Annotated in this window: 42 protein-coding genes, 1 tRNA gene and 1 pseudogene; 17 read left to right on the top strand and 27 right to left on the bottom strand. The window is 64.1% G+C overall.

The features are described from left to right. Positions 1 to 753 precede the first annotated feature (753 nt). The gene (locus IVA96_RS08990; protein WP_247276238.1) at positions 754 to 2607 is read left to right on the top strand and encodes a nucleotide pyrophosphatase/phosphodiesterase family protein; all 1854 of its coding nucleotides are present in this window, start codon (positions 754 to 756) and stop codon (positions 2605 to 2607) included. Between the two features lie 55 nt (positions 2608 to 2662). Here the strand turns inward: IVA96_RS08990 and IVA96_RS08985 are convergent, their stop codons facing one another. Then, on the bottom strand, positions 2663 to 3235 hold the full coding sequence (locus tag IVA96_RS08985; protein WP_247276237.1) for a hypothetical protein: 573 nt from the start codon (positions 3233 to 3235) through the stop codon (positions 2663 to 2665). 382 nt (positions 3236 to 3617) lie between these two features. Here IVA96_RS08985 and IVA96_RS08980 point away from each other — a divergent pair, with 382 nt between their 5' ends. Then, positions 3618 to 4277: a peroxiredoxin gene (locus tag IVA96_RS08980; protein WP_247276236.1), complete on the top strand. Its 660-nt coding sequence runs from the start codon at positions 3618 to 3620 to the stop codon at positions 4275 to 4277. Positions 4278 to 4415: 138 nt separating this feature from the next. On the opposite strand, the gene IVA96_RS08975 is transcribed toward IVA96_RS08980, so the two are convergent. Continuing rightward, entirely contained in the window at positions 4416 to 6146 is a 1731-nt protein-coding gene (locus IVA96_RS08975) for a Cache 3/Cache 2 fusion domain-containing protein (protein WP_247416858.1), read from the bottom strand. A gap of 323 nt (positions 6147 to 6469) precedes the next feature. Between IVA96_RS08975 and IVA96_RS08970 the strand changes: the two genes are divergently transcribed. Further along, a complete protein-coding gene (locus IVA96_RS08970; RefSeq protein WP_247276234.1) occupies positions 6470 to 6763 on the top strand; it encodes a hypothetical protein in 294 nt (97 codons plus the stop codon). A gap of 19 nt (positions 6764 to 6782) precedes the next feature. Here the strand turns inward: IVA96_RS08970 and IVA96_RS08965 are convergent, their stop codons facing one another. Then, entirely contained in the window at positions 6783 to 7655 is an 873-nt protein-coding gene (locus IVA96_RS08965) for a DMT family transporter (protein WP_247276233.1), read from the bottom strand. Between the two features lie 97 nt (positions 7656 to 7752). Further along, positions 7753 to 8199 (bottom strand): hypothetical protein, encoded by a 447-nt coding sequence (locus IVA96_RS08960; protein WP_247276232.1) that lies wholly within the window; start codon positions 8197 to 8199, stop codon positions 7753 to 7755. Between the two features lie 289 nt (positions 8200 to 8488). On the opposite strand from IVA96_RS08960, the gene IVA96_RS08955 reads away from it, so the two are divergent. Continuing rightward, entirely contained in the window at positions 8489 to 8752 is a 264-nt protein-coding gene (locus IVA96_RS08955; protein ID WP_247276231.1) for a hypothetical protein, read from the top strand. Positions 8753 to 9169: 417 nt separating this feature from the next. Next, complete coding sequence (locus tag IVA96_RS08950) at positions 9170 to 9442, top strand: hypothetical protein (protein WP_247276230.1); 273 nt, start codon at positions 9170 to 9172, stop codon at positions 9440 to 9442. 240 nt (positions 9443 to 9682) lie between these two features. On the opposite strand, the gene IVA96_RS08945 is transcribed toward IVA96_RS08950, so the two are convergent. The 3 genes from IVA96_RS08945 to IVA96_RS08935 form a co-directional block, all read right to left on the bottom strand. After that, positions 9683 to 9759: transfer RNA gene (locus IVA96_RS08945), tRNA-Arg, on the bottom strand. Between the two features lie 152 nt (positions 9760 to 9911). After that, positions 9912 to 10415 (bottom strand): hypothetical protein, encoded by a 504-nt coding sequence (locus tag IVA96_RS08940; RefSeq protein ID WP_247276229.1) that lies wholly within the window; start codon positions 10413 to 10415, stop codon positions 9912 to 9914. 160 nt (positions 10416 to 10575) lie between these two features. After that, positions 10576 to 11091 (bottom strand): hypothetical protein, encoded by a 516-nt coding sequence (locus IVA96_RS08935; protein WP_247416855.1) that lies wholly within the window; start codon positions 11089 to 11091, stop codon positions 10576 to 10578. Positions 11092 to 11329: 238 nt separating this feature from the next. Between IVA96_RS08935 and IVA96_RS08930 the strand changes: the two genes are divergently transcribed. Next, on the top strand, positions 11330 to 11713 hold the full coding sequence (locus tag IVA96_RS08930; RefSeq protein ID WP_247276227.1) for a VOC family protein: 384 nt from the start codon (positions 11330 to 11332) through the stop codon (positions 11711 to 11713). Between the two features lie 55 nt (positions 11714 to 11768). Here the strand turns inward: IVA96_RS08930 and IVA96_RS08925 are convergent, their stop codons facing one another. Further along, positions 11769 to 12266 (bottom strand): hypothetical protein, encoded by a 498-nt coding sequence (locus IVA96_RS08925; RefSeq protein ID WP_247276226.1) that lies wholly within the window; start codon positions 12264 to 12266, stop codon positions 11769 to 11771. A gap of 259 nt (positions 12267 to 12525) precedes the next feature. On the opposite strand from IVA96_RS08925, the gene IVA96_RS08920 reads away from it, so the two are divergent. From IVA96_RS08920 to IVA96_RS08910, 3 genes are all read left to right on the top strand, one after another. Beyond that, positions 12526 to 12876: a GrlR family regulatory protein gene (locus tag IVA96_RS08920; RefSeq protein WP_247276239.1), complete on the top strand. Its 351-nt coding sequence runs from the start codon at positions 12526 to 12528 to the stop codon at positions 12874 to 12876. Between the two features lie 3 nt (positions 12877 to 12879). Beyond that, the gene (locus tag IVA96_RS35765) at positions 12880 to 13662 is read left to right on the top strand and encodes an AraC family transcriptional regulator (RefSeq protein WP_247416853.1); all 783 of its coding nucleotides are present in this window, start codon (positions 12880 to 12882) and stop codon (positions 13660 to 13662) included. Between the two features lie 79 nt (positions 13663 to 13741). Then, positions 13742 to 14182, top strand: coding sequence for a DMT family transporter (locus IVA96_RS08910; protein ID WP_247276224.1), 441 nt, complete (start codon positions 13742 to 13744; stop codon positions 14180 to 14182). 42 nt (positions 14183 to 14224) lie between these two features. Here IVA96_RS08910 and IVA96_RS08905 read toward each other — a convergent pair whose 3' ends face one another. The 9 genes from IVA96_RS08905 to IVA96_RS08865 form a co-directional block, all read right to left on the bottom strand. After that, the gene (locus IVA96_RS08905) at positions 14225 to 16912 is read right to left on the bottom strand and encodes a PAS domain S-box protein (RefSeq protein WP_247276223.1); all 2688 of its coding nucleotides are present in this window, start codon (positions 16910 to 16912) and stop codon (positions 14225 to 14227) included. A gap of 125 nt (positions 16913 to 17037) precedes the next feature. Then, entirely contained in the window at positions 17038 to 17952 is a 915-nt protein-coding gene (locus IVA96_RS08900; protein ID WP_247416850.1) for an EamA family transporter, read from the bottom strand. Between the two features lie 79 nt (positions 17953 to 18031). Further along, entirely contained in the window at positions 18032 to 18847 is an 816-nt protein-coding gene (locus IVA96_RS08895; protein ID WP_247276221.1) for an NUDIX hydrolase, read from the bottom strand. A gap of 4 nt (positions 18848 to 18851) precedes the next feature. Then, entirely contained in the window at positions 18852 to 19805 is a 954-nt protein-coding gene (locus IVA96_RS08890) for a dihydrodipicolinate synthase family protein (protein ID WP_247276220.1), read from the bottom strand. 112 nt (positions 19806 to 19917) lie between these two features. Beyond that, on the bottom strand, positions 19918 to 20796 hold the full coding sequence (locus IVA96_RS08885; protein WP_247276219.1) for an SDR family oxidoreductase: 879 nt from the start codon (positions 20794 to 20796) through the stop codon (positions 19918 to 19920). Positions 20797 to 20951: 155 nt separating this feature from the next. Further along, positions 20952 to 21812 (bottom strand): MaoC/PaaZ C-terminal domain-containing protein, encoded by an 861-nt coding sequence (locus tag IVA96_RS08880; RefSeq protein ID WP_247276218.1) that lies wholly within the window; start codon positions 21810 to 21812, stop codon positions 20952 to 20954. A gap of 252 nt (positions 21813 to 22064) precedes the next feature. Continuing rightward, on the bottom strand, positions 22065 to 22454 hold the full coding sequence (locus tag IVA96_RS08875; RefSeq protein WP_247276217.1) for a Zn-ribbon domain-containing OB-fold protein: 390 nt from the start codon (positions 22452 to 22454) through the stop codon (positions 22065 to 22067). Further along, a complete protein-coding gene (locus IVA96_RS08870) occupies positions 22454 to 23611 on the bottom strand; it encodes a thiolase domain-containing protein (protein WP_247276216.1) in 1158 nt (385 codons plus the stop codon). Before IVA96_RS08870 ends, IVA96_RS08875 begins: the two co-directional genes overlap by 1 nt. A 296-nt stretch (positions 23612 to 23907) precedes the next feature. Beyond that, on the bottom strand, positions 23908 to 27399 hold the full coding sequence (locus IVA96_RS08865; RefSeq protein ID WP_247416846.1) for an indolepyruvate ferredoxin oxidoreductase family protein: 3492 nt from the start codon (positions 27397 to 27399) through the stop codon (positions 23908 to 23910). 281 nt (positions 27400 to 27680) lie between these two features. Between IVA96_RS08865 and IVA96_RS08860 the strand changes: the two genes are divergently transcribed. Next, positions 27681 to 28907 (top strand): c-type cytochrome, encoded by a 1227-nt coding sequence (locus tag IVA96_RS08860; protein ID WP_247276214.1) that lies wholly within the window; start codon positions 27681 to 27683, stop codon positions 28905 to 28907. A gap of 145 nt (positions 28908 to 29052) precedes the next feature. On the opposite strand, the gene IVA96_RS08855 is transcribed toward IVA96_RS08860, so the two are convergent. Continuing rightward, positions 29053 to 29697 (bottom strand): trimeric intracellular cation channel family protein, encoded by a 645-nt coding sequence (locus IVA96_RS08855; RefSeq protein WP_247416843.1) that lies wholly within the window; start codon positions 29695 to 29697, stop codon positions 29053 to 29055. 157 nt (positions 29698 to 29854) lie between these two features. On the opposite strand from IVA96_RS08855, the gene IVA96_RS08850 reads away from it, so the two are divergent. After that, complete coding sequence (locus IVA96_RS08850; protein ID WP_247276212.1) at positions 29855 to 30244, top strand: hypothetical protein; 390 nt, start codon at positions 29855 to 29857, stop codon at positions 30242 to 30244. A gap of 185 nt (positions 30245 to 30429) precedes the next feature. Here the strand turns inward: IVA96_RS08850 and IVA96_RS08845 are convergent, their stop codons facing one another. The 3 genes from IVA96_RS08845 to IVA96_RS08835 form a co-directional block, all read right to left on the bottom strand. Continuing rightward, positions 30430 to 31239 (bottom strand): isocitrate lyase/phosphoenolpyruvate mutase family protein, encoded by an 810-nt coding sequence (locus IVA96_RS08845; protein WP_247276211.1) that lies wholly within the window; start codon positions 31237 to 31239, stop codon positions 30430 to 30432. A 112-nt stretch (positions 31240 to 31351) separates the two neighbouring features. Beyond that, entirely contained in the window at positions 31352 to 31702 is a 351-nt protein-coding gene (locus IVA96_RS08840) for an antibiotic biosynthesis monooxygenase (protein WP_247276210.1), read from the bottom strand. A gap of 28 nt (positions 31703 to 31730) precedes the next feature. Then, entirely contained in the window at positions 31731 to 32039 is a 309-nt protein-coding gene (locus IVA96_RS08835) for an NIPSNAP family protein (RefSeq protein ID WP_247276209.1), read from the bottom strand. A gap of 256 nt (positions 32040 to 32295) precedes the next feature. Here IVA96_RS08835 and IVA96_RS08830 point away from each other — a divergent pair, with 256 nt between their 5' ends. From IVA96_RS08830 to IVA96_RS08820, 3 genes are all read left to right on the top strand, one after another. After that, the gene (locus IVA96_RS08830) at positions 32296 to 32994 is read left to right on the top strand and encodes a winged helix-turn-helix domain-containing protein (protein ID WP_247276208.1); all 699 of its coding nucleotides are present in this window, start codon (positions 32296 to 32298) and stop codon (positions 32992 to 32994) included. 107 nt (positions 32995 to 33101) lie between these two features. Next, positions 33102 to 34202 (top strand): alpha/beta fold hydrolase, encoded by a 1101-nt coding sequence (locus IVA96_RS08825; protein WP_247416839.1) that lies wholly within the window; start codon positions 33102 to 33104, stop codon positions 34200 to 34202. Between the two features lie 189 nt (positions 34203 to 34391). Continuing rightward, on the top strand, positions 34392 to 34643 hold the full coding sequence (locus tag IVA96_RS08820) for a hypothetical protein (protein WP_247276206.1): 252 nt from the start codon (positions 34392 to 34394) through the stop codon (positions 34641 to 34643). Positions 34644 to 34781: 138 nt separating this feature from the next. Here the strand turns inward: IVA96_RS08820 and IVA96_RS08815 are convergent, their stop codons facing one another. Together IVA96_RS08815 and IVA96_RS08810 are read right to left on the bottom strand one after the other, a co-directional pair. After that, entirely contained in the window at positions 34782 to 35066 is a 285-nt protein-coding gene (locus IVA96_RS08815) for a twin-arginine translocation signal domain-containing protein (protein ID WP_247276205.1), read from the bottom strand. Between the two features lie 119 nt (positions 35067 to 35185). Continuing rightward, the gene (locus IVA96_RS08810) at positions 35186 to 35500 is read right to left on the bottom strand and encodes a hypothetical protein (protein ID WP_247276204.1); all 315 of its coding nucleotides are present in this window, start codon (positions 35498 to 35500) and stop codon (positions 35186 to 35188) included. Between the two features lie 129 nt (positions 35501 to 35629). Here IVA96_RS08810 and IVA96_RS08805 point away from each other — a divergent pair, with 129 nt between their 5' ends. Both IVA96_RS08805 and IVA96_RS08800 read left to right on the top strand, forming a co-directional pair. After that, positions 35630 to 36283: a glutathione S-transferase family protein gene (locus tag IVA96_RS08805; RefSeq protein ID WP_247276203.1), complete on the top strand. Its 654-nt coding sequence runs from the start codon at positions 35630 to 35632 to the stop codon at positions 36281 to 36283. Between the two features lie 94 nt (positions 36284 to 36377). After that, positions 36378 to 36530 (top strand): hypothetical protein, encoded by a 153-nt coding sequence (locus IVA96_RS08800; protein WP_247276202.1) that lies wholly within the window; start codon positions 36378 to 36380, stop codon positions 36528 to 36530. An 18-nt stretch (positions 36531 to 36548) separates the two neighbouring features. Here IVA96_RS08800 and IVA96_RS08795 read toward each other — a convergent pair whose 3' ends face one another. Both IVA96_RS08795 and IVA96_RS08790 read right to left on the bottom strand, forming a co-directional pair. Continuing rightward, positions 36549 to 36896 carry a hypothetical protein gene (locus tag IVA96_RS08795; RefSeq protein ID WP_247276201.1) on the bottom strand — a complete coding sequence of 116 codons (348 nt, stop codon included), beginning with the start codon at positions 36894 to 36896 and terminating at the stop codon, positions 36549 to 36551. A 98-nt stretch (positions 36897 to 36994) separates the two neighbouring features. Continuing rightward, entirely contained in the window at positions 36995 to 38527 is a 1533-nt protein-coding gene (locus IVA96_RS08790) for an acyl-CoA carboxylase subunit beta (protein ID WP_247276200.1), read from the bottom strand. A gap of 427 nt (positions 38528 to 38954) precedes the next feature. Here IVA96_RS08790 and IVA96_RS08785 point away from each other — a divergent pair. Further along, positions 38955 to 39948: pseudogene (locus IVA96_RS08785) on the top strand (dienelactone hydrolase family protein). Positions 39949 to 40100: 152 nt separating this feature from the next. Here IVA96_RS08785 and IVA96_RS08780 read toward each other — a convergent pair. Next, a complete protein-coding gene (locus IVA96_RS08780) occupies positions 40101 to 40757 on the bottom strand; it encodes a carboxymuconolactone decarboxylase family protein (RefSeq protein ID WP_247276199.1) in 657 nt (218 codons plus the stop codon). A 63-nt stretch (positions 40758 to 40820) separates the two neighbouring features. Then, positions 40821 to 41639 carry a class D beta-lactamase gene (gene blaOXA / locus IVA96_RS08775; protein ID WP_247276198.1) on the bottom strand — a complete coding sequence of 273 codons (819 nt, stop codon included), beginning with the start codon at positions 41637 to 41639 and terminating at the stop codon, positions 40821 to 40823. Positions 41640 to 41774 lie beyond the last annotated feature (135 nt).

Below are 41774 nucleotides of genomic sequence, written 5' to 3'. Positions count from 1 at the left end.
TCACGGCCTTTGAGCGCGACCGGGCTCAGATCCAGCAACGGGCGGTTTTGCGAGAACCGCCCGTTTGCACATTCTGGCAGATTTCCCAGACACAAGAGCGCGACATAAGCCGTTCCAACCATCCGCGCGGGGAAGGCCGGGATGCTCCGGTTGCCCTGTTGTCCGCTATGCATGAAGCACACGCAACCTGCTCTTGGCATGGCGGTCCATCGGAGCCAACCGGCTCCCGGCCTTCCCTGCGCCCTCGGCCGTTTTGAGGGTGGAGCGACGAAGCAAAGCTCGGGCGAACAAGCCGCGAGGATGCGAAGATGTGTCTGCCACCACACATTCGCTGTCATCGCCCGGCTTGCCGCCTTCGCCAAGGCTTCGGCGGGCCGAGCACTCCTGTGGGCCTCGGCGTAGCCTTGGCGGAGCCGGGACCGGGCGATCCGGTACGCCGAGACGGCAGTGCTTGAACAGAGACGCCGCGGCGTATTGGATTCCCCGCCGGAGCCTGTCATCGGGCTCGCCGAAGGCGAGACCCGGTGGCGGGGAATGACGGCGTCACCTGGATAATCAGGCCGCCGCCTCTTGATCGTCATCGCGAGGAGCCCTTGCGACGCAGCGCGTCCGGGACACGAGATTCATGCATCGCCACCCTTCCCCGCCTCCTGCATCGCCAACGGCACTTGTAACGAAAGTGTCATGCAGCGAAACTAAACGAGCCTGGGGCCGCGGTCGCGGCCAAGCCGCCTCACCGCAGGGAGAGATTTGATGCGCCGCTCACTGGTGTTGCTGTCCGCCGGACTGACATTCCTGTCCACCGGACTTGCCTCCTCCCAGAACAACACGCCCCGCAACTTGATCCTGTTCATTCCGGACGGTCTTCGCGCGCTGAAGGTCACACCGGAGACGGCCCCGGCGATGGCCGAGGTCCGCGACAAGGGCGTCAACTTCAAGAACCCGCATTCGTTGTTCCCGACCTTCACCATGGCCAACGGCTCGGCGATGTCGACCGGACACTATCTCGGTGATACCGGCGTTTTCTCCAACACGATCTGGACCAACTACACCTCCGTCCCCGCCGGCGACACCGTGGTCCCCTTTATCGAAAACGATGCCGTGCTCGGCGACATCGACGAGCATTTCAAGGGCGACTATCTGAACGAAGAGACCATCCTGAAGATGGCCCGCGACAAGGGGTTCAGCACCGCGGCGATCGGCAAGGTCGGCCCGACCTACCAGTTCGACCACACGGACAAGCCCGACAGGGCTGGTCTGCACTCGGTCGTGTTCGACGACTCCACCGGCGGCAAGAACGGTGTCGCGCTGTCGGACGAGGTGAAGGACGCGCTGACCAAGGCCGGCCTGCCCACCGCCACGCCACCACGCGGCGACAATTCCAAGGCGGGCGACGCCAAAACCCCTGGCACCACCGTCGCCAACGTCGCGCAACAGGCCTATTTTGCCGATGTCGCCACCAAGGTGGTGCTGCCGATGTTCAAGGCGCGCAACAAGCCGTTCGTGCTGGTGTTCTGGTCGCGCGACCCCGACGGCAGCCAGCACAATACCGGTGACAGCCTCAATCAGATCATGCCTGGGATCAACGGTCCCACCTCGATGGCTGGCATCAAGAATGCCGACACCAACCTCGCCCAGCTCCGCAAGGCGCTCGACGAGCTCGGGCTCGCCACATCGACGAACATCATCGTTTCCGCGGACCACGGCTTCTCGACCATCTCCAAGGAGAGCAAGACCAGCCCCTCGGCCAAGATCAGCTATGACGACACGCCGAAGGACTTTTTGCCGATGGGCTTCCTGGCGCTCGACCTCGCCAAAGCGCTCGACCTGCCGCTGTTCGATCCCAACGACAAGAATGCAAAGATCGAAGGCAATAAGCATCCCAAGGCCGGTAACGGCGTGCTCGGCAAGGATCCGACCAAGCCCGATCTCGTCGTCGCGACCAATGGCGGCTCCGACCTGATCTATCTGCCCAACAAAGACAAGACGCTGGCGGCGAAGACGATCAAGGCGCTGCTCGAGCAGGACTACGTCTCCGGCCTGTTCGTCCACGACTCGCTCGGCCGCTTCCCCGGCACGCTGCCACTGTCAAGCATCAATCTGCGCGGCAAGGCGGCGACGCCGACGCCGTCGATCGTCGTCAACTTCCGCTCCTATGCCAGCGATTGCGGCGAGGCGCCGACCAACTGCTCGGTGCAGGTCGCCGATACCGTCCTGCGCCAGGGCCAGGGCATGCATGGCAGCTTCAGCCGCGGCGACACCATGAACTTCATGGCCGCCATTGGTCCGGACTTCAAAGCCGGCTATGTCGACGAGATCCCGGTCAGCAACGCCGACGTCGGCATGACCGCGGCCCGGCTCCTGGGCCTGCGCAGCGCGCAGAACGGCGTTCTCGTCGGCCGCGTGATCTCGGAAGCCCTGCTCAATGGCACGATGCCGAAGGCCTATGCCGGCACGCTGAAGTCCAAACCGGCCGAGGGTGGCCTGATGACCGTGCTGAACTTCCAGCGCGTCGGCAGCCAGCGCTATTTCGATGCCGCCGGCTTCCCCGGCCGCACGCTCGGGCTCGAGCTTGAGGGCGGTAAACAAAAAACGGCGGGGAAATGACCCCGCCGCTCGATCGCGTCTGCATGAGGCGCGTCGATGTTAAATGCTCAAAATCTTACATGCCAATGTCGAACACGTTGGGCAATTGGCCCGCCAGAGGCAGTGCGGTAGCGCCCAGGAAGGTCGCCACCATCGCCATTAGGCGACGGTTGTTCTGGCGCTTGCCGCGCATCTGGCCGGCGATCCACTCCAGCATCTCGCTGTTGACCTTGGAGGCATAGGACGGTGCCCAGCTCTCGATCTCGGTGTCGGCCGATAGCGCAACGCTTCGCGGCGGCACCTTTAGGCCCGAGGCGCTGGCTGCATAATGGGCAACGGACTTGGCGAGCAGGTCGTCGAACCGGCCACCGTCAGTACGTTCGGTCGCGGCCTCGTTGATCTCGAACAATACTTCGGCCTCGGTGCGGCTCACCGGCTGGTCGTTGACGGCAGTGGCCGTCAGGATGCGTACGCACCAGGCGGTGTCGTCGGCATCGAGCGAACGGGAGAAATGCACCCTTCCTTTGGTGGTCGGGCCTTCGCCCGTGATCACGCCGTCGCGCACGATGCTCAGCGCATGGGCCGCCGTATCGCGGCAGGACGGTTCGAGGGACGACGGCTCGGTAGGCTTAGGCGCAGCGGCAGACATAGTTCACTTCCAGACTTCTTCTGATCGGCCAGCATTTTCATGCCGACGTAAAGGGGTGGTTAACGATTCGATACGGGGATCGCGACTTTTCTAGATGGTTGCCAATTGGTCGCTGTCAGGACCATTTTGGTTCTAGGAAGCGCCGGGCGAGCGTGATGGAAGTCATAAACGGCATTATCGGGGCAATCGGCACCGTGTCACCCCGGGTGGAGATGTTTCGCCGCAGGCGCCGCGGTAACAGAAAGGTGCTAGAAAATCGGTCTTTCGAAGAAGGAATTCACATTTTACTTGAGCCGGTTCACTTGGCTTCGCCAAAACCCTATACTGATGATGACGGCCCGAGATGAATTCCATAGTAAATTCAAAGAGATGAGGTAGAACCATGACACTTCCGATCGGCGCCACCGCCCCCGACTTCGAAGCTGAGACCACCGAAGGGAAGATCAAGTTCCATGACTGGATCGGCAACAGCTGGGCCCTGCTGTTCTCGCACCCCAAGGACTTCACGCCGGTTTGTACGACCGAACTCGGCGCGCTGGCCAAGCTGAAGCCGGAATTCGACAAACGCGGCGTCAAGCTGATGGGCCTGTCGGTCGATCCAGTCGACCGCCATTCCAAATGGTCGGAGGACATCAAGGAGACGCAAGGCGCCGCGCCGAACTATCCGATGATCGGCGACACCGATTTCAACGTCTCCAAACTCTACGGCATGCTGCCGGCCTCGACCTCGGGCGATCCCCTCACCCGCACGCCGGCCGACAACCAGACCGTTCGCAACGTCTTCATCATCGGCCCGGACAAGAAGATCAAACTGGTGCTGGTCTATCCGATGACCACAGGGCGGAACTTCCAGGAGATCCTGCGCGTCATCGACTCGCTCCAGCTCACCGCCAAGCATCGTGTCGCGACGCCGGCCGACTGGACGCAAGGGCAAGACGTCATCATCGCTGGCTCGGTCTCCAACGACGAGGCCAAGACGATCTACCCGCAGGGCTGGAAGGAGCCGAAGCCCTACATTCGCATCGTGCCGCAGCCGAAATAACCCAACTTCCATCCCGGGATGGTCCGACCGACCAGACCTCTGGTGCGCAATTGCGCACCGGGGGATCTCGAGATTCTCTGGTGCGCAATTGCGCACCAGAGTTCGGTCCTTTGAACGGCCCGCAATGACCGCGTTGGATCAGGCCGCGTGGACGCGGTCGAGGAAGCCGTCAACCTCGGCCTTCAGATGCAGGCTCTCGCCCGACAGCGCCTGAGCGGAGGCAAACATCCGGCTCGAGGTCTCGCCGGTTTCGCTCGCGCCCTTGGCGGCGTGACGGACATTGACGGCGACATCGGCCGTGCCCGACACCGCCGCCCGAACGCTGGCCACGATGTTGTGGGTCGCGCTTTTCTGCTGCTCGACCGCAGCCGAGATCGAGCCGGCGATGCCGCTGATGCGCTCGATGGTCTGGCTGATCGCCTTGATGGCGGCAACCGATTCCTCGGTCGCGAGCTGCATGCTCTCGATCTGGTTCGAGATCTCGTCGGTCGCCTTGGCGGTCTGGCCGGCCAGCGTCTTGACCTCCTGGGCCACCACGGCGAAGCCGCGGCCGGCGTCGCCCGCGCGGGCGGCCTCGATGGTAGCGTTTAGCGCCAACAGGTTGGTCTGCTCGGCGATCGAGGTGATCAGCTTGACGACGTCGCCGATACGCGCGCCGGCTTCCGAGAGCTGCGCGATGCGCTGGTCGGTCGCCTCGGCCTGCCGCACCGCTTCGGCGGAGATCTCGTTGGATTCCTGCACCCGGCGGGTGATTTCGGAGATCGATTGGGACAGCTCGTCGGAGGCCGACGCTGCCGAACGCACGTGCTCGGAGGCGTTTTCGGAAGCTCCGGCCGAGTGCGCCGACAGTTCGGCGGTGGAGCGCGCAACATCGGTGAGTTGCCGTGCCACGCGCTCGAATTCGCCCGACGATGCGAGCACCTTGTCGAGAATGCCGCCGACGCTGCCGCGGAACTCCTCGACGAAGCTGCGAAGCTCCGCCTTGCGCTGCTCGGCCGCGGCAGTCGTTGCCGCCGCCTGCTCGCTGCGCAGGCGCGCCCGCTCCAGCGAATTGCTCTTGAAGACCGCGACGGTGCGGGCGATCTCGCCGATCTCGTCGGCGCGATCTTCGCACTCGATCGCGACGTCGCTCTGGCCGTTGGCAAGCGCCGTGAGCGAGTGCGTGACCGAGGTGAGCGGTTTCGTGACACGGCGGACGATCACCAAGGTAAGGATCAGGACCAGGAGCGCCGCGAGACCGGCCGCCGCGGCCATGCTCGAGATCGCCTGGGACAGCATGCTCTCGAACTGGGCCATGGGGATGCCGACATAGAGAATGCCGGCGACCTTGCCGGTCGCGTCCAAGATCGGGAAATAGGCGGTCATGAACGACTTGCCGAACAGCGTCGCCGGCCCCTTATAGGCCTCGCCACGACGCAGCGGCGCCTGTCCCGGATGATCGGCGGCAAGCTGGGTGCCGACCGCGCGATCGCCATTCTCCTTCTTCACATTGGTCGAGCGTCGCACGAATTGTCGGCTCGCCTCGTCGAACACGAACAGGGTCGCATTGCCGCCGACATAGGACACTGCGCGATCGACGATGGCGTGATCCCTGAGCTCGGGCATCTTGGGAATCTCGGCGCGTGCGACTGCGCCGTCCCTCACCGTGATCTTGACGTCTGGAACGGTCTCGGCAAAGGCCAGCGCCAGCGTGCGCAGATTGACCTCGATGTCGCGGAGAGCACGATCATTGAATGCGGATGTCAGCGACCAATAGCCGGCGCCGACCACGAGCGCCGTGTTCACGGCGATCAGCAGCACGGCGCACAGGACTGCCTTGGTGCCGAGCTTGAACTGCGGCAGAAGTTTCGCCGGTAGAAAGTTGGACATGAATCGAGTGACCCCCGTAGCTCCTGCATATTGATGCAATCGGCTTACGGCCCCATTAACGACCGTTTGCACCGCCGGGCGCGGGCATCCTTTCCAAATCGTAAAGAAGCCCCCTCACCACGCCAAGCGCTCCGCCCCTCATCGTCTCGCTCGGCGGCGATCTCCGCCTGTCCGGCCACCCGCCACTCCGCATCCGGTCAGCGATCACGCGAGCGGGACGCCGCGCTCGCAGCCTACGCAAGATCCGCATAGGTTGAGCGTTGCTTTGACACAATCTTGAAACCCGCTATCGTCATCGCTCCGTTCAAACAATGGGGGACGATATGGACAACGAGAAGCCGATCACCGAGCTGGCGATGGAGACGATCACCACCGCCGTGGAAGCGACCAAGGACGCCGCAGTCGCCGCCGTCAAGCAGGTGAAGGAAGCCGCAAAGAAGGTCGCGGCGAAGAAGGCTGCCAAAAAGACGGCCAAGAAGGCTGCCAACAAGACCACGAAGAAAGCCGCGAAGAAGTCGTCCAAGAAAGCCGCAAAAAAGGCCACCAAGACATCTGCGAAGAAGGCCGCCAGGAAAGCCACCAAATCGAAGAAGAAGGCCAAGAAGGCCAAGCGCTGACCGCAACGCTCGGAAACTGCTAGAAGCGTCGATTGACCACAAAGACCGCTGTGGCACAGAGCGCCATGCCGGCAATGGCAATTGCGTCCAGCTTTTCTCCGAACAGCAGGTAGGCCATCAGCGCCGTCACGGCCGGCACCAGGTAGAACAGGCTCGCGACCGAGGTTGCCGCGGCGTGGCGGATCAGCCAGTACAACAGCCCGATCGATCCGATCGAGAGCGCCACGGCCAGCCAGGCGAGCGCGAGCACGAATTCGCGCGTCCAGTGCACCACGCGGTCTTCGAACAGAAAGGCGCCGATCGCGAAGAAAATGGTGACGGACAGGTATTGCACGAGATTGCCGGCGCGCCAGTCGATGTGATTGCAGTAGCGGCGCTGATAGAGCGTGCCGAGGGTGATGCTGATCAGCGAGACCACCGAGGCGAGCCAGCCGAGCCCGGCTTCGCCGCTCATCGGGCGGTTGTGCAGGATCAGCACGACGCCGCCGAGGCCGAGCACGAGGCCGGCCCATTGCACCGGCGTCACCTTCTCGCCGAGCCAGCGATTGGCGATGGTCGAGGTCAGGATCGGCTGCAAACCCGGAATCAGCGCGGAAAGGCCTGCCGGAATCGAATGCGCGATCGCGATCGCGGTGCCGCCGAGATAGAAGCCATGGACCAGAATGCCGGCGACCGCGCTGTGCGCAATGCCGGTGCCATCAGGCCATTTCGGCCGCGCGATCGCCGCGATGATCGCCATCAGGCCGACCACGATCGCCATGCGGATGGCGAGATAGGTCAAGGGATCGGCATTGTCGACGACGTATTTCGTGCCGATGAATCCGGTGCTCCAGAGCAGGACGAACAGGATCGGCGCCGCGCGGGCGGTCAGGGCTTCCGGATTGTGCTTCATTGCCGCCTCCTTGCCCGATGGGGCCCCATGCGGCAATACGAATTTCCGGACGAGCGATGCTGCGCTGCGACGACAGCGGGAGCCGCGGCTCAGCCGCTCACCACTCTTCCGGACAGGGGTCGATGATCTTCCAGAGCTCGACCCCGTTCTTGATTTTCTTCATATCAGTGGTGAGCCCGCCATTGCGGCGGATCCAGTCCTTCACCTTGTCGGGATAGTAGGACATCAGATCGGAGGTGCCTTCGGCGCTCGTAACCTTGATGCCGAAGGTGAAGGCCTTGTCGTAATAGGCCTGATGGAAGCCGAGGCTGGCGCGCGGCGTTACGCAGATCTTGTTCATCGGGACGATGCCAAGCACGAGCGTGCACGCCGAATTGCAGATGCCGTCGATAATGACGCGCTCGCCCTTCTCGCGCACGCGCTTGTACTTGGTCTTGTACTCCTCGACATAGCCGCCGTGGTCGCGGGTGATGTGCAGCTCGGCGCGCGCCGGCATGGCGGCGGCGAGGCACAACAACAGCAGGCTCGGAAGCATGATGCGCATGGCGACGTGACGGCGAAAGCCTTCAGGAATGGACCGGCCTCGAAGGAGCCCCCAAAAGGCCGGCGAGGGATTCTAAACCGAATACTATTTGGTCACACTTGTGTGGGGAATTCGTTAAGCATCCCGAAAAGGCCAAAAATGGGCAGCTTTCGACCGCATGTCGGCAATTCTGTCGCACCCACCCGGAAATCTGCGGTTTGGGCGTGATTCCGAGCCTCCGGACCGATGTCCTGACCACCCGAAATTGCTATAAATAGCGGACCCATTCGCGCAGGTTCCGGAGAATCAGATGAGCAAGTTGAAGCTTGTAGCCGCAGTTGCTGTCCTGTCGGCTGCAATCCTAGCCCCCGGCCTCGCGGAGGCGCGGGGACACCACCGCTACCACCGCTCCTACGTCAACCCGCTGCCCTACCCGATCAGCTATCTGCACAATTACGGACCCGGCATCACCCCCGGCACCTTCGCCTATTACGACGGCCCGTCGACCAACCACTGCTACCGAAGCGCAGCCGCTTATATCGGCCAGGACGGTCGCCGGCACCCCTGCTACTGAGGGGCGCCGCTCCTTCCCGCGGGCGTTCTTATTTCGCGGCGCCCGAGAGCAGCAATTGCTTCTCGATCTCGTAGACCGATACGCCTTGTGCACGAGTCAGAATAATCGGCGCGGATCATGCCAGCGCGCGCGGTGAGGCCACCATGGTCGGGGCCGAGGTCTCGCCCGCGCTGACGTCAACATCGAGACGGCCGCCCCGTGCCCCGCAAAATTGCGCAGGATCAAGGCTGGCGGCAAGTCGTGCGAGCACCTGCCGGCGCACGCGCAACACTGAATCAGAGATGGTTTGGTGCCGTTAAGATCATCCCTGACGCTCGGCTGACCGAAGATTTGTTCATCAGCATTACATTTCGGGTCCGCCACAATTTGATCAGAACATCATCGATATCCTGCCTCGCGTCAGCGGAGGAAGACATCATGAAGCTCAAGATTGGCCTCGTCGCCGCATCCTTGTTCGGTGCCCTCGCGGTATCGCCGGCGGCGTCCGCCATGCCCATCGCGCCCGCGCCTGCAACTTCGCAGGTCTCCGACGTCGAGCAGGTCCGCATGGTCTGCAACGCCTGGGGACGCTGCTGGTGGCGTCCGAACTATTATGGGTATTACGGGCCGCGGCCGTACTACGGCCCCCGGTATTATGCGCCGCGCTACTACGGCCCACGCTATTATGGTTACGGCTATCGCCGCTGGTAATATCAAAGGGGGCCCTCGGGGCCCCTTCGCTTTTGCGAGAAGACGCATCTGGAAGCCCGCAGGGGCGCGCCCTTGGCGCGCGGGGTTGACGGTGAAAGCGCGGGCCGAGCAATAATGGGCTGTGCCATCAATGCATGGCGTAAACCCTGCAACCCTCGACAACCCGTTCGGCACGAGGTTGTCACCCATGTCTCAGGTACGACCTGCTACCTATGTCTCCGGGCTGGACAAACATAAGCGTGGCGCGCTCGGAAGGATTCGAACCTCCGACCCTCGGAATCGAAATCCGATGCTCTATCCAGCTGAGCTACGAGCGCCCTGGCCCAAAGATTGGGCCGCAACCGAGACGCGCCTGACCACTGTTGGCGAGCCCGCACAGCGGGCGGCGTTCGGATGGGTTCGAATTAGCAGAGAGGCTGCCCAATATAAAGCCCCACCCGTCGCCGTTCGAGACGAGTCGAAGGCTCTCTCACCAGGTCGTGTTGAAAAGACCGAAATGCGGCTGCTGGGCCACCAGCATCGGCCGGCCAAACTGTTGTGGCCCACCATACTGCGGCCCACCATATTGCGGGGCCGTGTGCGCTCTGGCGACCTTACGCTTGGGCTGAGCCTGGGCCTGCGGCTTCTTGGCGGCGCTGTCGGCCTTCGAGCCAGGGGTAAACTGGGCAAAGGTCTCGCGCACCCGCGCCTTGGCCGACATCTCCGCGAGGGCCGCTGCCGACGCGGTATCCGGCGGCTGCGGCGCCGCGACGGTGGCGGTCTTCATCGCAGGCGCGGCAATCGTCGGCTGGCTGGTATCGAGCACCACGCGCTCAGGCAAATGGCGATCGGACCGGATCCGGATCAGTGGCTGGTCGTTGCTCGCCGTCGCAACAGTTTGCGTCACTGGTGACGCCGGCAGAACGAAGTCCACGGCAAATAACAGTGCGAGCAAAGCTCCACCGACAAAGATGAAATACCGAAAGATGGGCATAGCCGCGCTCCGCCCCCCGCATCCCCGCGTGGGCTCTCCGCCTCAACAGGCGATCTTCTAATTGGTTCCTAGCCCAGCCGTACGGTTCAAATGGCGACGCGAAGTTTTTTGGCCAAGTCTTGCGGACGGTAACTTTTCCGCTATCGGAAAATGCAGCGCTTTACGCGCGGCGCGCTGCAACCAGCGAACACTTCGCCTGATCGGCGTTCACATTGACGTAGCCGACGGGGATCTGCGCATAGGTCTTGCGGCTCTTCATGCTGACGGGGTCCGCCAGCACACGGCTGCGATCGGTGAGATGACTGCCGTCGCGCCGCGCGAAAGCGCAGACGATCTCGACATCCTTTACGGCATAGTCATTGTCGTTTCGCAGCGTGAACGTCACCAGCGCCTTCGAGCCGAGGCCGCCGCGGCGCCAGGTCTGCGATGAAATCCTGAGACGACCGAGTTCTGCCATTGCCGGCGCCCGAGCTTCGGGGGCCGGCGCGCCCGCGCCGGCCGAATCGCCCGAAGGAGCCGTCTCGACGGCTGCCAGCTCCGACGTCCCCGACTCAGCGCTATTGCTTTTGGAGAGAGGCAGCAGCATCCAGATTCCGCAGCCGACGATGATCGCTGCCAGCAACCACAGCAAACTTCGGCCAAACGAGACGCTCGCAACCGTCACGGTCCGCGCCAATCGCTCGCCGATTCCGGCGAAACGCCTCAACCCGATCCGGTCAAGCCCAGCGTTCATGGTTTTCGTCACCGACAGCGGCTTACGCCCGTCCGACGACGGACCGAGCCGCTGGATACCTTAATCGGGAACACGAACCAAGGTTCCCGGCCGTTGCGAATCGGCAACGACGGTGGTGATCACCGGCAGGGGCCGTTAACATGCGGCGCAACATCCGAAGGTCCCATTGGGAGAGAATGAAATGCCAGTCGTCACTTGGGATCACGTCCATCTGCGCAGCCCTGATCCGGAGGCCACGGCGGCCTGGCTGCGCGACATCCTCGGTGGCGAGATCGTGCGGGCGCCCGGACGGATCGACGTGAACCTTGGCGGGGCCAGGATATTCATCGCGCCGCTCGAAGGCGACAGCGCCGTCAGCCCGCCGCCCGCGCATCCGCATCAGGGCCTCGACCATTTTGGTCTGACGGTAAAGGACATCGACGCCGTCGCCGCCGAGATCAAGGCCAAGGGCGTCACTTTCACACGCGAGCCGACGACGATCAGGCCCGGCGTACGCATCTGCTTCATCCGCGGCCCCGAAGGCATCTCCATCGAACTGCTCGAGCGCGACACCAAGTATACGTGACGCGGCGCGGGCGGCATCAGGCATCAGCCCTCCGGGCGAAGCGTCGCTTGGTGGCCTATGTCATGCTACCAGGCATAAAGCAGCGGATGGTGACGCCCATGGGGCCGTAGATCGGCCAGACCATGGTTCGTCCGACCCGGTTGGGCTCCGAGATCACGGCCTCCTCGGGCACGTCCACCCAGACGAGCTCTTGCGGCTGGCCGTCGATGCCCGAGCCGTAGCGCGGGATGCGGACACGATAGTGCCCGTCCTTGCTGTCCCAGTCGGAATCCGAGACGGCCGAGCCGTCGGCGTCCGAGCAGCAAGGCCCCTTGCCGCTTCGCAAGCCGTCGAACCAGGCCTTCAAGTCCGGATTGGTGTTCGCGAATTGGCCACGGTCACGCGCGTGCCCGAAGGAGGCCGCAAGCGCACTCAGGCCCAAGGCGCACGCGAGCCTTATCAAGCTTCGCCAGCGTGTCGCGGTGCCGCTCCGCCGTCGTTCGCTTTTGCAATTCGCGGGACGCACACTGTACAGACGCGGCTCAACGCCGCCGGAATCGATCCAGTTGCTCACGTTCGTCTTGCTCCAGCACTCCGCGGCCAGTGCGATAATGGCTATGCATTTCGCGGGCCAACTCCAATGCGCAACGTCCGGCCTCGCCTCATCATCAGAGCGTCATGACGGCGTCACGCACAAGCCGGAACAATCACGGCTCGCGACGGCGATGCCCCTGCCGCCCGCTAAACTGCCGCGTTGCGCGTGCGGATGCGCTTTGGCATAAATGCTCTACCGGTTACGCCGTTGGGCGATGGCGGCCGGCATGCGGGACGTGATGAAGAACGGCCTCTATTCGATTCACGTGAGCCTGCTCGACGGTCGGGTCGGCAAAGGCAGCGGCGTGATCCTTTTCCGCGACGGCAAGATTCTTGGCGGCGACGCCTACCTCTATTACACCGGCAGCTACACCGTGAAGGACAACACCTTCAAGGGCGAAGTGCTGGTGCAGCGCCACACCTCGCCGCGGGGCGACGACAATCCGCTGTTCGGCGGCCCCGCCCCGGTCGGCATCGGCGTCAGTGGCACCTTCACGGAGACGCGCGGGGAGATGACCGGCACGGCGCTGGTCGGCAAGGCCAGCCAGATCTTCGGCGCGACGCTGCACAGGCTCGCCGACGTCGATTAGGGCGTGCCAATAAGTCACGACGCACGGCTCAAAACCAGTCTGCAGCAGCCTCCTGACATCCTGAGCAATAGATCGTATGCAGTGAGGATGCCTAGATCGTGGACATATCGCCCATGGGCACGTGACTCGGCGATCGAGTTCGGCCACCTCGCGGCGGCACAGGCGGTCGCGCTCGCCTGTCACCTTCACCCGAATGTCCAGGTCGCCGCCGTCCACAAGGGATGGCGCATGTACATGACCACATTCGGAGAGTTTCTCGCCATCGCGGGCGATATCGTCGTCATCCCGGCGGGCGTACCGCACGCCTCGCAAGGCGGCGCGGGCTCGATCGTCAACCATCTCTATTTACCGGGCGTTCATGCGGCGGTGAGAAGGATCTCGGGGCCGTTCTGCATCCGTAACTCGCGGGCAACCTTGCCAGAGGAGATGCTCGACGCGATCGGCTCGCATGATCCGTGCCCGAGACGTCTGACGCTGCCGGCCAAACGTGCCGCGCTGACGGAGCTGGTTTCGTGCGACGATCTCGACATCCGCACGATCGCGGCACGCCAGGGCCGATCGACCGACGGCTTCATTCGGCAGTTCAAGCGAGAGATTGGAATGACCCCTGCCGCCTATCGTCTTGCGCTGCGACTGGCAGCGGCACGCTCACGTTTGAAGTGCGGCGACACCGTCGCGGACGTGGCTTATGCCGGCTCGTTCTCCGACCAGAGCCACCTTGGTCGCCTGTTTCGGCGCGCTTACGGCGCAACGCCTGCCGCCTACCGCTGCGCGTTCGCAGATTGAGGCGGTCGATTTCGTTCCAGACGTGAATTGGCTCCAGGCGCTAAGCTGGCGCCACTTCCCATGCCATTACGAGCCGCGCATGAACCTTCTGGCAGCCTTCGTCGTCCTCTCCGCGGGCCTGAGCCTCGCCTTTCAGCAGGTGCTGAACGCCAGTCTTGGCAAGGCCATGCAATCAGGGAGGTGGGCGGCGTTCGTGAGTTATCTTGGCGGGACAATCGCATTACTGCTGGTCCTGATCGTCGTGCGCGAGCCGATACCCGCTGCCGCCCTGGCCGGACGAGCGCCTTGGATCGCATGGACCGGGGGAATTTTCGGCGCGATCTTCATCGCGACCAGCATCCTCATGGTGCCGCGCCTCGGCGTGGCGACGGTGTTGACGTTGATCGTCGTGGGTCAGTTGCTTGGTTCATTGGCGTTCGACCACGTCGGCCTGTTCGGCCTGCCGCACCATCCGATCACGTTGACACGGGCGTTGGGCGCCGGGTGTCTCATCCTGGGCGCGGCTCTCGTTCGCGGGTAACGATCGCCGGCAGCGCGGCGCGCTAGCGAGTCCGCGACCTGATCATTCCGCCGCTTGCTCGAGCGGCGCTGTGCGCGGCAGGATCATCTGGATGCGCGTGCCACCGCCCGGCTCGGAATCTAGGTCGAGCCGGCCGCCGAGCCGGTTGGTGACGATGCTGTAGACAATGTGCAGGCCGAGGCCGGTGCCGCCCTGATCGCGCCGCGTCGTGAAGAACGGATCGAAGGCACGGCGGCGGACGTCGAGCGACATGCCGCAGCCATTGTCGGAGAAGACGATCTCGACATTGTCCTTGCCGGACTCGCGCACCTGGATGTCGATGGTCCCCGGCCGGCCGTCCGGAAAGGCGTGCGCCACCGAATTGAGAAACAGATTGGTCAGCACCTGGCCGTACGGGCCGGGATAGCTGTTCATGGTGAGATCCGGCTGACACTCGACATTGAGCGTCAGATTGTGCTTTCGCAGACCGGGCCGCAGGCTCATCACCACCTGCTCGGTGAGGTCGCCAAGGTCGAAGCTGCGCTGGTCCGAATAGTTGCGGTCGGCCGCGACCTGCTTGAAAGACTGGATCAGCTCGGCGGCGCGGTTGAGATTGGAAACGAGCTGCGAAGAGGCATCGCGGCTGGTGTTGAGAAACTCGTTGAGCGTGGAGCGGCGGAGCTCGCCGCGCTCCACCTCGGCGGTGAACATCGCGGTCTTGCGCTCCAGCGCGGACGCGACCGTGAGGCTGATGCCGACCGGATTGTTGACCTCGTGCGCGACGCCGGCGACCAGGCGCCCGAGCGCGGCGAGCTTCTCCGCCTCGATCAACGAGGCCTGGGTCTCGCGCAGATTGCGCAGCGCGGTCTCGGCAGCTTCCTTGGCTTTGCGCATCTCCTGCTCGCCGCGCTTGCGCTCGCCAATGTCGAGCGCGACGGTGACGATGCGTTCGATCTCGCCTTCGGCGTCGAGCAGCGGCAGCTTGTTGACCAGCCATTGCCGCATGTTGCCGGAGGCGTCCTTGTACTCCTCCTCATAGAAGCCGAGCCCCTTGCGGAGCTTGAGCACGCGCTTGTCGCTCTCGTCAGACTTGGCTGCGCCGTAGCGCGACATCAGGTCGGCCGTGGTGCGGCCGAGCGCGTCGCTCGGCTCGATGCCGAAGATACCGGCCATGTAACGGTTCATCAGCACATAGCGCAGGTCGCGATCCTTGACGTTGATCACCGCCGGCACGGTGTCGATGACCTGCTGGAGCAGGCGCCGGCCTTCGGCGATGGCATCTTCCGCCCGCTTCTGGTCGGTGATGTCGCGCAGCGTGCCCTCGTAGCGGACGATGTTGCCCTGCTCGTCCCGCACGCCCGTGGCGCTGTCGGAGAGCCACAGGATGTTGCCGCTGCGCTGGCGAACCTGATACTCGAACTCGCGTACCATGCCGTCGCGCGCCATTAGCCGCTGATATTCGGCACGCGCCTCGGGGTGGACGTAGATCGTGTGGGCGATGTCGTTGATGCTGTCGATGAGGTGCTGCGGGCTGTCGTAACCCATCATCCGCGCCAGCGCCGGATTGGCGTTGAGGAGGTCGCCGGCCGGCGTCGTCACGTAAATGCCATCGACCGAGCCCTCGAACAGTTTTCGGTAGCTCTCCTCCGCGAGGCGCTGCTCGGTGAGCGCGCGCACCGCCGCCTCGCGCGCCGTGTCGGCCTCCTCGAGCGCGCGGCGGAACACTTCGGCCGCGCGCGCGATATCGCCGATCTCGTTGTCGAGGTCGGCCGAAGGGATCGACGTGTCCTTCTGGCCCGCTGCAAGCGCGCGAATGGAGCGCGCGATCTGGGCGAGCGGACGGACCGTCCTTCGCACCACGAACAACGCGGCGCCGATGCCGATCAGCACGCCGACCGTGCCGAGCACGATGCTCTGCCACCGCGCCTCGGTCAGCGTGCGGGCAAAATCGCGCGACAGCACGTGGCCGCGGCGCGAACTGACCTCGCGCAGCAATTCGGTGACGCGGCCGATCAGGCGGCCCTCGGTGCCCAGCACCTCGCGGTCGATGTCGGCGATCTGCCGCTCGCGGACGGCGACCGCCATGATTGCCTCGGCGTAATCGTTGACAGCCGACCTCAGCTTGCTATCGGCGGTGTCCATCGCCCGCATTCCCTCCGCGGCCTGCTCGGCCGCGGAAGGGTTGCGCGCCAGCAGCCCGAGCGCGATCCGGCTCTGCGCCTCGGACAGGCGGGAGGCCAGCTCGCGGTCCGCGGTGCCGGCGACGGCCGCGTCGAAACGGTCGCGCAGCGGTGGCAGGCCGGCGAGCAGCTGGGCGCGGCGGTCGATCAGGGTCGAGATCCGCTCCAGGCCGGTCCGATAGGTCGCAAGCCGCTCGGTGACCCCGTCGATCATGTCCTGCTGCTCGGGCGCGAGCTCGATGCGGGTCTTCTTCAGGATATCGCTTAAGGCGGAGGCCGCCTCGCCCACCTGCTGGAACTGGATGCCGGCGCCGGGATCGGTGACGAAGTCGCGCGCGGCAAGGCGCAATTCGTTCATGCGGCGATCGATGTCCTCGGCAAGGTCCCCGACGCTCTGGAGCCGCTGCAGCTCGGCGAAGGTGGTGTCGATATGCCGGATCGCAATCACGCTCGCGGTCGAGGTGACGATGATCACCGCCAGCACCAACAGGAAGCTGCCGAAGGTGAGCTGGCCGATGGAGAGCGAGAAGGTTCGCTTTTTCTCTGGGGTCGGCATCAATTCGGCGGACATTGGGGCTTTTGAGGACCAGGCTGCTGGAGGCCCAATATACGACGTATTGCGCCCCCGGGGGAACATGCCTCTGGCCGCCGAATATCCTTAATATCCGGAGCCTGCCGCCCCTTCTTCGTCTCGGACTAAGAGCTCTTGACGCTTGCCGGCCGCCCGGCCGGGATCGTCATGGCGGCAACGCCGAGGACGACGCAGGCCAGACCGATCCAGGCGGTGTGGCTCAAGGTCTCGCCGAGGAACGCGACGCTGATGGCAACCCCGATCGGGACGCGCAGATAGGCCTGCGCCGTGGTCCCGACCGAGCCCAATGTCTGGATCAGGCGGAAGTAGATCGCGAAAGCCGCCGCAGTCGAGAACACGGCCAGCGCGAGCAGCGCCAATACGGAAGTCGGCGAAGGCGACAGCCTCCAGGGCTGTTCGATCGCGAGCGAGGCCGGAATCAGCACGGCTGCGCCCGCCAGCAGCGAGCCGGCGGCCGGCGCCATGGGGTTGAGCCCCTTAAAACTGCGGCCGAAGATCGCGGCGCAGGCATAGCAGATCGTCGCGGCGACGATCGCCGCCTCCGCCAGCAGGCCGCTGTCGATGTCATGGAAGGCATTGACGCCGACGATCAGCAGGATGCCGGCCATGCCGGCGATCACGCCAAACAGCTTTCGCGGCGTCGTCGGCTCGTGACGGGTGATCAGCGCCGTGAGCAGGAAGGTGAAGATCGGTCCGGCCGAATTGAGGATCGTAGCAAGCGCAGCATCGACATGGCGCTCGCCCCAGGCGATCAACGTCCAGGGGATGACGCTGTTGAGCACGGCCTGGAAGGCGAAGCGCTGCCAGGTCTCGCGGTCGGTCGGCATCCCGATGCCGCGCGCCCGCATGACGGCCAGCAGCAAGAGGCCTGCGATCGTGGTGCGCGCCGCGATCAGCGTGACCGGCGGAATGGTGGCAACGCCCAGCTTGATGAAAGTGTAGGAGCCGCCCCAGAGCGTTGCGAGCGCGACCAGCAACGCCAGCTCGACGGCGATGTTGGTACCCTGCCGGTTGTCCATGACTTGCGTCCCATCCATTCGCGATGGACAGAACCTAGCGTGTCCGCGGCCGCCGATACTTCGTTTGGCGTCGAAGTATCTAGCCGACCGCGCCGACCTCGAACACCTCGCCATCGTAGCCGGCCTCGCGGGGGATGCGGAGCTGGCGGCCGGTTTCGGTCTTGGTCATCACAGGCATGACCGTGACGATCGACATCCCGCGGGCGTGCTCCAGTGCAGCACTCACGCTGCCCTGCTTGGCAAGCCGGATCAGATTGCGGGTGGTCGGGAACGGCAGCTTGAAGCGGCCGCTCGCCCCGCCCTCCACCGCCTCGCGCGGCGAGACCCAGATGGAATCGGTGGACTCGCGACCATCATGGGCGCCGAGCTGATCGGGCGGCGCGGCCGCAAGGAAGAACCAGGTGTCGAACCGCTTCGGCATGCCCTCTGGCGTAATCCAGTGCGCATACGGCACGAGCGTGTCGAGCGCGAGCTGAAGACGGTTATCGGCAAGGATATCGAGGAAGCTGACCTTGTGCTCGTTGAGCGCGACGCGATGCGCATCGGCGATCTCGCCGGCACGCTTGGCATCGACCGGTGCGCCCGAATCCTTCGATCGCGCCAGGAGGATGCCGCTCTCTTCAAAAGTCTCGCGGATTGCCGCGATCCGAAAGCCGCGGTCCGCCTCGCTTAAGCCCTCGCCGCCCGAATAGAGGTCGGCGCGGACCACGATCTCCTTGTCGCCTGCATCGACGCTGCCGCCGGGAAATACCAGCGCGCCCGAGTTGAACTCGATCTGATGATGGCGGACCATCATGAAGACCTCGATCTCGCCGCGGTTCTTGCCGTCGACATCCACGCCGTCGCGCAGCAGGAGGATCGTCGAGGCAGGGCGTGATGCGGCGGCTTCAGGCATGCGGCTAACCTGCGGCGCTGGATTGCGGGCCGAGATTGGCGCGCTTGTCGATTCGGGCGACGCGCGACAGCAGGTATTCGACCTCCGCCTTCGCCGCCGGCGTGATTGTCGCGCCGGGCTTGCGCTGCGCGCTGGAGGCGATGATGCCGCGCTTCTGGAGCACGTATTTGCGCACGGCAAGGCCGGCGCCCGGCTGCTGCTCGTAGCGGATCAACGGCAGATGCGCGTCGAACAGATCATGCGCGGCATCGCGCTTGCCTTCCTTCGAGAGGCGCACGACATCGATCAGGAGCTCGGGGAAGGCATAGCCGGTCATAGCGCCGTCGGCGCCGCGCTCCATCTCGAAATCCAAAAAGAGCCCGCCATTGCCGCAGAGGATCGAGAGCGGACGGAGCGAGCCGTCCTTCTGGAAATTGCGCAGCGTCGAGATCTTTTCCAGCCCCGGCCAGTCCTCGTGCTTGAGCATCACGCAGTTCGCATTGTCCATAACGATCTTGCGGATCACGGCGGGGGTGAACACCACCGAGAGCGTCAGCGGATAATCCTGAAGCACCCAGGGCACGTCAGGCCCGATCGCCTCGGCAGCCTGCTTGAAATAGCCGACGATCTGGTCGTCGGTGCGGAGCGATGGTGGCGGTGCGATCATGACGCCGGCCGCGCCGGCGTCCATCGAGGCCTTTGCCAGCGAGCGCATGGTGGCAAAACCCGGCGCCGAGACGCCGACGATCACCTGCATCTTCTTGGCCCGCTTGACGAAGCGCACCGCCACCTGCTCGGCCTCGGCGGCATCGAGCTTCGGCGCCTCGCCGAGAATGCCCAGCACCGTCACGCCGTCACAGCCGACCTCCTCGTAGAAATCGGTCAGGCGGTCGATCGAGCGCTCGTCGATCCGGCCGTCGTCATGGAACGGCGTCGGCGCGATTGCGAAAGTGCCCTTGGCGTCGGCGGTGAGTTTCATGTTCGTCTCGTCTCTCTTTCTTTTGTCATTCCGGGATGGTCCGAAGGACCAGACCCGGAATCTCGAGGTTCCGGGTTCGATGCTTCGCATCGCCCCGGAACGACAACTCAGCCTAAAACCGCCGCGCCCCCATCTTGATCTGCTCATCGGAGAAGAAGATCTCCTTGGCATGATCAACGATGTCCTGGGCCTTCCAGCCCGAGTGCGGCGGTTTCCAGCCTTCCATCTCCATCATCCGCATCTCGCGCACGCCGCGGGGCCCGGACACACCCAGCACCTTGCCGGTCTGGCCGCCCGACAAGTCGCTGACCATGTATAGCACGGCCGGCGCGATGCCGTCCGGCCCCAGCGCCGCGCCGGGGTTCTCCTTATAGCGGGGCAGGTCTGCTGTCATGCGGGTCAGCGCGCCCGGCGCCAGCGTCCATATCCGGATGTTGTACTTGCGGCCCTCGATCGCCAGCACGTTGGACAGGCCCCAGATGCCGCCCTTGGCCGCACCGTAATTGGTCTGGCCGAAATTGCCGATCAGGCCCGAGGTCGAGGAGGTGTTGACGATGACGCCGCCGCCGTTTTCCCGCATCCAGCGAAACACCGGCAGGGTGCAACAGAAGGTGCCCTTCAGATGCACCTTGATGACCTTGTCCCAATCCGCCTCGGAGGCTTTTGCGAAAGTCTGGTCACGCAGGATACCGGCATTGTTCACCAGGATGTCTGCCCGGCCAAAGTGCTTGATGGCGTCGTCGAACACCGATTGGCCGCCCTCCATGGTGGAGATGTCGGCGCCGTTGGCGACGGCCTTGCCGCCCTCGGCCTTGATCGCGTCCACCACCTTCTGGGCCATCGAGGTGTCGGCGCCGGAGCCGTCGCGGGGCCCGCCAAGGTCGTTGACGACGACCGAGGCCCCTTCCCGCGCGAACAGCTTTGCATAGGCCTCACCGAGCCCCCCGCCCGCACCAGTGATCAGCGCAACCTTGCCGTCGAGTAGTCCCATGGTGGCGTCTCTCTGTTTTGTTTTCGTGTTCCGGACAAGATGCAGCGTGAACGCTGCATCGCAGAGCCGGGACCCAGTTCTTCGTCGAGCATTCCCTGCCCCGGCTCAGCAGCGCATCACTGAGTGCTGCGCTGCGCCCGGGGCACGAGACCGACCTAACCCAGCACCGTCTTGCCGTTCTTGATCACGGTGACCCCGCGCGACTTCACCTTGGCTTCAAACGAGATCACGTTGCCGTCCTTCCAGAGGTCCATGGTTACGGTCTCGCCGGGATAGACGGGCGAAGAGAACCGGGCAACGTGCTGGCGGAAGGCCGAGGCGTCGTAATCGGCATAGGTCTGGAGCACACCGCGACAGGTGATGCCGTAGGTGCACATGCCGTGCAGGATCGGGCGCGGGAAGCCGGCCTTCCTGGCGAACTCGGGATCCGAGTGCAGCGGGTTACGGTCACCGCAGAGGCGATAGACCAGCGCCTGGTCTGGGCGCGTGGTGATGTCGATGGTCTTGTCGGGTGCGCGCGATGGAATCTTGTGCGGATCCGGCTGCGTCAGGTTCGGCCCGCCGAAGCCCCCGTCGCCACGGGCGAAGCGCGAAGCGACCAGCGTTGCCAGTTTCTCGCCCTTCTCGTTCTTTAGCACCGTCTGGTGGCTGATCACGACGCCCTTGTCCTTGCCCTTGTCGTAGACCTCGAGCACGGAGGAATCGGCGGTGATGTTCGCGGCGACCGGCAGCGGCTGGTGGAAGGTGATGTCGCGCTCGCCGTCGACCACCATCACGCGGTTGAGGTTCATCTCGCCGGGACCCGAACCCCACGCTGCGACGGACGCAAACGTCGGCACTACCTTGAGCGGCCGCGGCGTCAGCGTGCCCTCGTTGACGAAGGCAAGCTCCTTCTCGTCCATGGGATCGGCGCCTAGGCCGATGCCATAGGCGTAGAGCATTACGTCGCGGTCGGTGTAGGCGTATCTCTGGCCGATGTTTTTCAGGCATTTGAGTTCTTCGTATCTGGCGGACATGTTGTTTGTCTTCCTCCCGAATGTCTTCGGCACCGCCAGTTGAAGTGCCCTCTCCCCTTGTGGGAGAGGGCAGCGAGGACGGTGCGGCAAACTCGTTTGGGTGAGGGGTTGCTTCCGCATCGAGCAATCTCTTCGCGGAGCGATACCCCTCATCCGGCGCCAAAGCCGAAGCTTCGCTTCGGCGTCTTTAAGGGCGGCCGCCGGAGGCGGCCTATGCCACCTTCTCCCGCAAGGGGAGAAGGAAGAAAGCAATCAGGCCGGCGTGAAGAACGGCAGCGGTGCGCCGTCGGTCGGCTTGAACACCACCTTCACCTTTTGACCGATCTTCAGCTTATCGAGATCGCAGTCGACGAAGTTGGTCTGCACCGACGGCCCCTCCTTCAGCGTGACGTAGCCGATCGCGTAAGGACCGCTCGGCGACTTCCGCATCAGGCTGTAAGTGTAGATCGTGCCCTCGCCCGAAGCCTCCTCCCACACCGTCTTGTCCGAATAGCAGAACGGGCAGATCGCGCGCGGGAAGTAATGCGCTTCGCCGCAGGCGGTACAGCGCTTGATCATGAACTTGCCGCGGCCAGCGGCGTCCCAGAACGCTGCGGTCTCGGGATTGGTCACCGGGGCCGGGTATTTTTTTGCTTCGCTCATCACACGCGCTCCAGAATGGCGGTCGAGGCGGCGTGGCGAACACCCAAAAGGCCGCCCGTGCCATGGGCGATGGCGAGATCGCAATTCTTGACCTGCACCTTCGGATGCGCCTCGCCGCGCAGCTGCCTGACGGCCTCGATGATCTTGGTCATGCCGCCGCGGTTGACGGGATGATTGCTGCACAAGCCGCCGCCGTCGGTGTTGAACGGCAGCTTGCCGACGCCCGAGATCAGATTGCCATCGGCGACGAACTTGCCGCCCTCGCCCTTCTTGCAGAATCCGAGATCTTCGAGCTGCATCAAGACGGTGATGGTGAAGCTGTCGTAGATCGAGGCGTATTTGATGTCCTTCGGCGTGATGCCGGCTTCCTCGAAGGCGCGCGGGCCGGACCAGATACCCGCGGAATAAGTGAGGTCGAGATCCTTGCCGCCGCGCGGGCCCTTCATGGCCTCGCCATGGCCGATCAGGCGCACCTGAGGCTTCTTCAGGCTCTTGGCAATCTCTGGCGTCGTCACAATCAGCGCGCCACCGCCGTCGGAGACGACGCAGCAATCCATGCGATGGAGGGGATCGGAGATCATCGGCGAGTTCAGGACGTCCTCGACGGTGACGACGTCCTTGAGCATCGCATGCGGATTGTATTGCGCATGATGCGAGGCCGCGACCTTGATCCAGGCGAGCTGCTCGCTCGTGGTGCCATAGTCGTGCATGTGGCGCATGGCACACATGCCATAGGCATTGTGCGTGGTCGCGCCGTAAGCGGATTCGAAATCAACCTCTGCGCCGGCCGCGCGCGGCGGCATCACGCCGGTGCGTGGCTTGCCGGCCAGCGTGATCAGCGCGATCGAGCACTTGCCTGCCGCGATCGCTTCGGCGGCGTGGCCGAGATGGATGATGTAGGAACAGCCGCCGGTCTCGGTCGAATCGATATGGCGGAGTTTTTTGGTGTTCAGGCCGAGATAATCGACCATCGGCCAAGCGCCGCCGGGCGCATCGCCCGCGCAGAAATAGCCGTCGACATCGTCTTTGGAGAGCCCGGCATCCTCGATCGCGCCCTTGGCGACCTCGGCGTGGAGCTGGGCGGTGGATTTGTCCGGCGCATGCCGGGTCGGGTGTTCAAAAATCCCGGCAATGTAGGCCTTGCCCTTGATGGTCAAACTTCAGGTCTCCGCTCGCGTTTTTTCTTGCTCCGTTTTTCTGAACCGCGGTGGCCTGCTTGGCAAGCGCGGAAATATTCCGCCCTGCGAGAGGGTAGCGGGTGGGCCCAAATGGGGTCCGCCTCTTGTGCTGGATTGCGTCGTCGCAAGAGCTCCTCGCCAATGATGCAGGCGACAGCAGAATCCTAAAGCTGCTTTGCCCGACCGCGCAAGCGATTTTCTTTTTTAACGAAAACAACCCCATGCACAGTAGAACGGGGTTGATTTCAAAGAGGAAAATCGCAGAGCTAGGAGACCTACTCCGCCGCGATCTGCCTTGGCGCGGGCGGCGGGTTGGCGAGGTCAGCGGCGAGCTGGGCGTAGCGGGCCTTGGCGTCGTTTACGGCCTTCTCCTTCACCGGGCCGTAGCCGCGAATGCGGTCGGGCAGCGACAGCAGCTCCACGGCGGTGTCGTGCGTGACCGGCGACAGCAGGCCGAGCACGGTTGAAACGTCCTTCTCGTAGCCGGCGATCAGGTCGCGCTCGAGCTTGCGGTCGGCGCTGCGGCCGAAAATGTCGAACGGCGTGCCGCGCAGGAATTTGAATTTGGCCAGCACGCGGAAAACGTTCAGCATCCACGGGCCGAAGGCGCGCTTCTTCGGACGGCCGAGCGCATCAACGACGCGGCTGAGGATCGGCGGCGCCAGGTTGAAGTTGAACTTGAACTCGCCCTCGAACTGGTCGCGGAGCTGCTGCTCGAAGGCGCCGTCGGTGTAGAGGCGCGCGACTTCGTATTCGTCCTTGTAGGCCAACAGCTTGGCGTAGTTCACCGCGACCGCGCGCGGCAGCGCTTCGCCATAGCCACCGTTCACCGCAACCTCGCGGACCTGGTCGACCAGCTTGCGATAACGGTTTGCCAGGCGAGCATTCTGATAGGCGGTGAGGTGCTTGGCGCGATGCTCGATGACCTCGTCCAACGTCATCGCCTCCAGCGTCTTGGGTGCAACGACCTCGTCCGTCCCCTTCAGCATGTCGGCGAGGCGCTTGGGATCGGCGACCGCGAGGCGGCCGAGGCGGAAGGCCTCCTTGTTCATCTTGATCGAGACGCCGTTGACCTCGATAGCTTGCTCGATCGACGCCGCCGACAGCGGGAACAGCCCTTTTTGATAGGCATAGCCCATCATCATCATGTTGGTGGCGATAGCATCGCCGAGCAGCTGCTCGGCCGGCTTGGTGAAATCGAAGAACACGGAGTCCTTGTGCAGCGCCGTTTCCAGCACCGCGTTGAGCTTGCGGGTCTGGAAATTGAAGTCGCGGTTGAGGACGAAGTCGGCGGTCGGGATGACGTGGCTGTTGATAATGCCGCGGGTGCGGCTGGAGTCGCAGAGCGAGATCGTGTCCTTGGCAACCGCGACCACCTCGTCGGCTGCGAGCACAAGATCGGCCGTTCCAGTGACGATGCGCGAGCAGGTCACCTCGGCCGGATGATCGGACAGGCGGACGTGGCTGAGCACCGCCCCGCCCTTCTGCGCGAGACCCGACATGTCGAGGATCATCGAGGCCTTGCCCTCGATATGGGCGGCCATGCCGAGCAGCGCGCCTATGGTGAGCACACCGGTGCCGCCGACACCGCCGACCGCGATGTTGTACGGCTTGTCGAGGATCGGGCGTGAGGCCGGCTCCGGAAGCTCGCCGATCTCGCTGAGCTCCGCCGGCGCGCGATGGCGCGGCGCACCGCCGTCGATCGTGACGAAGGACGGACAGAAGCCCTTCAGGCAGGAATAGTCCTTGTTGCAGGAGGACTGGTTGATAGCCCGCTTGCGGCCGAACTCGGTCTCGAGCGGCTCGACCGAGATGCAGTTCGACTGCACCGAGCAGTCGCCGCAGCCTTCGCAGACCGCCGGGTTGATCATGACGCGGCGCGGCGGGTCTTCCATCAAGCCGCGCTTGCGGCGGCGACGCTTCTCGGCCGCGCAGGTCTGCACGAATACGATGGCAGACGTGCCCTTGTATTCGCGGCACATCTTCATGACATTGTCGAGCTCGTCGCGGTGATACTTCTTCACGCCGGGCGCGATGGTGTCGGCCGGGTAAGCATCGGGGTTTTCCGAGACCAGATAGAGCTCGCGGATGCCTTCGGCGTAAAGCTGCTGGGTGATCTGCTGCGGCGAGAGATCGCCGTCATGGCGCTGACCGCCGGTCATGGCAACGGCGTCGTTGTAGAGGATCTTGTAGGTAATGTTCGCCTTGGAGGCGATCGCCTGGCGGATGGCGAGAATGCCCGAATGGAAATAGGTGCCGTCACCGAGATTCGCGAAGATGTGATTCTCCTTGGTGAAAGGCGCGATGCCGACCCAGGGCACGCCCTCCCCGCCCATATGCGTAAACGTTTCGGTCGAGCGGTCCATCCACAGCGCCATGAAGTGACAGCCGATGCCGGCCATGGCGCGGCTGCCTTCGGGGACTTTCGTGGATGTATTGTGGGGGCAGCCTGAGCAGAAATACGGGGTACGGGAGATGGGCGCGACCGCCTGCATCTGCGTGGCCTGGCGGCCGTTGAACCAGTCGGCCTTGACGCGGAGCATCTCCGCAATTTCAGGGTTGAGATTAAGTCGAAGCAGCCGCTCGGTCAGCGAGGTCGCAAGCGAGGCGACGCTGAGCTCGGCGGCGAAGGTCAAAAAGCGCTTGTCGTGCTCGTCCATCTTGCCGACGATGCGTGGGCGGACGTCGTCACGCCAGTTGAACAGCTCCTGCTTGACCTGGTTCTCGACGATCTCGCGCCGTTCCTCGACGATGAAGATTTCTTCGAGCCCCACAGCGAACTGCCGTACGCCCTCCGGCTCCAGCGGCCATGGCATGCCGATCTTGTAAAGGCGAAGGCCGATCTTGGCGGCGACCTCCTCGGTGATCCCGAGCTCGCGCAGCGCTTGGCGGACGTCCTCATAGCTCTTGCCGGATGCCATGATGCCGAAGCGGGCGTTTGGCGAATCCATGGTGACGCGGTTGACCTTGTTGGCGCGCGCAAAGGCGATCGCCGCAAAGCCCTTGTAGTCCTGTAAGCGACGGTCCTGCTCGAAGCGGTCGTCGGGCCAGCGCAGATTGAGGCCGCCGGGCGGCAGCTCGAAATCGGAGGGGATGATAAAGGGCTTCATCTCGTCGGTGAGGTCGATCTCGGCCGTGGTCTCCACCGTCTCCGTGATCACCTTCATGCCGACCCAGCAGCCGGAGTAGCGCGACATCGCGATGCCGAGCAGGCCCATCTCGATCATCTCGTGGATGCTCGAGGGATAGAGATACGGCATCAGCGCCGAGATGAAGGCATGGTCGGACTGATGCGGGACGGTGGAGGATTTTGCGCCATGGTCGTCGCCGGCAAGGCAGAGCACGCCGCCGTTCTTGGCCGAGCCGGCGGCATTGCCGTGGCGGAAGACGTCACCGCAACGGTCGACGCCGGGGCCCTTGCCGTACCAGATGCCGACCACGCCATCATATTGGGCGCCGGGCGAGAGGTTGAGCTGCTGCGAGCCCCACACGGCGGTCGCCGCGAGATCCTCGTTCACGCCGGGCTGGAACTTGATGTTGTACTGTTCGAGATGCTTCCGCGCGGCGAAGAGCTGCTGGTCATAGCCGCCGAGCGGCGAGCCGCGATAGCCGGAGATGAAGCCCGCGGTGTTGAGGCCGTTGGCGCGGTCGCGCCGGATCTGGGCCATGGGCAGGCGCACCAGCGCCTGGATGCCCGTGGTGAAAACGTGTCCGGTTTGCTGGGTGTATTTCTGATCGAGACTGATCGGACCCTGGTTGATGCCCATGCTGTCCTCTTCCGCCCTTCTTGGCCTTTGGCCACTTAAGCCGTTGCCTGCCCGTCATTTTTAGCTAGGGCGCGCCGACCATCTCCGCCACTCTATGTCGGAAATTTCACGCTCCGCATCACAAATCTGGAGCAAAGGGAGCGCCGGGTAAAAATAGCAATTTCGTGGCCTGAAACACGCTGGGCGTTTTCAATTTGTGTCACCATACCCCCGCCGTCGCGAAATGACGTGAGGCCCCTATACTGCGGGACGACGTCGATTGGTCGCAGGAGAGGCTTTCGATGCGGACGATTCTGGCTGGCTCGGCTCTCGTGGGTTTGGCGTTGTGCAGTGCAGTTGAAGGCGCAGCCCGCGCCGCCGAGCCCTCGCCGGAGCTGATCGCCTACGGCAAGACGCTGGTCGAAGCCGGCAACTGCGCGGGCTGCCACACCGCCGATCCGGCAAAGCCGTTCGCCGGCGGAAAGCGCATCGATACGCCCTTCGGTGCGATCTACGCGCCAAACCTGACGCCAGACCGCGACGTCGGGATCGGCGCCTGGACCGATGCCGACTTCACGCGCGCCTTGCGCTATGGCCTCGCGCCTGACGGTTCGAACTACTACCCGGCGTTTCCCTATCCCTATTTCACGCGGATGACGAAGGACGACACGCTGGCGATCCGGGCCTATCTGGGAACGCTGGCGCCCGTCGCCAACCGCAACAAGCCGCCGGAGCTGCGCTGGCCGTTCGGTTATCGCGGGCTGATGCGGGTGTGGAACTATATGTACTTTAAGCCCGGCCTGTTCGAGCCGGACCAGAGCCAGAGCGCCGCGTGGAACAGAGGCGGCTATCTCGTCACCGGTCTCGGCCATTGCGGCGCCTGCCACACGCCGAAGAACTATTTTGGCGCGGACAAGCAAGCGCAGGCGCTGTCCGGCAACGAGGTCGGCGGTTGGTATGCCCCAAGGCTCGACGGCGCCGCGCGCACCGGGCTGAAGTCGTGGAGCGCCGACGATATCACCGAATATCTGCAAAGCGGCCGCAACGCCAAAAGCCATGCCGGCGGGCCGATGGCGGAGGTGATCGTCAACTCGACCTCGAAGATGAGCGATGCCGACGTGCGTGCGATCGCGGTCTACCTGAAGAGCCTGCCGCCGGCGCGGCGCGAGACCATCGTGACGCCGGCTGACGTTGCCGAGATGAAGGCCGGCCAGGCGGTCTACGCAAAGCTCTGTGTCGCCTGCCACGAGGCCGACGGCACAGGCAGCCCACGGATCTATCCGCCGCTGCCCGGCAACGCCCTGCTGCAATCGGTCAATCCGTCCTCCACCTTGCGCATCATCCTCGATGGCGCCCACACCGTGACGACGGCGCGCGCGCCCAACACCGCCGAGATGCCGGCCTATGCCAAGCAATTGTCCGACGACGAGATCGCGGCAGTGACGAACTACATCCGCAATTCCTGGGGCAATGCGGGCCCAATGGTGACGCCGGCGCAGGTGGCAAAGGCGAGGAAGGAAGAGCCGTAAATCCGCGCCGTCGCCTTCTCTCGGTCATTGGCGAGCAATCCAAAGTCTTTCGCGGAGGGATTCTGGATTTGCTTCGCGGAGCCTGTCATCGGGCCGCGCTTCGCGCGTCGGCCTCTCGCAAGCGGAGCGAGGCGAAGAAAGCGCGCTATTTCTTTTCATCCCCGGTGAACACGAATTTCGGCATCTCCCATCTGTAGCGGACCGCGAGCAGACGGAAGCTGAGGCCGAGCACGAAGGTCAGGATCGTCCAGAGCTCGGCATTGAGATTGAGAGCGAAGGCGGTGGCGTAGAACAGCCCGGTCACGACCGAGACGCTGGCGTAGAGTTCGGATCGGAACAGGAGCGGCACGTCGTTGCAGAGCACGTCGCGCAGCACGCCGCCGGCGCAGCCTGTCACCATGCCCGAGACGATCACGATCGGCAGCGAGGCATCCATCTGCCAGCCGACATTGCAGCCGATCATGGTGAAGACGACGAGGCCGATGGCATCGAGAACGATGAAAGCGAGGTGCAGCCGATGCACCAGCCGCGCGATCAGGATCGTCAGCAGCGCTGCCCCGCCCGGCAGCGCGAGGTAGATCGGGTTGGCGACCCACACCAGCGGATAGTGACCGAGAAACAGGTCGCGCAGTGTGCCACCGCCAAGCGCGGTCACGCAGGCGAGAAGACAAACGCCGACATAGTCCATGCTCCGTCGACCGGCGGCCAGCGCGGCCGTCATGCCCTCCGCCGTCAAGGCGACCAACGCCAGAAGATGCAGGACGCCGTCCGTCGGCGGCAGGCTCCACATGGATTTGTTCTCCCTCTGTGGAACCTGGTCCACGGTTCCCGTAGACAAGGTCCTGATTCCCGCGGCGGGAGCAACATGCGACGAAAGCATAAAGCGCCGGGAACGGAATCTCGCATCCACGGGTTGTCCCGCGGCAATAACCCGAGGAGACCAATCGATGGCTGACGACCGTTTTCCCAACGATCCGTACCGCCCGAACCTCGCCGACGATGAGTATCTTCGCGCGGCGCGCCGGGATGCCGACCTTCAGGCCGATCCCGAGCTTGGCGAAGGCCCCGCCTCCAGCGGCAAGGTTGCGCTGTTCGCCGTTGCGATTGCGCTGGTGCTGGGTGCCGTGTTCTACGGCCTGAACAATACCAGCACGACCAACCAGGCCAGCAACGCGCCGACGTCGCAGACCGCGCAGACGCAGCCGACCAATCCGACCGCGCCTCCCGGCATGCGCGACGTGACGCCGCGCAACAACACCGGGCCGGGCGTGACCACGGGTGCAGCACCGAGCAAGCCGGCGCCCGATACGCAGACGCCGTCTGACGGCGCGAAGTAAAAGTAACACGATAGCTCGCCCGCTGACCTGGCGGGACCCAGCACTCCGAGACCGTCGTGGCCAAATCAAAAGCCGCGGCGTACTGGATGCCCGGCCCGTGCGCAATTGCGCACTAGGCGGGGCAGGACACCGAGAGGCTACGAGAGCGGCGGGACCCAAAAAGGTCCCGCCGCTTTTCCTTTGGGTCAGCTGAACATCTTGTTGAGCTCGCCGCCGGAATAGCCATTGCCGAGCTCGGTGAAGGTCCCCTGCTCCGCCATTTCCTTGGCCGCGCGCATGAAACCGCCCCAGGCGGCGCGGGCGAGCGATCCGCCGACGCTGATGCGACGCACGCCGAGATCGGCCGCCTGCTGCAACGACAGGCCGGAGCCGCCGACCAGGAGATTGAACGGTTTTGGATGCACCGCCTTCACCACCGCCGCAATGTCCTCGCGGCTCTTCAGGCCCGGCGCATAAAGGCAATCAGCGCCGGCGTCCGCGTAGGCGGTGAGCCGGTCGATGACGAGCTTGAGATCGGTCGCGCCCCAAAGATAAGCCTCGCAGCGGCCGACCAGCAGCGTGCCGCTGTCGCCGATCGCCTTGCGCGAGGCCTTGATCCGCTCGACCGCGAGCGCGCGGTCGTAGAGCGGCTTGGCCTTGTCACCGGTGGAATCCTCGATCGACAGGCCGGCAACGCCGGTGCGGACACAGCGCTCGACATTGTCAGCGACCTTGTCCGGCTCGACGGCAAAGCCGCCCTCGAAATCCGCATTCACGGGAATGTCGACGGCGGAGCTCAATGCTGCCAGATGCTGACAGACCTCCTCGACGCTGACGTGATTATCGGCCTTGCCGATGGTCCAGGCAAAGCCCGCGCTCGATGACGCAATCGCCTTGAAACCGAGATGCTGCAACGCCTTGGCGCTGCCGACGTCAACCGGATTGGGCAGGATGAAGCAGCCGCTCTCGTGCATCTTCCTGAACGTCGCGCGCTTGTCAGCGGTTGTCACGTGCATGTTTCTCTCCCTTATTGGCCGCGAAGACATAGGCGCGCATTCAGGGCAGCGCTAGTGCGCGCCCGGCAGCACTAGTGCGCGCCCGGCAGCGCAAGTGCGCGCCCGGGCAGCGCTAGTGTGCATCGTGCACGGCGCGGCTGTCCTTCGGCGCCTGCTCGCGATCATTCATGCCGTAGTCACGGATGACGCTGGCGATGCGCAAATGATAATCGGCGAAGATCTTCGCCCTGCCTGTGGCCTGGGTACGGCGATGCTCCATCGTGTTGCGCCAGGCTTGCACGGCCGCCTCATCCCGCCAGAACGATACCGACAGGATCTTGCCCTTCTCGGTCAGGCTCTCGAAGCGCTCGACCGAGATGAAGCCGTCGATGGTTTGCAGGATGGGCTTCAGATCGGCCGCGAGGTCGAAATAGTCCTGGCGGTGTTCCGGCTTCGGCCAGACTTCGAAGATCACGGCGATCATGGGCGTCTCCTGCTAACGATGTCCTGGCCTACAATACCACCTTGCGCAGGAAGGTGCGCTCTTCCGCGAGGATGAACTTGTTCTCCTCGGCGAAATGGAAGTTCGCCATGCCTTCGGCGTCCTGCCGCAGCCGCGCCCGATAGGCTTCATAGGCGGCCAGACTCTCGAAGGTGATCAGCGCGAAGGCGATGTTGTTGGTGCCCTCATGCGGCATGAAGTAGCCGATCAGGTCGCCGCCGCATTTCGGGATGATGGTGAGCCAGCGTTTCGAATATTCCTCGAATTGGGCGCGCTTGAATGGATCAAGCTGGTAGCGGATGAAGACGGTGATGGACATGATGGGCTCCTGTGTTTCCGTCGTCGTTGCGAGCGCAGCGATCACCAAAGTCAGCCCCTCACCCTGAGGAGCCGCGTGCGCGGCGTCTCGAAGGGCGAGGCCACCATCCGGGCCTTCCTCCTTCGAGACGCGCGCAAAGGCGCGCTCCTCAGGATGAGGGTTAAGTAGTGAGGATCGCTTCGCCGTCGTTCGCAATGACGATTTGGTGAAAACCTACCTCCTTGCCGGACGTTGATGCTTCGGCTACCATCGAAGCATGAAATCAGGTCCTGACATCGCCATGGTCGCCTCCCTGGTCGGCGATCCCGCGCGCGCCAACATGCTCACCGCGCTGATGAACGGCCGTGCGCTGACCGCGAGCGAATTGGCACAGGAGGCCGGCATCACGCCGCAGACTGCGAGCTCGCACCTGTCGAAGCTCGAGGCCGGCGGCCTCGTCGAGCCGGAGAAGCAGGGCCGGCATCGCTACTACCGCCTCACCGATGACGACGTCGCCGGCGTGCTCGAGGGCCTGGCGGGGCTTGCCGCGCGGACCGGCCACATGCGCGTGCGCACCGGGCCGAAGGATCCGGCGTTGCGGCGCGCGCGGATCTGCTACGACCATCTCGCCGGCGATCTCGGCGTGCAGATGCTCGACACCATGCGCGCGCGGCAGCTGGTCAGGCAGAAGAAGCAGGAGATCGAGCTGACGGCGGAGGGCGAGCGCTTCCTCGCCAAGCATTTGCAGATCTCGCCCGACATGCTGACCCATCCGCGCCGCCCGGTGTGCAAGGCCTGTCTCGACTGGAGCGAGCGGCGGCATCATCTCGCCGGCACACTGGGGGCGGCCATGATGCAGCGCTTCGCCGAACTCAAATGGGCCGCACGCGACGCCACGCCCGGAAGCCGCGTTGTGAATTTCACCCGCACCGGCGAGAAACAGTTCGCTGCGCTGTTCGGGAATGGCAAGGACTGATCACGAAGCTGCGTGACGGCACACAATGCCGTGTGAACTCCCATTGTTGTCATGGCCGGGCTTGACCCGGCCATCCATCACTTTATGCGCACTGTCGTCCCGGGGCGATGCGGTGCAGCGAACTCGGAACCTCGAGATTCCGGGGTCGCGTCGTCGACGCGCCCCGGAATGACGGCTCCAAACACGAGACCCCCAATGAACCGCTTCCTCCGGGCCGCGCTCTCTGCGCCGCCCTCCTCGCATTCCCGCTCACATCCGCCCGCGCCGCCGACACCGCGCCGCGCGAGCCCTATGGCGCCGCGCTCGAAGGCTTTGCCTATCCCTATCCCGTGCACCTCTTGCCGCTCGTCAATGACGGCGAGCAGCTCAGCATGGCCTATATGGACGTGTCTGCCGCGGAGCCGAACGGCCGCACCGTGGTGCTGCTGCACGGGCGTAATTTCCCGTCAAGCTACTGGGCCCCCGTGATCAAGATGCTGAGCGAGGCGGGTTATCGCGTGGTCGTGCCGGACCAGGTCGGCTTCGGCAAATCCTCCAAGCCGCAGGGTGAACTCCATTTCGACACGCTGGCGCGCAACACGATTGCGCTGCTCGATCATCTCAAGATCGACAGGGCCGAGATCGTCGCTCATTCGCTCGGCGGCATGCTCGGTGTGCGCCTCGCCCGCGCCTATCCCGACCGCATCGCCCATCTGGTGCTGACCGCGCCGATCGGACTGGAGGACTACCGCCTCTACGTGCCGCCGACGCCGACCGAGAAGATGATCCAGACCGAGGACAAGCTCACGGCGGACGGCTATCGCAAGCAGCTCCAGACCAACTATTCGATCAAGCTGCCGCCGGAGGCGATCACCCCGTTCATCGATGCCCGTTTCAACATCAAGGGCAGCCCCGATTATCCGCGCTGGCTGCGCGCCTTCGTCAGCTCCGGCCAGATGATCTATCGCGAGCCGGTGGCACACGAGATCCCGCTCATCACACTGCCCACGCTGTTTGTGATGGGCGCCGACGATCACAACGCGCCGGGACGAGTGAGCGCGCCGGAGGCGCTGCGCGCCAAGATGGGGCAGAATGCCGAACTCGCGAAAGCGTTCGCCGCAAAGATGCCGAATGCGCGGGCCGAGGTGATCCCGGACACCGGCCATCTCGTCTTCCTGGAGGCGCTGGAGAAGTATCGGGAGCTGGTGCTGGAGTTTCTTGGCCGCTAGTGCCGTCGCCATCGCGTGAAGCGGCATGCGGAGCAATGTTCATGCCGCATTCAGGTCATGATTGGCAGGCTTGGATCGCGATGTGTCGGCACGTCCCCGATTTAACGTGTCGAATCGTGTCTGTTGATTCATTGTTCGCCGCAAGCGCCATCCCCTAAGCCTCTCCCGAAGGACCAGAAGGAAGATCAAATGAAATACCTGTTCGCCGCCGTCATGCTCGCCAGCGCGGTCGTCGGTTTCAGCGAAGCGGCCAGCGCCGCCGGCGGCTGCGGCCCCGGCTGGTATCGTGGCCCCTATGGCGGCTGCCGTCCGATGCGCGGGGCAGTCGTTGTGCGCCCCGCGCCCGTAGTGGTCGCCCCGGCGCCGGTCGTCGTGGTGCCCCGCGCACGCGCGTGCCCCTATGGCTTCCGCTGGTACGCCGGCCGCTGCCGTCCGTTCTGATCCTTTCGCATTGCAAAATGGCCGCGCGGGACCGCCTGCGCGGCCAATTTCGTTTTGGCGCTAGTCGACGGTGTCCCTTGAGCGCGAGACGGGGACCGCCAGCGGCGATCCCCGGTCCAATTCGCGGTTGCCGCGGGCTTACCAGTAACGGCGGCGGTGCCAGCGCCGGCGACGCCAGCCCCAATGGCGGTGGCGCCAGCCCCAATGCCGGCCGCGCCCACGCCAGTGCACCTGCTCAGGTTTCGCCTGCCCGGCTTCTTCGCTGGTAGTGACTGCGGGATGAGCGTCTGAGTGACCTTGCGGCATGCGGGTGGGATCAGCGAGTGGCTGCGGTGACAGCGGCGCGGCCTGCACGGTCGCAGCGAAGGCGGCGGCTCCCGCCGTCACCCCCAGTGCAAGTTTCAAAAAATTTCGGCGCTCCATGACTTCTTCCTCTTGGATCATCGTGCCCGTGATGCCGAGTAAGTCTCGCGGTGACGACATGAACCGAAGCTGAATCATGCGTTCAGTTTCGATGAGAAGCGGACGGTATCGCCTGTCGCCTACGTCGCGAACTCCTGCGCCAGCACCAGCGTCTCGCGCGTGCGCCTCACTTCGGGCCAGTCGCGGTTGAAGTCGGCCGTCAGGCGCTTCAGCGCATCACCTTTCAGCATCGCCGCGAGCTTCGCCTCGTCATCGAACTGATACATGGCCTGATGCAGCGAGGGATCGTCCAGGCTCCAGAACCGCCAGGCCTTGGCTACGCCGAACGCCCTCACCGCATCGGGCAGATGTTCCGTCTCGTACCATCTGTCGAAGGCGGCGCGCTTGCTCGCGTCGGTGAGGGTGGCGCGGACGACGAAGAACGCTGATGGCATCGGGTTTCCTCCCATTGTTTGAGCGAAGACTAGCCGCTTCACTCGCCGGCGACAAAAACAGTTGTCACCGGTGTCGGAATGCGTGCCCTTTGCTCGTCCTTGGTCTGAGCCAAGATACGGAGAGACGACATGGCCGACCTCACGCTGACCACCTTCGACTGGGTTCCCGAGATGCCCAGGGGTTTCGTGCGCGACCTCCGTGTGCGCTGGGCGCTCGAAGAAGCCGCTTTGCCCTATCGCGTCGCGAGCGTGCCGTTCGAGGACCGCGGCGCCGCACATCTCGCGCACCAGCCCTTCGGCCAGGTGCCGTGGCTGACCGATGGCGACCTCTCGATCTTCGAGAGCGGCGCGATCCTGCTGCATCTCGGCGAGCGCAGCGACAAGCTGATGCCATCGGATCCGCGCCGCCGCAGCCAGGCGACGAAATGGGTGTTCGCCGCGCTCAATTCGGTGGAGATGGCGAGCCTGCCCTGGGCGATGCTGAACTTCATGGGCAATGCGGACGGCACGCCGGGATGGAAATTCCTAGACGGGTTCCTTACGGTTCGTCTCAAGCATCTCGAACCGGTGCTGGCCCGCCGCGAATGGTTGGCGGGGTCCTTCTCCGTCGCCGACATCCTGATGTCGGACGTGCTGCGCCCCGTCGACCGTTTCGAGGGACTTGCGAACCACCCGGCCTGTCGCGCTTACCTCGCCCGGGCCACGGCCCGCCCGGCCTTCCTCAAAGCCCGCGCGGACCAAATGGCGCATTTCGCCGCGGGGGATGCGGCCCGCCGAGCGTGACCTGCCGCACATCATTAACCCGGTGGTAAGCGTACGCTCATAGCCATCGGAACGAAGCAATTTGCCTCAAATTATTCGAGGCGAAAGGTGACCCATGGCCCGTATCGCGTATCTCAAAGAACAGATTGCCCGCGCCGAGCGCTTGGCAAAGGCGATCCTCGACCAGCAAACCGCGGAACGCCTTCAGGCCTTCGCAGCCGAATGCCGCGCGGAGTTGCAGGTGCTGACGCTCAGGACTGCGGCGTAGGGCGTGCGACGCGTCGCGTCACACCAGCTTCAGCGGCGTATCGGCAACGACGCGAAGATCGATGCTTCCGATCAGCGCCGAACGACGCGCCTCCGCAGCACTGATGGCCTCGTCCGTCTGCCGCAACGTGCTGACGTTCGAGCCGAGCGAGACGATCCCACCCAACACCAGAGCGATCGATCCGAGCGCGGCGGTCTGGCCTAATCCCAATAGACCGAGGATCGTGACGAGCAGCAGCGCGGTCCCGCCGCCGATGGCGATCTTGGACGCCAGAATGTATTTCCGGCACCGCTCGGCAATCTCGGCGAGCGCTTCGATCCGCGCCTCGATATCGGAGATCTCATCGATCGGATCGTCTTCGGTCATGCGAATTCAGAAGATATTGGTAACCCGCATCAGCGAAGCGAGATGCGGGGCTTAGGCAAAGATCCGGATGTCGCTGCGCGCATCCGGGCTGTGTGCGCTCACAACGGCAAATTGTCGTGCTTCTTCGCCGGCATTTCCGTCTTCTTGTCCTTCAGCATCGCCAGCGCCCGGGCGATCCGCTTTCTTGTCGAATGCGGCATGATGACGTCGTCGATGTAGCCGCGCTCGGCGGCGATGAACGGCGATAAGAACCGGTCTTCGTATTCCTTGGTTCGCGCCGCGATCTTGTCGGGGTCGCCGATGTCACTGCGGAAGATGATCTCGACCGCGCCCTTGGCGCCCATCACCGCGATCTGTGCGGTCGGCCAGGCGTAGTTCATGTCGGCGCCGATCTCCTTGGAGGCCATGACGTCGAAGGCACCACCATAGGCCTTGCGGGTGATGATGGTCACCAGCGGCACGGTGCATTGCGAATAGGCGAACAGCAGCTTGGCGCCGTGCTTGATCAGGCCGCCATATTCCTGCGCGGTGCCCGGCAGGAAGCCCGGCACGTCGACGAAGGTGACGATCGGGATGTTGAAGGCGTCGCAGAAGCGGACGAAGCGCGCCGCTTTCCGCGACGCATCAGAGTCGAGCACGCCGGCCAGCACCATCGGCTGGTTTGCGACGAAGCCAACGGTGCGGCCCGCGATGCGGCCAAAGCCTGTGACGATGTTCTTGGCGAAGGCCTCCGCGATCTCGAAGAAGTCGCCCTCGTCCACGACCTTCAGGATCAATTCCTTCATATCGTAGGGCTTGTTCGGATTGTCGGGGATCAGCGTGTCGAGCGACATGTCGATGCGGCCGATGTCGTCGAAGCTCGGCCATTCCGGCACGCCGTCGGTGTTGTTGGATGGCAGGAAGTCGATCAGACGGCGCATCTGGAGCAGCGTCTCGACGTCGTTCTCGAAGGCGCCATCCGCGATCGAGGAGCGCGTGGCGTGCACCGAGGCGCCGCCGAGCTCTTCGGCCGTGACGACCTCGTTCGTTACCGTCTTCACGACGTCGGGGCCGGTGACGAACATGTAGCTGGTGTTCTTCACCATGAAGATGAAGTCGGTCATTGCGGGTGAATAGACGTCGCCCCCGGCGCACGGGCCCATGATGACGGAGATCTGCGGGATCACGCCCGAGGCGAGCACGTTGCGGCGAAACACGTAGGAATAGCCGGCCAGCGCGGCGACTCCCTCCTGGATACGGGCGCCGCCGGCGTCATAGAGGCCGATGATCGGCGCCCGCGCCTTCATCGCCATGTCCTGCAGCTTCGTGATCTTCAGCGCGTGGGTCTCGGACAGCGAGCCGCCGAACACGGTGAAATCCTTGGCGAAGACGAAGGTCTTGCGGCCATTGACGGTGCCCCAGCCGGTGACGACGCCATCGCCCGGGATCTTGTTCTTCTCCATGCCGAACTCGGTGGAGCGATGCTCGACGAACATGTCGAATTCCTCGAACGATCCCTTGTCGAGCAGGAGCTCGATGCGCTCGCGCGCGGTCAGCTTGCCGCGGGCGTGCTGCGCCTCGATGCGCTTCTCCCCGCCGCCGAGCTTGGCACCGGCACGACGATCTTCAAGGGCGTCCAGGATGTGTTTCATTTGCTCCCGCCAGTTCTTAAGCCTTAAGCGATGCCGGGTTCTAACACGGCATTTTGCGGCCCGGAAAGCGCCTTTCGGCGCCGCAGGGCTGCCCTGCCGCAGCGTGAAAGCGCAAGGAATTACAAAGTTTTGCCTGGGAGGCGAGCATGGCCAGGGGCATCGCCAGGACAGGCCGGGTTCGGCTTCGCCCCTCTCGGCGGGAGCGCCCGATCCTGGCCGTCGCCCGCAAATTGCCGTCCAGCCCGGTTGACCAGGCCAGCCGATTCAGGCTTGCTCCGAACCCACGATCAGGCGCCAATGTTGCGTGAGCCGAGTTGGTACGGCGGCGGTCCTCATGTCTGGCGCAAGCATCGCGCAATGTCCACGATGATCGTCCCAGCGCGCGAGCCTGTTGTTGCACCCGATCAAAATCCTGAGAGGAGATCCGATGCCGAGGGCATTCCGCGTTGCTGTGGCGCTCTTTATATCGACTCTGTTCGCGGGCATTGGCGCCAACGCACAATCGCTTCCGAAAGAGGTCGCCACCCGCGCCGAGATCTACCCGATCCCCTCGCTCACCCTCTCCGACCAGCAATTCCTCAGTGGTGATGCGGCGGCCGGCAAGCCGGTGACGGTCGCGGGCGAACTGCGTGTCGCGCAAGGGACCGGAAAACTCCCCGTCGTGGTGCTGATGCACGGCTCGAGCGGCGTCGGCGCCACTACGGAAGCCTGGGTGCACGCGTTCAACGCTATGGGCATCTCCACCTTCGTGATCGACGGCTTTACAGGGCGCGGCCTGACGGTGGTCGGGCCGAACCAGGCCTTGCTGGGCCGACTCAATTTGATCGTGGACATCTACCGGTCGCTGGAGATTTTGGCGAAGCATCCCCGCGTCGATCCTGACCGCATCGTGCTGATGGGCTTTTCACGCGGCGGACAGGCGACGCTCTATGCGAGCCTCGAGCGCTTCAACAAGCTGTGGAATAAGTCAGGCATCCAGTTCGCGGCCTATATCCCGTTCTATCCGGATTGCTCGACGACCTATGTTGGCGATAGCGAAGTCGTCGCGCGACCGATCCGCATCTTCCACGGCGCGCCCGACGACTACAATCCCGTGAAAAGCTGCAGGGCTTTCGTCGAGCGGCTCAAGGCGGTCGGGCGACGTGGTGCTGACCGAATATCCTGACAGTGCACATGGGTTCGACAGCGGCCTGCTCGGCCTCAACACCGTCACTGTGTCCGCCAACGCGCAAACCGTGCGCAACTGCCATATCAAGGAAGGTGACGGCGGCGTGTTGATGAACGGCGATACCAACGCGCCCTTCTCCTACAAGGACGCCTGTGTCGAGCTCAACCCGCATGTCGGCGGCAATCCGAAGACAGCCGCCGAAGCGCGCAAGGCCGTGGAGGAGTTTTTGCAGGTGCTGTTCAAATTGGGGTGAGACTGTTTGCTCCGCCCCAGCTCTCGTAGGGTGGGCAAAGCGGAGCGTGCCCACCAATCACAGTCATGAGACGAAGGTGGGGCACGGCGCTGCGTGCCTTTGCCCACCCTACGGTACTGCAGTTTGTCGCGAGCTCCTCGCAATGGCGAGCCTTACGGCTCCCCTGGCTTGAACGGCTCCTCCTTGCCAGGCGGCACCGTCTCCTCGGCCATTGCCAGCAGCATCGCGACCATCACGTAATTGCCGGCAACTGCAGTGAGATCGACAATCTGCTGGTCGTTGAACACCTTCTTCGCGCGCGCATAAGTCTCGTCGGTGACTTTCTTGGTGGTGGTGAGCTCGGTGACGAAGTCGTAGACCACCGCCTCGTCATCGGCCATCTTCGACGGCCGCTTGTTGGCCTTCAGCTCCGCGATGATGTCGGCCGACAGCCCTGCCTTCGCCGCCAGCGGCGCGTGCGCGTACCATTCCACCTGCGACCGCCATTGACGCCCGATGATCAGGATCGCGAACTCGTTGAGCTTGACCGGGACCGAGGTCTCCCAGCGCAGATAGTGGAACAGGTCGAACAGGCGCTGGCCGAGCACGGGGCTGCGGATCATCGAATTGTAGGGTCCGCCGATGCCGACGCTCGACACCTTCATGATCTGCTCGCCGAGCGGCTTCTGCCTGGCGTCGAGCTGATCCATGGTGAGCTGCGGAAACCGTGGCTCCTTGCTGGTGGCGGGGCCGGCAAACATCGTGGCAGCGAACCAGCCGCTTGCTGCGGCAAGCGTGAGCGACGACAGCCAGAGCGGCGTTGCATTCATTTTCCATCCTCCCGGTTTTCTTTGGCGGGAGGATGCTAGTCGAGCGGCACCAGCGCGGTAGCGCTAGATCGCACCAATATCGGCAAGGCAGGCTTGCGTCAGCGTCATGCGGGCTTCGATGTGGCGTGGCTCGCGGCAGTCGATGTTGAGCGCGAACACGGTGTGCGCTTCGCCTTTCTCGGCCCAGCCCACCATCCAGCCGAGCGACGGCTCGCCGCGCTCAGCACCAAGCAGGCCGGACTTGGCGCGAATGACGCTTTCGCCCACCTTGGTCACCGGCAGGATGTCGCAGACGAGATCCTGGCTGCGCTTGCTGATCGGCAGCGCGCGCCGGCGCAGCCGGTCGACGAAGTCGATCTGCTCGACGGCATCGATGCGCAAGGCCCCGGTGAGCCAGAACTGGTCGATGCCGCCGCCGATGTCGCGGTTGCCGTAGTCGAACTCGTCAACATACTTTTGCATGCGCTGCTGGCCGATGCGGCGCGCGATCTCCTGATAGACCGGCACCGCACTGACTGCAATCGCAGTCCGCAGCGTGTGATCCTTGTTCCAGGCCTCGATCGGACGCTTCACGCCGTCCCAGGGAAACACGTCCTTGTCGGGGTCAGTGACCACACCGGTCTCGAGCGCAATCAACGAGTTTGGAATCTTGAAGGTCGAGGCCGGCAGCTTCCCCTCGCCCGAGCGCTCCTTGTCGCTGGCGACGATCAGATAGTCCTCGACCTTGTAGCCGACGAAGGTGCCCGATGTGCCGAGATCGGTGAAGCGTTTGGCCAAGCTGTCGCGGATTTCGTTGCGCGGCGGCGCGACGTGAGCGAGCGCGCGTGACGGCACGGTGGCGGCTGCGGCAAGCAGACCGAGGGTGGAACGACGGGTCAGCAAGAGCGGTATCCAATGATGATGAGAGTGGTCGCGACAATGCCGCCGATATCTGGTGAAACGATGACAGGTTATTTCTTGAGCACGATGTTTTTTCGGAAGACCGCTCCACACTTTGCGCTAACGCGGTCCTCCGGG

Source organism: Bradyrhizobium sp. 159 (genome assembly GCF_023073795.1).
In the GTDB taxonomy this organism is placed as follows: domain Bacteria; phylum Pseudomonadota; class Alphaproteobacteria; order Rhizobiales; family Xanthobacteraceae; genus Bradyrhizobium.
The sequence above is the reverse complement of the archived record's forward strand: the minus strand, read 5'-3'. Positions and strand labels throughout refer to the sequence as shown.

Excerpts from the sequence above, each read along its gene's own strand:
- IVA96_RS08805 (WP_247276203.1), top strand. The coding sequence starts at position 35,630 with ATGGCCGACCTCACGCTGACCACCTTCGACTGGGTTCCCGAGATGCCC.
- IVA96_RS08875 (WP_247276217.1), bottom strand. The coding sequence starts at position 22,454 with ATGAGCGAAGCAAAAAAATACCCGGCCCCGGTGACCAATCCCGAGACC.
- IVA96_RS08855 (WP_247416843.1), bottom strand. The coding sequence starts at position 29,697 with ATGTGGAGCCTGCCGCCGACGGACGGCGTCCTGCATCTTCTGGCGTTG.
- IVA96_RS08940 (WP_247276229.1), bottom strand. The coding sequence starts at position 10,415 with ATGCCCATCTTTCGGTATTTCATCTTTGTCGGTGGAGCTTTGCTCGCA.
- IVA96_RS08790 (WP_247276200.1), bottom strand. The coding sequence starts at position 38,527 with ATGAAACACATCCTGGACGCCCTTGAAGATCGTCGTGCCGGTGCCAAG.
- IVA96_RS08865 (WP_247416846.1), bottom strand. The coding sequence starts at position 27,399 with ATGGGCATCAACCAGGGTCCGATCAGTCTCGATCAGAAATACACCCAG.
- IVA96_RS08955 (WP_247276231.1), top strand. The coding sequence starts at position 8,489 with ATGAGCAAGTTGAAGCTTGTAGCCGCAGTTGCTGTCCTGTCGGCTGCA.
- IVA96_RS08975 (WP_247416858.1), bottom strand. The coding sequence starts at position 6,146 with ATGTCCAACTTTCTACCGGCGAAACTTCTGCCGCAGTTCAAGCTCGGC.
- IVA96_RS08990 (WP_247276238.1), top strand. The coding sequence starts at position 754 with ATGCGCCGCTCACTGGTGTTGCTGTCCGCCGGACTGACATTCCTGTCC.
- IVA96_RS08885 (WP_247276219.1), bottom strand. The coding sequence starts at position 20,796 with ATGGGACTACTCGACGGCAAGGTTGCGCTGATCACTGGTGCGGGCGGG.
- IVA96_RS08830 (WP_247276208.1), top strand. The coding sequence starts at position 32,296 with ATGAAATCAGGTCCTGACATCGCCATGGTCGCCTCCCTGGTCGGCGAT.
- IVA96_RS08895 (WP_247276221.1), bottom strand. The coding sequence starts at position 18,847 with ATGCCTGAAGCCGCCGCATCACGCCCTGCCTCGACGATCCTCCTGCTG.
- IVA96_RS08840 (WP_247276210.1), bottom strand. The coding sequence starts at position 31,702 with ATGATCGCCGTGATCTTCGAAGTCTGGCCGAAGCCGGAACACCGCCAG.
- IVA96_RS08965 (WP_247276233.1), bottom strand. The coding sequence starts at position 7,655 with ATGAAGCACAATCCGGAAGCCCTGACCGCCCGCGCGGCGCCGATCCTG.
- IVA96_RS08985 (WP_247276237.1), bottom strand. The coding sequence starts at position 3,235 with ATGTCTGCCGCTGCGCCTAAGCCTACCGAGCCGTCGTCCCTCGAACCG.
- IVA96_RS08905 (WP_247276223.1), bottom strand. The coding sequence starts at position 16,912 with ATGTCCGCCGAATTGATGCCGACCCCAGAGAAAAAGCGAACCTTCTCG.
- IVA96_RS08825 (WP_247416839.1), top strand. The coding sequence starts at position 33,102 with ATGCGGTGCAGCGAACTCGGAACCTCGAGATTCCGGGGTCGCGTCGTC.
- IVA96_RS08815 (WP_247276205.1), bottom strand. The coding sequence starts at position 35,066 with ATGGAGCGCCGAAATTTTTTGAAACTTGCACTGGGGGTGACGGCGGGA.
- IVA96_RS08890 (WP_247276220.1), bottom strand. The coding sequence starts at position 19,805 with ATGAAACTCACCGCCGACGCCAAGGGCACTTTCGCAATCGCGCCGACG.
- IVA96_RS08845 (WP_247276211.1), bottom strand. The coding sequence starts at position 31,239 with ATGCACGTGACAACCGCTGACAAGCGCGCGACGTTCAGGAAGATGCAC.
- IVA96_RS08950 (WP_247276230.1), top strand. The coding sequence starts at position 9,170 with ATGAAGCTCAAGATTGGCCTCGTCGCCGCATCCTTGTTCGGTGCCCTC.
- IVA96_RS08820 (WP_247276206.1), top strand. The coding sequence starts at position 34,392 with ATGAAATACCTGTTCGCCGCCGTCATGCTCGCCAGCGCGGTCGTCGGT.
- IVA96_RS08780 (WP_247276199.1), bottom strand. The coding sequence starts at position 40,757 with ATGAATGCAACGCCGCTCTGGCTGTCGTCGCTCACGCTTGCCGCAGCA.
- IVA96_RS08860 (WP_247276214.1), top strand. The coding sequence starts at position 27,681 with ATGCGGACGATTCTGGCTGGCTCGGCTCTCGTGGGTTTGGCGTTGTGC.
- IVA96_RS08880 (WP_247276218.1), bottom strand. The coding sequence starts at position 21,812 with ATGTCCGCCAGATACGAAGAACTCAAATGCCTGAAAAACATCGGCCAG.
- IVA96_RS08910 (WP_247276224.1), top strand. The coding sequence starts at position 13,742 with ATGAACCTTCTGGCAGCCTTCGTCGTCCTCTCCGCGGGCCTGAGCCTC.
- IVA96_RS08835 (WP_247276209.1), bottom strand. The coding sequence starts at position 32,039 with ATGTCCATCACCGTCTTCATCCGCTACCAGCTTGATCCATTCAAGCGC.
- IVA96_RS08795 (WP_247276201.1), bottom strand. The coding sequence starts at position 36,896 with ATGACCGAAGACGATCCGATCGATGAGATCTCCGATATCGAGGCGCGG.
- IVA96_RS08920 (WP_247276239.1), top strand. The coding sequence starts at position 12,526 with ATGAAGAACGGCCTCTATTCGATTCACGTGAGCCTGCTCGACGGTCGG.
- IVA96_RS08810 (WP_247276204.1), bottom strand. The coding sequence starts at position 35,500 with ATGCCATCAGCGTTCTTCGTCGTCCGCGCCACCCTCACCGACGCGAGC.
- IVA96_RS08850 (WP_247276212.1), top strand. The coding sequence starts at position 29,855 with ATGGCTGACGACCGTTTTCCCAACGATCCGTACCGCCCGAACCTCGCC.
- IVA96_RS08800 (WP_247276202.1), top strand. The coding sequence starts at position 36,378 with ATGGCCCGTATCGCGTATCTCAAAGAACAGATTGCCCGCGCCGAGCGC.
- IVA96_RS08980 (WP_247276236.1), top strand. The coding sequence starts at position 3,618 with ATGACACTTCCGATCGGCGCCACCGCCCCCGACTTCGAAGCTGAGACC.
- IVA96_RS08930 (WP_247276227.1), top strand. The coding sequence starts at position 11,330 with ATGCCAGTCGTCACTTGGGATCACGTCCATCTGCGCAGCCCTGATCCG.
- IVA96_RS08970 (WP_247276234.1), top strand. The coding sequence starts at position 6,470 with ATGGACAACGAGAAGCCGATCACCGAGCTGGCGATGGAGACGATCACC.
- IVA96_RS08900 (WP_247416850.1), bottom strand. The coding sequence starts at position 17,952 with ATGGACAACCGGCAGGGTACCAACATCGCCGTCGAGCTGGCGTTGCTG.
- IVA96_RS08960 (WP_247276232.1), bottom strand. The coding sequence starts at position 8,199 with ATGCGCATCATGCTTCCGAGCCTGCTGTTGTTGTGCCTCGCCGCCGCC.